Source organism: Eubacterium sp., from assembly GCF_057858645.1.
Genome location: NZ_DBLZZO010000018.1, coordinates 1 through 57,671, shown reverse-complemented (window position 1 = coordinate 57,671; position 57,671 = coordinate 1). Strand labels below are relative to the sequence as shown.

51 protein-coding genes and 1 pseudogene (1 of these 52 running past the window's edge) are annotated in these 57,671 nt (G+C 33.6%); 50 read left to right on the top strand and 2 right to left on the bottom strand.

What is annotated here, in order from left to right:
- The 29 genes and pseudogenes from ACZM4J_RS07805 to ACZM4J_RS07665 form a co-directional block, all read left to right on the top strand.
- Positions 1–298: the end of a pseudouridine synthase gene (locus tag ACZM4J_RS07805; RefSeq protein WP_302690061.1), read on the top strand. 431 nt of this gene lie to the left of the window's left edge; 298 of the gene's 729 nt are visible here — the last part of the coding sequence; its start codon lies beyond the left edge, outside the window; it ends in the stop codon at positions 296–298.
- Positions 299–338: 40 nt separating this feature from the next.
- Positions 339–2,288 (top strand): NAD-dependent DNA ligase LigA, encoded by a 1,950-nt coding sequence (ligA, locus tag ACZM4J_RS07800; RefSeq protein WP_022165363.1) that lies wholly within the window; start codon positions 339–341, stop codon positions 2,286–2,288.
- A 112-nt stretch (positions 2,289–2,400) separates the two neighbouring features.
- Positions 2,401–2,778, top strand: a complete 378-nt coding sequence (locus ACZM4J_RS07795; protein WP_022165362.1) for a GntR family transcriptional regulator — start codon at positions 2,401–2,403, stop codon at positions 2,776–2,778.
- On the top strand, positions 2,771–3,655 hold the full coding sequence (locus ACZM4J_RS07790) for an ABC transporter ATP-binding protein (RefSeq protein ID WP_022165361.1): 885 nt from the start codon (positions 2,771–2,773) through the stop codon (positions 3,653–3,655). The genes ACZM4J_RS07795 and ACZM4J_RS07790 overlap by 8 nt, the downstream gene beginning before the upstream one ends.
- Positions 3,645–5,888 (top strand): hypothetical protein, encoded by a 2,244-nt coding sequence (locus ACZM4J_RS07785; protein ID WP_428244780.1) that lies wholly within the window; start codon positions 3,645–3,647, stop codon positions 5,886–5,888. The genes ACZM4J_RS07790 and ACZM4J_RS07785 overlap by 11 nt, the downstream gene beginning before the upstream one ends.
- A 105-nt stretch (positions 5,889–5,993) precedes the next feature.
- Positions 5,994–7,019, top strand: a complete 1,026-nt coding sequence (locus tag ACZM4J_RS07780; RefSeq protein ID WP_022165359.1) for a branched-chain amino acid aminotransferase — start codon at positions 5,994–5,996, stop codon at positions 7,017–7,019.
- A gap of 251 nt (positions 7,020–7,270) precedes the next feature.
- Positions 7,271–8,113, top strand: a complete 843-nt coding sequence (locus ACZM4J_RS07775; protein WP_022165358.1) for a DUF975 family protein — start codon at positions 7,271–7,273, stop codon at positions 8,111–8,113.
- Positions 8,114–8,235: 122 nt separating this feature from the next.
- Positions 8,236–9,420, top strand: a complete 1,185-nt coding sequence (locus ACZM4J_RS07770) for an acetyl-CoA C-acetyltransferase (protein WP_022165357.1) — start codon at positions 8,236–8,238, stop codon at positions 9,418–9,420.
- A gap of 115 nt (positions 9,421–9,535) precedes the next feature.
- A complete protein-coding gene (locus tag ACZM4J_RS07765) occupies positions 9,536–10,327 on the top strand; it encodes an enoyl-CoA hydratase-related protein (protein WP_022165356.1) in 792 nt (263 codons plus the stop codon).
- Between the two features lie 84 nt (positions 10,328–10,411).
- Positions 10,412–11,284, top strand: coding sequence for a 3-hydroxyacyl-CoA dehydrogenase family protein (locus ACZM4J_RS07760; RefSeq protein ID WP_022165355.1), 873 nt, complete (start codon positions 10,412–10,414; stop codon positions 11,282–11,284).
- Between the two features lie 34 nt (positions 11,285–11,318).
- Positions 11,319–12,476 carry an acyl-CoA dehydrogenase gene (locus ACZM4J_RS07755; RefSeq protein ID WP_022165354.1) on the top strand — a complete coding sequence of 386 codons (1,158 nt, stop codon included), beginning with the start codon at positions 11,319–11,321 and terminating at the stop codon, positions 12,474–12,476.
- A gap of 15 nt (positions 12,477–12,491) precedes the next feature.
- Positions 12,492–13,280 carry an electron transfer flavoprotein subunit beta/FixA family protein gene (locus ACZM4J_RS07750; protein ID WP_022165353.1) on the top strand — a complete coding sequence of 263 codons (789 nt, stop codon included), beginning with the start codon at positions 12,492–12,494 and terminating at the stop codon, positions 13,278–13,280.
- A gap of 28 nt (positions 13,281–13,308) precedes the next feature.
- Positions 13,309–14,352: an electron transfer flavoprotein subunit alpha/FixB family protein gene (locus tag ACZM4J_RS07745; RefSeq protein ID WP_428245277.1), complete on the top strand. Its 1,044-nt coding sequence runs from the start codon at positions 13,309–13,311 to the stop codon at positions 14,350–14,352.
- Between the two features lie 165 nt (positions 14,353–14,517).
- Complete coding sequence (locus ACZM4J_RS07740) at positions 14,518–14,730, top strand: DUF3990 domain-containing protein (RefSeq protein ID WP_022166033.1); 213 nt, start codon at positions 14,518–14,520, stop codon at positions 14,728–14,730.
- A gap of 469 nt (positions 14,731–15,199) precedes the next feature.
- A complete protein-coding gene (locus ACZM4J_RS07735; RefSeq protein ID WP_022166032.1) occupies positions 15,200–16,570 on the top strand; it encodes an NCS2 family permease in 1,371 nt (456 codons plus the stop codon).
- A 322-nt stretch (positions 16,571–16,892) separates the two neighbouring features.
- A complete protein-coding gene (locus tag ACZM4J_RS07730; protein WP_428244779.1) occupies positions 16,893–18,014 on the top strand; it encodes an AI-2E family transporter in 1,122 nt (373 codons plus the stop codon).
- Between the two features lie 126 nt (positions 18,015–18,140).
- Positions 18,141–18,422 carry a DUF6110 family protein gene (locus ACZM4J_RS07725; protein ID WP_022166031.1) on the top strand — a complete coding sequence of 94 codons (282 nt, stop codon included), beginning with the start codon at positions 18,141–18,143 and terminating at the stop codon, positions 18,420–18,422.
- Positions 18,422–20,503: a heavy metal translocating P-type ATPase gene (locus ACZM4J_RS07720; RefSeq protein WP_022166030.1), complete on the top strand. Its 2,082-nt coding sequence runs from the start codon at positions 18,422–18,424 to the stop codon at positions 20,501–20,503. The genes ACZM4J_RS07725 and ACZM4J_RS07720 overlap by 1 nt, the downstream gene beginning before the upstream one ends.
- Before the next feature lie 394 nt (positions 20,504–20,897).
- A pseudogene (gene eno, locus ACZM4J_RS07715) lies at positions 20,898–21,227 on the top strand (phosphopyruvate hydratase); the annotation flags it as partial.
- 24 nt (positions 21,228–21,251) lie between these two features.
- Entirely contained in the window at positions 21,252–21,815 is a 564-nt protein-coding gene (locus tag ACZM4J_RS07710; protein WP_489485934.1) for a DUF3793 family protein, read from the top strand.
- A 223-nt stretch (positions 21,816–22,038) separates the two neighbouring features.
- Complete coding sequence (locus ACZM4J_RS07705) at positions 22,039–22,461, top strand: flavodoxin (protein WP_302690264.1); 423 nt, start codon at positions 22,039–22,041, stop codon at positions 22,459–22,461.
- A gap of 239 nt (positions 22,462–22,700) precedes the next feature.
- The gene (ptb, locus tag ACZM4J_RS07700; RefSeq protein WP_022166026.1) at positions 22,701–23,615 is read left to right on the top strand and encodes a phosphate butyryltransferase; all 915 of its coding nucleotides are present in this window, start codon (positions 22,701–22,703) and stop codon (positions 23,613–23,615) included.
- A gap of 68 nt (positions 23,616–23,683) precedes the next feature.
- On the top strand, positions 23,684–24,751 hold the full coding sequence (gene buk, locus ACZM4J_RS07695; RefSeq protein WP_022166025.1) for a butyrate kinase: 1,068 nt from the start codon (positions 23,684–23,686) through the stop codon (positions 24,749–24,751).
- Between the two features lie 9 nt (positions 24,752–24,760).
- Entirely contained in the window at positions 24,761–24,958 is a 198-nt protein-coding gene (locus ACZM4J_RS07690) for a PspC domain-containing protein (protein ID WP_489485933.1), read from the top strand.
- A 108-nt stretch (positions 24,959–25,066) separates the two neighbouring features.
- Positions 25,067–26,794, top strand: a complete 1,728-nt coding sequence (locus ACZM4J_RS07685) for an ABC transporter ATP-binding protein (RefSeq protein WP_428244778.1) — start codon at positions 25,067–25,069, stop codon at positions 26,792–26,794.
- Complete coding sequence (locus tag ACZM4J_RS07680; protein WP_412334591.1) at positions 26,795–28,543, top strand: ABC transporter ATP-binding protein; 1,749 nt, start codon at positions 26,795–26,797, stop codon at positions 28,541–28,543. It abuts the gene before it with no gap.
- Positions 28,544–28,789: 246 nt separating this feature from the next.
- Positions 28,790–29,515 (top strand): LytR/AlgR family response regulator transcription factor, encoded by a 726-nt coding sequence (locus ACZM4J_RS07675; RefSeq protein ID WP_302690259.1) that lies wholly within the window; start codon positions 28,790–28,792, stop codon positions 29,513–29,515.
- 103 nt (positions 29,516–29,618) lie between these two features.
- A complete protein-coding gene (locus ACZM4J_RS07670) occupies positions 29,619–31,682 on the top strand; it encodes a S8 family serine peptidase (RefSeq protein ID WP_489485931.1) in 2,064 nt (687 codons plus the stop codon).
- A gap of 149 nt (positions 31,683–31,831) precedes the next feature.
- Positions 31,832–32,707 carry a hypothetical protein gene (locus ACZM4J_RS07665; RefSeq protein ID WP_022164629.1) on the top strand — a complete coding sequence of 292 codons (876 nt, stop codon included), beginning with the start codon at positions 31,832–31,834 and terminating at the stop codon, positions 32,705–32,707.
- A gap of 150 nt (positions 32,708–32,857) precedes the next feature.
- Here the strand turns inward: ACZM4J_RS07665 and ACZM4J_RS07660 are convergent, their stop codons facing one another.
- Positions 32,858–34,363, bottom strand: coding sequence for an oligosaccharide flippase family protein (locus ACZM4J_RS07660; protein WP_428244775.1), 1,506 nt, complete (start codon positions 34,361–34,363; stop codon positions 32,858–32,860).
- A 78-nt stretch (positions 34,364–34,441) separates the two neighbouring features.
- On the opposite strand from ACZM4J_RS07660, the gene ACZM4J_RS07655 reads away from it, so the two are divergent.
- A complete protein-coding gene (locus tag ACZM4J_RS07655) occupies positions 34,442–35,584 on the top strand; it encodes a cysteine desulfurase family protein (protein ID WP_428244774.1) in 1,143 nt (380 codons plus the stop codon).
- Positions 35,585–35,641: 57 nt separating this feature from the next.
- On the opposite strand, the gene ACZM4J_RS07650 is transcribed toward ACZM4J_RS07655, so the two are convergent.
- Positions 35,642–36,409, bottom strand: coding sequence for a histidinol-phosphatase HisJ family protein (locus tag ACZM4J_RS07650; protein ID WP_428244773.1), 768 nt, complete (start codon positions 36,407–36,409; stop codon positions 35,642–35,644).
- A 252-nt stretch (positions 36,410–36,661) separates the two neighbouring features.
- Between ACZM4J_RS07650 and gap the strand changes: the two genes are divergently transcribed.
- The 20 genes from gap to ACZM4J_RS07550 all read left to right on the top strand — a co-directional run bounded on the left by gap (position 36,662) and on the right by ACZM4J_RS07550 (position 57,504).
- Positions 36,662–37,678 (top strand): type I glyceraldehyde-3-phosphate dehydrogenase, encoded by a 1,017-nt coding sequence (gene gap, locus ACZM4J_RS07645; RefSeq protein WP_117998953.1) that lies wholly within the window; start codon positions 36,662–36,664, stop codon positions 37,676–37,678.
- A gap of 122 nt (positions 37,679–37,800) precedes the next feature.
- Positions 37,801–39,006, top strand: a complete 1,206-nt coding sequence (locus ACZM4J_RS07640) for a phosphoglycerate kinase (RefSeq protein ID WP_117998954.1) — start codon at positions 37,801–37,803, stop codon at positions 39,004–39,006.
- Positions 39,007–39,166: 160 nt separating this feature from the next.
- Positions 39,167–39,919 carry a triose-phosphate isomerase gene (gene tpiA, locus ACZM4J_RS07635; protein ID WP_302690381.1) on the top strand — a complete coding sequence of 251 codons (753 nt, stop codon included), beginning with the start codon at positions 39,167–39,169 and terminating at the stop codon, positions 39,917–39,919.
- Between the two features lie 66 nt (positions 39,920–39,985).
- A complete protein-coding gene (locus ACZM4J_RS07630; protein WP_022165938.1) occupies positions 39,986–41,275 on the top strand; it encodes a hypothetical protein in 1,290 nt (429 codons plus the stop codon).
- A gap of 12 nt (positions 41,276–41,287) precedes the next feature.
- Entirely contained in the window at positions 41,288–42,829 is a 1,542-nt protein-coding gene (gene gpmI, locus ACZM4J_RS07625) for a 2,3-bisphosphoglycerate-independent phosphoglycerate mutase (protein ID WP_022165939.1), read from the top strand.
- 76 nt (positions 42,830–42,905) lie between these two features.
- Positions 42,906–44,225, top strand: a complete 1,320-nt coding sequence (locus ACZM4J_RS07620) for a CapA family protein (protein ID WP_428244772.1) — start codon at positions 42,906–42,908, stop codon at positions 44,223–44,225.
- A gap of 57 nt (positions 44,226–44,282) precedes the next feature.
- Entirely contained in the window at positions 44,283–45,548 is a 1,266-nt protein-coding gene (eno, locus tag ACZM4J_RS07615) for a phosphopyruvate hydratase (protein WP_022165940.1), read from the top strand.
- A 128-nt stretch (positions 45,549–45,676) separates the two neighbouring features.
- Positions 45,677–45,922, top strand: a complete 246-nt coding sequence (secG, locus tag ACZM4J_RS07610; protein WP_022165941.1) for a preprotein translocase subunit SecG — start codon at positions 45,677–45,679, stop codon at positions 45,920–45,922.
- Between the two features lie 171 nt (positions 45,923–46,093).
- Complete coding sequence (gene rnr, locus ACZM4J_RS07605; RefSeq protein WP_302690031.1) at positions 46,094–48,208, top strand: ribonuclease R; 2,115 nt, start codon at positions 46,094–46,096, stop codon at positions 48,206–48,208.
- A gap of 166 nt (positions 48,209–48,374) precedes the next feature.
- Positions 48,375–48,833: an SsrA-binding protein SmpB gene (smpB, locus tag ACZM4J_RS07600; RefSeq protein WP_022165943.1), complete on the top strand. Its 459-nt coding sequence runs from the start codon at positions 48,375–48,377 to the stop codon at positions 48,831–48,833.
- 20 nt (positions 48,834–48,853) lie between these two features.
- Complete coding sequence (locus tag ACZM4J_RS07595; RefSeq protein WP_022165944.1) at positions 48,854–50,038, top strand: pyridoxal phosphate-dependent aminotransferase; 1,185 nt, start codon at positions 48,854–48,856, stop codon at positions 50,036–50,038.
- 14 nt (positions 50,039–50,052) lie between these two features.
- Positions 50,053–50,232, top strand: a complete 180-nt coding sequence (locus ACZM4J_RS07590; protein WP_022165945.1) for a DUF6472 family protein — start codon at positions 50,053–50,055, stop codon at positions 50,230–50,232.
- A gap of 18 nt (positions 50,233–50,250) precedes the next feature.
- The gene (locus ACZM4J_RS07585) at positions 50,251–50,757 is read left to right on the top strand and encodes a phosphatase PAP2 family protein (RefSeq protein WP_022165946.1); all 507 of its coding nucleotides are present in this window, start codon (positions 50,251–50,253) and stop codon (positions 50,755–50,757) included.
- Positions 50,758–50,839: 82 nt separating this feature from the next.
- A complete protein-coding gene (locus ACZM4J_RS07580) occupies positions 50,840–52,204 on the top strand; it encodes an MATE family efflux transporter (protein ID WP_022165947.1) in 1,365 nt (454 codons plus the stop codon).
- A gap of 26 nt (positions 52,205–52,230) precedes the next feature.
- Positions 52,231–53,466, top strand: coding sequence for a GTPase HflX (hflX, locus tag ACZM4J_RS07575; RefSeq protein WP_022165948.1), 1,236 nt, complete (start codon positions 52,231–52,233; stop codon positions 53,464–53,466).
- A gap of 83 nt (positions 53,467–53,549) precedes the next feature.
- A complete protein-coding gene (locus tag ACZM4J_RS07570; protein WP_022165949.1) occupies positions 53,550–54,338 on the top strand; it encodes a transporter substrate-binding domain-containing protein in 789 nt (262 codons plus the stop codon).
- An 89-nt stretch (positions 54,339–54,427) separates the two neighbouring features.
- The gene (locus ACZM4J_RS07565; protein ID WP_022165950.1) at positions 54,428–55,084 is read left to right on the top strand and encodes an amino acid ABC transporter permease; all 657 of its coding nucleotides are present in this window, start codon (positions 54,428–54,430) and stop codon (positions 55,082–55,084) included.
- Between the two features lie 12 nt (positions 55,085–55,096).
- Positions 55,097–55,882 carry an amino acid ABC transporter ATP-binding protein gene (locus ACZM4J_RS07560; protein WP_022165951.1) on the top strand — a complete coding sequence of 262 codons (786 nt, stop codon included), beginning with the start codon at positions 55,097–55,099 and terminating at the stop codon, positions 55,880–55,882.
- 141 nt (positions 55,883–56,023) lie between these two features.
- Positions 56,024–56,869: a thymidylate synthase gene (gene thyA, locus ACZM4J_RS07555; RefSeq protein ID WP_022165952.1), complete on the top strand. Its 846-nt coding sequence runs from the start codon at positions 56,024–56,026 to the stop codon at positions 56,867–56,869.
- A 146-nt stretch (positions 56,870–57,015) separates the two neighbouring features.
- Complete coding sequence (locus ACZM4J_RS07550) at positions 57,016–57,504, top strand: dihydrofolate reductase (RefSeq protein ID WP_022165953.1); 489 nt, start codon at positions 57,016–57,018, stop codon at positions 57,502–57,504.
- The last annotated feature ends 167 nt before the right edge of the window (positions 57,505–57,671 follow it).

Below are 57,671 nucleotides of genomic sequence, written 5' to 3'. Positions count from 1 at the left end.
TGTTGTAACTGTTGATAAACCCATTACAGAGGAGTTTATCAAACAAATGTCCAAAGGAGTAAAAATATTAGACCAGGTTACAAGACCTTGCGTTGTTAAAAAAGTTAATAAACATACATTTAATATTATTTTAACTCAGGGCTTAAACAGACAGATTAGAAGAATGTGCGAAACTCTTGGCTTTAAAGTTCAGAAATTAAAAAGAGTCAGAATTATGGGAGTGCATTTGGATAATTTACCAATTGGAAATTATAGAAACTTAACAAATAGTGAATTAGATTCATTAAAGAAAAATTAAAGCGGTTTATCAAAATATGTAAGTGAGGATTAGATTTAAAGTGGATAAAAAAGAAAGAATCAAAGAGTTAGTAGATATATTAAATAAGGCGAGTAAAGCATACTATCAGGATGCAAAGGAAATAATGAGCAACTTTGAATATGATGCTTTATATGATGAATTAGTACAGTTAGAAAAAGATACAGGAATTGTTTTGGCGAACAGCCCCACAGTTAATGTAGGCTATGAGGTTGTAAGTGAACTTCCTAAAGAACAGCATGAAAGTCCAATGTTATCTTTGGACAAAACTAAGGAAGTAAATGTGCTGGCTGATTTCGCGGGAGACAAAAAATCATTATTGTCTTGGAAACTTGATGGCCTTACAGTGGTTTTAACATACGAGCAGGGAAAACTTTTTAAGGCTGTTACAAGAGGTAATGGTGAAATTGGTGAAGTTATAACAAATAATGCAAAAACATTCAAAAACATTCCTTTAAGCATTCCTTATGAGGGAAGATTGGTGTTACGTGGAGAAGCCATTATAAAATATTCTGATTTTGAAAAAATCAACAGGGAAATTGAGGATGCTCAGGCAAAATATAAGAACCCAAGAAATTTATGCTCAGGTTCCGTAAGACAATTAAACAGTGAAATTACTGCTAAAAGAAATGTAAACTTTATAGCTTTTGCCTTGATTAGTGCAGAAAATGTTGATTTTAAAAATTCAATTGAGCACCAATACTTATGGCTTGAACAACAGGGATTTGAAGTTGTTGAAAGAAAAGAAGTAACATCTTCAAATATGGAAGAAACTGTAAAGTATTTTGCAGAAAAAATCAAAGAATACGATTATCCTTCAGATGGTTTGGTTTTAATGTATGATGATATTGAATATGGTTTATCTTTAGGCAGAACTGCGAAGTTCCCAAGAAACGGAATTGCTTTTAAATGGGAAGATGAACAGGCTGAGACAACTTTAGAATATATCGAATGGAGTCCAAGCAGAACAGGTTTGATTAATCCTGTTGCAGTTTTTAAACCGGTAGAACTTGAAGGGACTACAGTTACAAGAGCAAGTGTTCACAATATCAGCATAATGGAGGAACTTAAATTAGGAGATGGGGATACAATTAAAGTGTACAAGGCTAATATGATTATCCCTCAAATTTCCGAAAACGTAACTAAATCAGGCAAGTGCATTATACCTGAAATTTGTCCGGCATGTGGAGAAAGAACAGAAATAAAAAATGACAACGGAGTAAAAACTTTATATTGTCCGAACAAACAATGCCCCGCAAAGCATGTTAAATTATATTCATTATTTGTTTCAAGAAATGCAATGAACATAGATGGATTATCAGAGGAAACTTTAGAGAAATTTATCGATGCAGGATACATTCACGAATTTGCGGATATATTTAATTTAAGCAGATATCAGAAAGAAATTGTGGAAACACCTGGATTTGGCCAAAAGTCTTACGACAATTTAATTGATTCCTTAAACAAGGCAAGAGAGGTAGAATTACATGCTCTTTTATATAGCCTGGGAATTCCGAATATCGGTGTGGCAAATGCCAAGCTTATTTGCAAATACTTTAATAATGATATTGAAAAAATCACACATGCTACAGCAGAAGAGTTAGTTAAAATAGATGGCATTGGTGACAAGATGGCTGTTAAATTTGTGGAGTATTTTTCTGATAAAGAAAATATTAAAAAGTTTAACAACCTATTAAATGAATTAACAATTATAAAAGAAGAAAACAACGAAGAACAAAACATGGCAGGTCTTAACTTTGTGGTTACAGGAAGTGTGGAAAGGTTTGCCAATCGTAATGAAGTAAAAGATTATATTGAAAAAAGAGGTGGCAAGGTTACAGGCTCAGTAACTTCAAAAACTAATTATTTAATTAATAATGATTTACTATCAAATTCTTCTAAAAACAAAAAAGCCAAGGAACTGGGTATAGAAATCATTAATGAAGAACAGTTTTTAGAGCGTTGGAAATAAAAAATAATATCTTAAGTATACACAGAAAAGCAGTTGACAATACAACTGCTTTTTATTTATAATTGGATTGTATTACACCAAGTAGTACAAATGAAAAAGAAAGGGGTAAGGAATGCTTACTGTAAATTTCAGTTCCAGAACACCGGTATATCAGCAGCTATACGATGATGTAATAAGACTGGTATCTTTAGGTGTTTTGAAAAGTGATACAAAATTACCACCGGTTAGAATTTTGGCTACAGAATTGGGAATTAATCCAAATACTGTTCAGAAGGCTTACAAAATGCTTGAAAAAGATGGATATATATATTCTACAGTAGGAAGAGGAAGTTTTGTTTCTAACAAGTTGGATCAAAACCAGGCAGAAAAAATCCAGGCGAAAAATGATTTGAAAGAATCAATAGATAAAGCATATAAAAAGGGGATTACCAAGGATGAAATGATTGAGTTGGTAGATGAAATTACAAGCGGAGGAAGAGTGAATGATTGAAATAAAAAATCTCACAAAAAGATTTGAAAAAACAGTCGCAATAAATAATTTAAACTGCGAAATATCAGAAGGAATGATATTCGGTTTGGCAGGTAGCAACGGCAGTGGAAAAAGTACATTACTTAGAACATTGTCTGGAGTTTATGAACCTAACCAGGGACAGGTTATAATTGACGGTCAGAATGCCTTTGATAACCATGTTATAAAAGAAAGATGTGCATACATTGCTGACTATCCGTATTTCTTTAATGATAGTACAGTTGATAAAATGGCAGACTTGTACAGAAAAATGTATTCAAACTGGAGCGAGGAACGTTATTTGAAATTATGTTCAATGTTTCCAATTGCAACAAACAAAAAAATTGTAAACATGAGTAAAGGTATGCAACGTCAGGCGTCTGTTATTTTGGCGTTTGCAACAAATCCTAAATATTTATTTTTAGATGAAATTTTTGACGGCCTTGATCCTGTAATAAGAAATACATTGAAAACATTGATAATTGAGGATGTAACAGACAGAGAGATGACATGTATTATAGCATCTCATAATCTTAGAGAAATAGATGATATTTGTGACAAAATCGTACTTTTACATAAAGGTACATTGGTAACTAATGAAGAGACCGATGAACTAAAAAGCCAGATGCATAAAATACAGCTTGCTTTTAATAAGTCAATTGACAGAAAAGTGTTTAGACAAATTGGGGCTGACATAATGAGACAGGTTGGAAATTATTATGTACTTATGGTAAAGGGAGATATTGAGGAAATCATGAAAGAATTAAATGAATTGGAACCTGCATTTATTGAGGTTATGCCTTCTACATTAGAAGAAGTATTTATAAGCAAAATGGAGGGGGTAGGATATGGCAAGTAATATACCGACAGCTTTCAGTCAAAGGAAGAAAGCTTTAAACTTATTTAGATGGACTAACAAAAGATACAGAGGCATATTAATTGCATATATTCTTTTATTATCAGTATCATCTCCTTTAATGGAACTTATTATTAAATTAAAAAACAGAAACATAGAAGAAGTTGTAAATGCGGCACCGGTGCTTATTGGAACAACATTTACATTAGTGGCAATGATTTTTTCTACAGTCTTTGCCTTTGTGTCATTTTCATACATACATAATAAAAGATGTGTGGATATGTTTGGTAGCTTTCCTGTAGATAGGGCGACAATGTTATTTACAAGATTGTTTTCTGTAATATTCCAGACAGTTATACCAATATTTATAGTTGGCTTAATTAGTGCAATGATGACTTTTGACTTGGATGGATTTTTGCACGTGTCAAGAAATGTATTGTTTGTTGCAATTGCTGTTGTAGGCAACGTGACATTTATTTCAGCAGTTTCACTTTGCTGTGGAACAGTTGTGGATACAGTTGTAAGTTATATAGCCATAAACGGAATTTATCCGGTATGCGTTTTGATTTGCTACCTGTTCCCAAATTCAATACTTCCGGGATACAGCGTAAAGTCAATGAATAACTACGAAATTTACACATTATTAAGTCCTTTCCTTGCACCGTTTGCAGGGGCTTTCGGAAAACACAATCTGCTCTATGTATTATGGTGGGTAGGTTTTAGTGTAGCATTACTTATTGCAAGTTACTATCTCGTTAAGAAAAGAAAAGTTGAAGTTGCACAGAACTCATCAATTCATATAGGACTTGAGCAGACTATAAAAGTATTTGCCGGTTTTGCAGTTGGTTTCTGTTTCGGCTGGATACTTGTTGCTATTTCTGGAAAAGAATCAACAGGGGTACAGTTTATATGGTTTACTGTTGGAATTTTAATTGGCACAATTGCAACAGTTATAATACTCCATTTAATTTATAACAGAAGTCTGTCTGACATTAGAAAAAGTGTTTTAGTAATAGGAATCGATATAGTTTTTGTATTCATTTTTTTAATTTCAATTGCCAGAGGCGGTTTAGGATTTGACAAGAGAATACCTAATGAAAAAGATGTAGAGGCAGTTGCAGTCTCAATGGACAGCAGTTCAAGCTTCATTGTAAACGGCGTTAATATTAGTGAGTATTACATTAAGGATAAGAACGCAATTGAGGCAACTTTAAATGCACATAGAGCTGTTGTTAAACAGGCACTTGAAGATAAGAGTATAATATATCCTATTTACGGAAGTAAAGATGTATCATTCGCAAAAGAAGGTGTGGATGAAATAACAAAGGATTATTATAGATTAAACATTTCATATAAGCTGAAAAATGGTTCTTATATAAACAGAACTTATGATGGATGTTTTTATGGGGATGAGTTTGACAGATTGTCAAAAATCGTTAAGAAACAAAATAATATAGTTGGTAATCTTATGAAAATACCTGCTTCCTATCTGTCGTATGTTGAGATAACTGACACTGTTAATGACAGAAGTACAGGTTTAGATGAATTTACTGAAAAAGGAAAGAAGGAAATTTACGAAGAACTGAGAAATGCAGCAAAGAAAGATTACGACCAAATGGGCGAAAAATTCTTTAGTACAAAGAACATGAAATGGCAGTTGTCATTATCCTTTATGGAGGATACTTATAACGGAGACGGCAATCAGATATACATAACCTTCAACATAAGTAAGAAGCACAAGAATCTATATAAATTCTTATTAGATAAAGGATATGAAAATGTTGAATTAATTAACTTAAAACAGGAAATGTATAGAGGTCAGGATAATAATTACGGCACAATGACCGGAAAAGAACGACGAACTGTTTATTTTAAAGTTCCAAAGTATTGGGACAATGCTAAGGAGATAAGAGCCTTTTTATATGACAGTGATGAATATAATTTCTACACAACATCTTTCAGTGTGAAAGAATCACAATGTGAGAGAGTGAAGGGAAATCTTTGGAAATATACATATTCTTTAGGTAGTAACATGGAAACAGGCACTTTAGATAAGGTGTTTGATAAAATTATGTTCTGTCAGGTAGAAGAGAATGGCGTACAGACTACAGGATGTGTAACATTACCTAAAAATAGGGAAAAGAAATGCCTGAAATTAAAAAACGGTAAGTTTGGTCTTAATGGTGATGGCATTAGAGATTCTTTATATAACTATAAGTGGGAAAAATTAAAGTAGTCTTATTGACCGAGAAGAAAATAGTGATATAATTGAATAAGGTTTTGACTTAAATGCACATATGTCAAAATATTATGACAAATTAATAATACGGAGGAATAAAAGATGGACAAGAAAAATATTGACTGGGCAAATCTTGGTTTTGGTTATGTAGATACTGACAAGAGATTTGTGGCAAATTTCAAAGATGGCAAGTGGGATGATGGAGTATTAACAGAGGACTCAAACGTAGTCATTAACGAATGTGCCGGAGTATTACAGTATGCTCAGACTATTTTCGAAGGAATGAAGGCGTACACAACAGAGGATGGACGCATAGTCACATTCCGTCCTGACTTAAACGCATCTCGTTTCGCTGATTCAGCAAGAAGATTAGAGATGCCTGTATTCCCAGAGGATAAATTCGTAAAAGCTATTAAGGAAACAGTAAAGGCTAACGCAGCATACGTTCCACCTTATGGTTCAGGAGCTACATTATATGTAAGACCTTATATGTTCGCAAGCTCAGCAGTAATTGGTGTTAAGCCTGCAGAAGAATATCAGTTCAGAGTTCTTACAACACCTGTAGGACCTTACTTTAAGGGCGGCGCAAAGCCAATTACAATTAAGGTTAGTGATTTTGATAGAGCAGCTCCTCATGGAACAGGACATATCAAAGCAGGTCTTAACTATGCAATGAGCTTACATGCAATTGTTACTGCACATGCAGAAGGTTTTGATGAGAACATGTACCTTGATGCAGCAACAAGAACAAAGGTAGAAGAAACAGGTGGTGCAAACTTCATTTTCGTAACAAAAGATAATAAAGTTGTTACTCCAAAGTCAAACAGTATTTTACCTTCAATTACACGTCGTTCAATTATGCATGTTGCAAAAGAATATCTTGGACTTGAAGTTGAAGAAAGAGAAGTATTCATCGATGAAGTTAAAGATTTTGCAGAATGTGGTTTATGTGGAACAGCAGCAGTTATTTCACCTGTTGGTAAGATTGTAAATCATGGCGAAGAAATCTGCTTCCCAAGTGGAATGGATGAAATGGGACCTATTACAAAGAAATTATATGAAACATTAACAGGTATCCAGATGGGCAGAATTGAAGCTCCAGAAGGCTGGTTAGTAGAAATTAAGTAATGACAATAAAAAGTCCGCTTATGTAACAGTAGGCGGGCTTATTTATTAATTGTGATTTCTTTGAAATCACAATTAATAAATAACGTTCCACTAGGGATGCACACTCGCGCAAAAGGAAAAATGTTGCTGAAGCAACATGCGCTCGGTGCGTAGAATGTCCCAAGGGACATTCTTAATTATATAATTGTGATTTCAAAGAAATCCCAATTAATTTGTTGTAGCTATTACTATTATGAAGGAGAAAAATATATATGTGGACAAGAGCAGAATTAAAAAGTACAGCCAGACAGATACTACAGAAGAATTACTGGAGTGGGGTACTTGTAACTTTGATATTATCCATTGTTATTGGTAATTTTAGTTTTGGAACATCAGTTAATTTTAATGACGTAACAGATTCCATAACTAACACGGGAAATTCTATTTTAACAGACAACTCTTATATGGGATATACAGATCAAAGTGTGAATTTACAGTTTAATATTTTAAGAACAAGATTACTGGGAATTATGAAAAATATTTCATACACACAGATTTCCATGGTGTTAATACTTGGAATAATCATTTTCCTAGCAGGTCTTGCTTTAGCTTTCTTAGTTTTTGCACAGTTAGAGGTTGGCTGTAAGAGATGGTTAATTAAAAACAGAACAGTGAATCCTCAATTTAGTGAAATGACAGAAGGGTTCAGAAATGGGTATTTAAACATTGCAAAAACAATGTTTTTAAAATCATTATATACATCATTATGGTCACTGTTATTTATTATACCCGGTATAGTTAAAATGTACGAATACAGAATGATACCATATTTGCTTGCTGAAAATCCTAATATGAGTTCCAGCGAAGCTTTTAGAAGAAGCAGACAAATGATGATGGGGAATAAAATGAATGCGTTTGTCCTTGACTTATCATTTATTGGTTGGAATATTTTGGCAGCGTTTACATGTGGTATACTTAACATATTCTATGTTGTACCATATAAATGTTTAACAGATGTAGAATTATACGTGACTCTATGTGGTTATCCTAAGCAGAATAATCAGCAACAGCATGATAATTTTAATACAAATTATGACAGTTACGAAGAAGTTTAGAAAAAAGTCACTTTTTGGAAACAAAATTCGATTATTATACTAGACAAAGGAATTATAATTTGTTAAAATTATAACAAAGTTGAAAATCTTTTTAAAAATTATATATATGGAGGATTAATATTATGTCAAAAAAAGTAGTTATTGCAGGCGCATGTCGTACAGCAATCGGTAAGATGGGTGGAGCTTTAAGCACAACTCCAGCACCAGTTTTAGGATCTATTGTTATTGAAGAAGCTCTTAAGAGAGCAGGCGTACCAAAGGACGCTGTTGATCACGTATACATGGGATGCGTTATCCAGGCTGGTCTTGGACAGAACGTAGCTCGTCAGGCTTCAATCAAGGCAGGTCTTCCAATTGAAACACCAGCAGTTACAGTAAACGTTGTTTGTGGATCAGGTCTTAACTGTGTAAACATGGCTGCGCAGATGATTAAAGCAGGAGATGCTGATATTGTTGTTGCAGGTGGTATGGAAAATATGTCAATGGCACCATACGCACTTCCAAAGGCAAGATTTGGTTACAGAATGAACAATGGTACAATCATTGATACAATGGTAAATGATGCTTTAACAGATGCATTCAACAACTACCACATGATGATTACTGCTGAAAACGTAGCTGAACAGTGGGGAATCTCAAGAGAAGAATTAGATGAATTCTCAGCAAACTCACAGCAGAAATGCGAAAAGGCTATGGCTGACGGTAAGTTCAAAGATGAAATCGTACCTGTTGTTGTTAAGAATAGAAAGGGCGATATCGTTGTAGATACAGATGAAGGACCAAGAGCTGGTACAACAGCTGAATCACTTGGTAAACTAAGATGCTGTTCAGGAAAGCCTGATGGTGTTATTACAGCAGGAAATGCTTCAGGTATTAACGATGGAGCTGCAGCAGTTGTAGTTATGAGCGAAGAAAAAGCTAAAGAATTAGGTGTTACACCTATGGCTACATTTGTTGCCGGAGCACTTGGTGGTGTTGCACCTGAAATCATGGGTGTTGGACCAGTTGCTTCAACAAAGAAAGTTATGGAAAAAACTGGCTTAACAGTTGATGATATGGACTTAATCGAAGCTAACGAAGCTTTCGCAGCACAGTCAGTAGCAGTTGCTAGAGACTTAAAGTTCGATATGAGCAAAGTAAACGTAAACGGTGGTGCTATCGCACTTGGACATCCGGTAGGAGCTTCAGGTTGCCGTATCCTTGTTACATTACTTCATGAAATGCAGAAGAGAGATGCTAAGAAGGGTCTCGCTACTTTATGTATCGGTGGCGGAATGGGTTGCTCAACAATCGTTGAAAGAGACTAATTGAATACATAAAAAGCTGGTGGCAATTTTTTACTACCAGCTTTTAGTGTGTTTTTCTACCATAAGAGTTTATCCAAACTCTTAATACAATTATAATTTTTTAAGGAGAAGTGATATGGAATTTATTACTTATGAACAGGATGGATTTGTTGGAGTAATTACAATCAACCGTCCAAAGGCATTAAATGCATTAAACAGCCAGGTTCTTGATGAATTAAATGCAACTCTAGATGCAGTTAATTTAGATGAAACAAGAGCATTAGTTTTAACAGGTGCAGGAGAAAAATCATTTGTAGCCGGTGCTGATATTGGAGAAATGTCAACATTAACAAAGGCTGAAGGTGAAGCATTTGGTAAAAAAGGAAACGATGTATTTAGAAAGTTAGAAACATTTGACATTCCTGTAATCGCTGCCGTAAACGGATTTGCTTTAGGTGGTGGATGCGAAATCTCAATGAGTTGTGATATTAGACTTTGTTCTGAAAATGCAATTTTCGGACAGCCTGAAGTAGGTCTTGGAATCACACCTGGATTTGGTGGAACACAAAGACTTGCAAGATTAGTTGGTCCTGGAATGGCTAAGCAGATGATTTACACAGCTAGAAACATTAAGGCTGATGAAGCTTACAGAATCGGTCTTGTAAATGCTGTATATCCACAGGAAGAATTATTAGATGCTGCAAAGAAGTTAGCTGCAACAATTGCTAAGCAGGCTCCTATCGCAGTTAGAGCTTGTAAGAAAGCTATCAACGATGGCCTTGATGCAAGCATGGATGATGCTATCGTTATTGAAGAAAAATTATTTGGAAGCTGCTTCGAAACAGAAGATCAGAAGGCAGGAATGGGTAACTTTCTTGAAAAAGATAAAGAAAAGAAGTTAAAAGTTGTTCCTTTCCAGAACAAATAATTAAATAAGGAAAACACCACATGGATTTAATTTCATTGTGGATACAATTTAAATTTTATAAAAATATTTTTGGAGGAAAATAAGATGAAAGTTGGAGTAATTGGTGCTGGTACAATGGGCCAGGGAATCGCAAAGGCTTTTGCTATGGTTGATGGTTACACAGTAGCTTTATGTGACATCAAGCAGGAATGGGCAGAAGGCGGAAAAGACAAGATTGCTAAAGGATATGCAAGACTTGTTGCAAAAGGAAAAATGACACAGGAACAGGTTGATGGTATTCTTGATAGCATCACACCAGGTCTTAAGGAAGACTTATGTGCAGATTGTGACTTAATCGTTGAAGCTGCATTTGAAAACATGGAAGTTAAGAAAACTACATTTAGTGAATTAGATAAGATTTGTAAGCCTGAATGTATCTTTGCTTCAAATACATCATCACTTTCTATCACAGAAATCGGAAATGGTCTTACACGTCCTATGATTGGTATGCATTTCTTCAACCCTGCTGATAGAATGAAATTAGTAGAAGTTATCGCAGGCGTTAATACACCTGACGAAACAGTAGAAGAAATCATTAAGATTTCAAAAGAAATTGGAAAGACACCTGTACAGGTAAATGAAGCTGCAGGATTTGTAGTAAACAGAATTTTAATTCCAATGATTAACGAAGCTGCTTTCATTAAGATGGAAGGTGTTTCAGATATCGCTGGTATTGATGCAGCTATGAAGCTTGGTGCTAACCACCCAATGGGACCACTTGAATTAGGTGATTTCGTTGGTTTAGATATCTGCCTTGCAATTATGGATGTACTTTATAATGAGACAGGAGATAGCAAATATCGTGCATGTCCATTAATCCGTAAGATGGTTAGAGGTGGAAATCTTGGTGTTAAATCAGGTAAGGGATTCTACGTTTATAACGCAGACCGTACAAAGACACCAGTAGATGCTCAGTAATTTAGAGCAAACTATAAATATGGAGGAAAGATAAATGGATTTTACTTTAAGCAAAAAACATGAAATGGCTAGAACTCTTTTCAAAGAATTCGCTGAAAATGAAGTTAAACCTCTTGCTCAGGAAACAGATGAAAATGAACAGTTTCCAGTAGAGACAGTTGAAAAGATGGCAAAATATGGTTTCCTTGGTATACCGGTTCCTAAGGAATACGGCGGACAGGGATGTGACGTTTTAACATATGTAATGTGTGTTGAAGAATTATCAAAAGTATGTGGTACAACAGGTGTTATCGTATCTGCACATACATCACTTTGTATCGATCCTATTATGACATTCGGTACAGAAGAACAGAAGAAGAAATATGTTCCAGATCTTGCAAGTGGTAAGAAGCTTGGAGCTTTCGGTCTTACAGAACCTGGTGCCGGTACAGACGCACAGGGACAGCAGACAAAGGCTGTATTTGATGAAGCTACAAATGAATGGGTATTAAACGGTTCTAAGTGCTTCATTACAAATGGTAAGTACGCAGATGTTTACATTGTAATCGCTGTAACAGGTAAAGTTGAAAAACGTGGTAGAATGATGAAAGAAATTTCAGCATTTATCGTTGAAAAAGGAACACCTGGATTTACATTTGGTACAAAAGAAAAGAAGATGGGTATCCGTGGTTCAGCTACATACGAATTAATCTTTGAAGATTGCCGTATCCCAGCTGAAAACTTACTTGGTAAGAAGGGTAAAGGTTTCGGTATCGCTATGCATACACTTGATGGTGGACGTATTGGTATCGCTTCACAGGCTCTTGGTCTTGCTGAAGGTGCTCTTGAAACAACAATCGAATATGTTAAGGAAAGAAAACAGTTCGGTAGAGCAATTGGTCAGTTCCAGAATACTCAGTTCCAGTTAGCAGATATGGCTACTAAGGTAGAAGCTGCTAAGATGTTAGTATACAAAGCTGCAAGAGCTAAAGATACTCAGAAGGAATATGGTTTCGAAGCTGCTCAGGCTAAATTATATGCAGCAGAAGTTGCAATGGAAGTTACAACTAAGGCTGTTCAGTTACACGGTGGTTATGGTTATATCAGAGAATATGACGTTGAAAGAATGATGAGAGATGCTAAGATTACAGAAATCTACGAAGGTACTTCAGAAGTTCAGCGTATGGTAATCTCTGCAAACTTATTAAAGTAATAGGAGGTACTAATCGTGAAAATTATCGTTTGTGTAAAACAGGTACCTGATACAAAGGGTGGAGTTAAATTTAACCCAGATGGTACATTAGATAGAGGTGCAATGCTTACAATTATGAACCCTGATGATAAGGCAGGCCTTGAAGCTGCACTTAGATTAAAAGATCAGTACGGTGCTGAAGTAACAGTTCTTACAATGGGACTTCCAAAGGCTGAAGACGTTCTTCGTGAAGCTATGGCTATGGGTGCTGACAACGGAATCTTAGTAACAGATAGAGTTTTAGGTGGTGCTGATACTTGGGCTACATCTACAACAATTGCTGGTGCTATTAGAAACATTAAGGATTATGACATTATTATTACAGGACGTCAGGCTATCGATGGTGATACAGCTCAGGTTGGACCACAGATTGCTGAACATCTTGGAATCCCTGTTATTTCATACGCTGAAGGTATTGAAGTTGACGGAGATAGCGTAATTGTTAAGAGACAGTATGAAGATAGACATCATATGCTTAAAGCTAAAATGCCTGTATTAATTACAGCTCTTTCAGAATTAAATGATCCTCGTTACATGACTCCAGGTGGAATTTTTGATGCTGTTGATGCTGAAATCACAACTTGGGGAAGAGCAGATTTAGTAGATGTAAACGATGGAGACCTTGGTCTTAAGGGTTCACCTACAAAGATTGCTAAGGCATCAGATAAGGTTCGTAAGGGTGCTGGAGAAAAGGTTGCTCCTGATTCACCTGATGAAGCAGTTGAGTACATCATGGACAAATTATTAACAAAGCACGTTATTTAGTAGAGAGGAGATTATAATTATGCAGAACATTAATTTAGAAGATTATAAAGGCGTATATGTCTTCGCTCAGCAGGTAGATAACGAATTAAGCGGTATCGCATTCGAGTTACTTGGAGAAGCAGGAAGACTTGCAAAACCATTAAATACAGAAGTAACAGCCGTACTTCTTGGATCAAACGTTGGAAATTTAGTTGATCAGTTAGCTGAATATGGCGCTGATAAGGTTATCGTTGTTGATAATCCTGAACTTGAAACATACAGAACAGAACCATATGCTCAGGCTTTAACAGCAGTTATTAATGAATTCAAGCCTGAAATTATGTTAGTTGGTGCTACAGCAATCGGTAGAGATTTAGGTCCTACAGTTTCAGCTAGAGTAGCAACAGGTCTTACAGCTGACTGTACAGTTCTTGAAATTGGTGATTTCCCAATCAACCCAATTCCAGGTAGAGAACAGAAACATAATCAGCTTCTTATGACTCGTCCTGCATTCGGTGGTAATACAATTGCTACTATTGCATGTCCAGATCATAGACCACAGATGGCTACTGTTCGTGCCGGTGTTATGCAGAAGGCAGAACCAAAGGCAGGTGCAAAGGCAGAAGTTATTAACTTTGACGCTAAGTTAGAAAAGAACAGCAAATATGTTGAAATTCAAGAAGTAATTAAGTCTGTAACAGAAACAGTTGACATTATGGACGCTAAGATTTTAGTATCAGGTGGACGTGGTGTTGGTTCAGCAGAAAACTTCAAACTTCTTGAAGATTTAGCAGAAGCTCTTGGTGGTGAAGTAGCATGCTCAAGAGCAGTAACAGATAACGGTTGGTTACCAGTTGACAGACAGGTAGGACAGACAGGTAAGACAGTTCGTCCACAGGTTTACTTTGCAATTGGTATTTCAGGTGCTATCCAGCACGTTGCCGGTATGGAAGAATCAGACCTTATTATCGCAATCAACAAAGACGAAGATGCTCCAATCTTTGACGTAGCTGATTACGGTATCGTAGGTGATTTAAACAAGATCGTACCACAGCTTACAGCAGCAATTAAGGCAACAACAAGTGAAAAATAATCGCGAAGCTTTGAGTAAAGCGACGTAAACATAAAAAGCGAGAAGGTGGAATCGTGCTTGCACGAATGAAACCTTCTCGCTTTTTATGTTATACGGGGCATTTTACGAATGCCGCGTGCTTCTAGATTTGTTTTACAAATCTAGAAGAAACGTCGCTTCAAAGAAATGAAAATATTTCATGGAAGTAAAAAAATAATTGAAAAACAACAATTTGGCGTAGGAAAAATTCATAATGATTATGGCAGAGGCTTCTATTGTACAGAATCATTAGAAATAGCCAAGGAATGGGCGTGTGATTATTTGGAAGGTGGATTTGCCAATGTATACGAATTAGATTGTGAAGAGTTGAAAATTTTGAATTTAAATGATAAAAAATAATATTTTACATTGGCTATCAATACTAATTCAAAATCGTACATTTAGCAGCAATAGTGTAATGGAAATAATGTCAAAAAAATTTCTTATGGAAAAATATAATATTGATATTAGTGAATATGATTTGATAATGGGTATAGAGCAGATGATTCTTATTTCAGATTTGCAGAAGACTTTTTAAATAATTCAATAAGTGTTGAAAAATTAGAAAGAGCAAAGGATATTAACATAGCCAGTGTGGGAACAGTAAAAAATATTGCTGAAACTTTAGGATGTAATATTGAAGAAATAATTTAATAAAGTTAAAAATGATTTTGCATGATTAAATAATTTTAGAAAAATGGTAGAAAATAATAGTAAATGTTAAAAAAATGAAAAAACACTGTAAAAACGTTTAAAAATCTGTTAATATTATAAGGCAATAGCAAATAATAAGAAAGGAAAGTATAGCTAGGCTATACAAAAGAGGAGAATGTTAGAAAAAATATTTAAACTCAAACAGAACAATACTTCTGTTAAGACAGAAGTAATTGCGGGTCTTACAACATTTATGACTATGGCATATATTCTTGCTGTAAACCCAAACATTTTAAGTGATGGTACAAATATGGATAAGGAAGCCATCCTTATTGCTACATGTTTAGCTTCATTTATTGGTACAATGTGTATGGCGTTTATGGCAAATCTTCCATTTGCTTTATCAGCAGGTCTTGGACTTAATGCATATTTTGCATACACAGTTTGTGGTGAAATGGGATACTCATGGCAGATAGCATTATTTGCAGTATTTGTTGAAGGTATTATTTTTATAATTCTTTCTTTAACAAATGTACGTGAAGCTATTTTTGATGCAATTCCATTTAATCTTAAGAAGGCAGTATCAGTTGGTATTGGTTTATTTATTGCTTTCATTGGTTTACAGAATGCAGGACTTGTTCAGAATTCTGATTCAACACTTGTTACTATTACAGACTTTACAAAGAATTTCCATACAGCAGGCATTACAGCATTATTAGCTGTTATTGGTGTATTTATTACAGCTATACTCTATATTAAGAGAGTAAAAGGATCAATTCTTATTGGTATCGTATCAACATGGATTCTTGGAATTATCAGTGAATTAGTAGGATTATATGTTCCTAACGCAAAAGAAGGAGTATTTTCAGTTATTCCAACTAATTTTGTAAGTTTTGATTTTTCAGCATTAGGAAAAACATTTGGTCAGTGCTTCAACCTTGACTTCAAGGCTGTTGGTCTTATTAACTTCATCATTGTTGTATTTGCATTCCTTTTTGTAGACTTATTCGATACATTAGGAACAATCATTGGTGTAAGTACAAAAGCAGGTATGCTTGATGAAGATGGTAAGTTACCAAAGATTAAACCTGCACTGTTATCTGATGCTATCGCTACATCAGCAGGTGCTATTCTTGGTACATCAACTACAACAACATTCGTTGAATCATCAGCAGGTGTAGCTGAAGGTGGTCGTACAGGTCTTACAGCAGTTGTTACAGGATTATTATTCTTAGTAGCTGTAATCTTTTCACCTTTATTTATTACAATTCCATCATTTGCAACAGCTCCTGCACTTATCATGGTTGGATTCCTTATGTTTGGAGCTATTACAGATATTAAGTTTACAGATGATAATTTAACAGAAGCTATTCCAGCTTACCTTTGCGTAATCGCAATGCCATTATTCTACAGCATTTCAGAAGGTATTTCTGTAGGAATTATCTCATATGTATTAATTAACTTAGTATGTGGAAAAGGTAAGAAGGTTAAACCTTTATTATATGTTTTAGCTGTATTATTTATTTTAAAATATATATTCTTATAAAATAATATAACTATAAGATTTGAAAATTGAATATTAACTGTATATATAATGTTATATGCAGACAAAATAAAGGTTATGGTACTAACTTGGTAGTTGGTATCATAACCTTTTATGTTATATATATATTTACCATTTTAGTCAAAGCAGTTATAATGTTAAAGAAGAAAAATGTATATATGAAAATATGTAAATAAGAAAATATATAGTGCTAATTAAAAATAGATAATGGAAAAAGCTAGGCGGAAGCATTGTATATAATGTAACATTCTTCCAAGGTATATTTACATAGACAATATATAAAATAGTTATATAGGAGAAATTTATGAATATAAAAATTGAGTGGAAACAGTGTTTGAAAATTGGAATAAGTATATTCGCACTTTTTTTGTGTATTAACTACTGGAATGCGGTAGCTAATACGATAAGTGTGTTTATTAGTGGTGTTACTCCGATTTTAATAGGGTGCGTGGTTGCGTATATGGTTAATATTTTTATGTCAGGACTTGAAAAAAGATATTTTCCTAACAGCACCAAAGAAGGTGTTATAAAAAGCAGAAGACCTGTATGCATGGTACTGGCAATCGTTATTGTTTTAGGTGTGATAGCACTTTTGATTTATATGATTATACCAGAATTAATCAGATGTATTGAGACTTTTATTAATGGCATGCCGAATTTAATAAAAGAAATTTCTCAAAATAAATATGTTAAAAGAATGGTTTCTCCGGAAACATTAGACCAACTAAAAAACATGAAATGGGATAGCTATTGGGAAAAAATAGGCGGCTTTCTGTTTTCAGGAATTGGTGGTGCGGTAAATGCAGTGGCTGCTGTTGCAAGTTCTGTCATATCTGTTGTGGCAACTATTTTAATTGGAATTATTTTTTCTATATATTTTCTAACAGGAAAAGAAAGATTAATTAATCAAACAAAAAGAGTAATAAAAGTTGTTTTTAAGGAAAAATGGTATAACAAAATAATGCATTATATTTATATTTTTGATGATTGTTTTCATGGTTATATTGTGGGCAAATTAATTGATGCAGTTGTCCTTGGTGGGATGTGTATGTTTACCATGTTTATTTTAAGATTGCCATATGCGGTTATGATTGGAACACTAATAGGTTTTACTGCATTAATACCGGTTGTTGGTGCATATGTAGGAACTGCTGTTGGAGCAATTATGGTATTAACTGAGTCACCAATGCAGGCTATTATATTTGTAATTATTATTTTGGTAATTCAGTTAGTAGAGGGAAATATAATTTATCCAAAAATCATGGGCAATTCAATAGGTCTTCCCGGAATTTGGGTTTTGGCAGCTGTAACTGTAGGCGGTAGTTTGTTTGGAATAATTGGTATGTTAATTGGTGTTCCAATTATTGCGGGATTCTATAAGATAGCATCTGAAAGTATTCATAAAAGGGAAGAAAAACTAAAATAAATCCTTTTAAAAAAGTGCAAAAACAACCCTAGAAATATTATTGAAAAAATACTACAAAAGGAGTATTATATATTTCGTAGAACTAACAAAAGTTAGTAAGGACAAACAACTAAGGAGGAAAAGAAAATGGATGTATTAAAGAAAGTAGGAATGTTCGCAGCTGGAACATTATTTGGAACAGCAGGAATTAAGGTTTTAACAAGCAAGGATGCAAAGAAAGTATATGCTAACTGTACAGCAGCAGTTTTAAGAGCTAAGGACTGTGTAATGGATACAGTTACAGCAGTACAGGAAAACGCAGAAGATATTTATTCAGAAGCACAGCAGATTAATGAAGAAAGAGCTGCTGAAGAAGATATTTTTGAAGATGAAGATGTAGTGGAAGACGAAGAAGGCGAAGAAGAATAATGAAATTTGTTATTAAACACGATATAAAAGGAAGAATTCGTGTACATTTCATTAATGGAAAAATGTCTTACAGAGACGCTGATATTGTTCAGTATTATTTTGAAAATCTGGATTGTATAGAAGCGTGTAAAGTGTTTAATAGAACAAATGACGTTGTACTTAATTATACATGTACACGAAATAACGTACTGAAACTTTTACAGACTTTTTCTTATAAAAAAGTTAATGTGCCTGATACATATTTAGAGAATACAGGTAGAGAACTAAACGAATATTATAAGGAAAAGCTTATTGACAGGGTAATGGTACGCTATGGATGTAAGTTTTTACTTCCAACAAGTGTAAAGATAGCATTGACAGTTTATAATGCTACAAAATATATCGTCAAAGGCATAAAGGTTTTGGCAAAAGGCAAACTGGAAGTGCCTGTTTTAGATGCTACAGCCATAGGTGTATCTGTATTCAGAGGAGATACATCTACAGCAGGCTCTATTATGTTTTTACTTGGTATAGGCGAGTTACTTGAAGAGTGGACTCATAAGAAATCTGTTAGTGACTTAGCAAAGAGCATGTCACTTAACATTGAAAAAGTCTGGGTTAAGCATGGTGAAATTGAAGAGCAGATTGAATATAACAAAGTTAAACCTGATGATATTGTAATTGCAAGAATCGGCGAGATGGTTCCTTTTGACGGAGTTGTAGTTTCCGGTGAAGCAATGATTAACCAGTCATCAATGACAGGAGAATCAATACCTGTAAGAAAGATTACTGATAATTATGTATATGCAGGAACTGTTATTGAAGAAGGTCAGATAGAAGTTAGAGTTAAACAGACAGGTGGAACAGGTAAGTTTGATCAGATTGTTACAATGATAGAAGAATCTGAAAAATTAAAATCTTCAATAGAAGGAAAAGCTGAACACTTAGCTGACAAACTTGTTCCATTTTCATTAGGTGGAACACTTTTAACATATCTGTTTACAAGAAATGCTACCAAGGCAATTTCTATACTTATGGTTGATTATTCCTGTGCATTGAAATTGGCTATGCCTGTTTCTGTGCTGGCAGCCATAAGACAGGCAAGAGAACATAATATTACAGTAAAAGGTGGTAAGTTCCTTGAAAAAGTTGCAGTAGCAGATACTATTGTGTTTGACAAAACCGGTACATTAACAAAATCTGAACCGGTTGTTGTGGATGTGGTGCCTTTTAACGGTTATTCAAAAGATGAACTTTTAAGAATAGCAGCCTGTTTAGAAGAACATTTTCCACATTCTATTGCAAACGCAGTGGTGAATAAAGCAATAGAAAGAAATTTAGTTCACGAAGAACTTCATAGCAAAGTTGAATATATAGTTGCCCATGGAATAGCTACAACTATTTCCGGAAAACGTGCAGTTATTGGAAGTTATCATTTTGTTATGGAAGATGAAGGCTGTGTTGTACCTGAAGGCAAGCAGGAATTATTTGATAGTTTACCTAATGAATATTCACATTTATATCTTGCAATTGAAGGCAAACTTGAAGCAGTAATATTAATTGAAGATCCTTTACGCGAAGATGCAAAGGACACAATTAAAAAGTTAAAGAAGAATGGCATTAAGAAAGTTGTTATGATGACTGGTGACAGTGACAGAACAGCAAAAGCCATTGCAAAAAAAGTCGGTATAGATGAATACTATTCAGAAGTTTTGCCGGAAGATAAGGCAAAGTTCGTAGACAAAGAAATTGCAATGGGACATTCTGTGATTATGATTGGAGATGGCATTAATGACTCACCTGCATTATCTAAAGCAGATGTTGGAATAGCCATGAACCATGGAGCACAGGTTGCAAAGGAAATTGCAGACATAACTATTGATGGCGAGGATTTAGGCCAGATAGTAACATTACTTAAAATAAGCAAATCATTAATGAAAAGAATTAATAGAAATTATCGGACAATTGTTTCCTTTAATAGCGGTTTGATTGTAATGGGAGTTGTAGGAATCATTGCACCTACAACATCAGCGCTGTTACATAATGCGTCTACTTTGGCAATTGGTTTAAGTAGCATGAAGGATTTAGATTTGGAAAGATAATAGTTGTGGTATAACACAAATAGTTGAGTGGAATATCATAGACAACAACTTGAAAATAAAGAATCAAAAGAGGACTATAGTTTGGATGTAGAAACATTCAGACTATGGTCTTTTTTTGCGCAATACGAAAAAAAGTTATTGAGGGGGAAATTCCTTTATTCCTACTAATTTTCTATGAAAAAATGAAAAAATTAAAAAAAACACTTGATTTTTTACTATAGTTAGAATATTATAACTGTAGTTAGATGTAACTAACTTCTTTTGAATAGACATTTGGACTCCGAAGAAAGCCCGGAGGGAGTAGCTACCCTCCCTTCGGAATCCTCCAAAAACAACCAGAAAGGTAAGAGAGGAGACACAATGAATTTTTTAGAAATTGAAAAAATTATTGGAAGAGAGATTAAGTAAGGGAATTGAACTAAACTGTGGTAATTCGATTTTAATTAAGTTAAATCAAATCGGTTCGGTTTCTGAAACATTAGAAGCCATTAAGATGGCACATAAAGCAGGATATACAGCAATATCTTCGCACCGTTCAGGAGAAACAGAAGATACAACAATCGCAGATTTAGCCGTAGCACTTAATACTTGTCAGATTAAAACAGGAGCACCAAGTAGAAGTGAAAGGGTTGCAAAATACAACCAGCTTTTAAGAATAGAAGAACAGTTAGGAGATGCGGCTGTTTATCCTGGAATTAAAGCTTTTAATATTGAAAAAATATAAAAAAGTATTTTAAGAGGAAAAAATATGGTTGAAAAATATTTAATTGAATGGTGTTCATCCACTTTGGCGTCGTTAAAGACTGCAAGCCTTTTTAATTGGCACTACGTTCACGACAATATTACTTTAGAACAAGTGAAAAGCAGTATTGATGAAATGAATGAAAAATTCAAAGAAAAAGGAATTCAGATTGAAATACTTCGTGAAGAAGAAACCTGGGCGCTTATTTATGTGTACAGAGTAAAAAAACTTGAAGAAGACTTAAAGAAAAATGAGGTTAGTAAATTTTTAAGAGAAAATGGGTACAAAGAGACTTGTGTAAATTATGCGATAAGCTTACTTAAAAAAAGACTAATGGATTTAAAAGCGTTCTCGCATGAAATAGGAGTGTTTTTAGGATATCCAATAGAAGATGTTATAGGGCTTATTAATAATAAAGGGTGCAATTTTAAATGTTGCGGGTATTGGAAAGTTTACGGGGATAAAGAGAAAGCAATCAAAGAATTTGCAAGGTATGATAAGTGCAGAATGATTTATACAAAGTTATGGAATCAGGGGAGAAGCATATTGAAATTAACGGTGGCAGCATAACTGTTTAAAATATATTTTTCAACAATATTTATTTCATGTTTTGAAATAATAAGGGGTTAGATGGAAAATAAAACTATGAAATGGGAAAGAGTAAAAATAACGAAAAATAAAAATATGTACTTTAATGAAGAATGTGAAGTATAAGAACTATGGAAACTACAGAATTAAACACAAAAAAGACTAAATAAATAATGTAATTATTATAGTAGAAAGAAGGAAAAAAATGAGTAAAATAGCAGTAGTATTTTGGAGTGGAACAGGAAATACAGGAGTAATGGCTACTAATGTTGCAGAAGGTGCAAAAGAAGCCGGAGCAGAAGTTGATGTAATATATGTATCAGACTTTAGTGCTGATAAGATGGATGATTATGACGCAATCGCATTTGGTTGTCCTTCAATGGGAGCTGAGCAGTTAGAAGAAAGTGAATTCGAACCTGTATTCTTAGCTTGCGAACCAAAATTAAACGGCAAGAAGATTGCTTTATTTGGTTCATACGGCTGGGGCGATGGCGAATGGATGAGAAACTGGGAAGAAACATGCAAAAACGACGGTGCAGTTTTAGCAACAGATTTTGTAATCTGTAATGAAGCACCTGACGATGATGCAATTGAACAGTGTAAAGCTTTAGGAAAAGCATTAGTTTAGGTTACTATTTTAAATATCTATATAAGGGCAATTAAAAATATAGGTATTTAATTTAATAATACATACACGATACTTACATATATTTTGTAATTTTAATCTTAATCCAAAAAAGGCCGAAGCATTAGTGCTTCGGTTCTTTTTTTCTTGACCGAATTATGTGTAAGTGCTATTATTTAAGATAGTTTATAACGGATTACTATGTTATATATATTAAATAAAAAAATGTGAGGTATACGAAGATGACAAAGAGTTTTGACGATTTACTAGCAAAGGTTTCACAGTGTTCAAAGAAGACTGTAGCAGTTGCCTGTGCACAGGATGATGCGGTACTTGAAGCTGTAAAGGCTGCAAAAGAAAGAGGAATTGCAGATGCAATTTTAGTAGGCAATGAAGCTGAAATTAAAACTATTGCAAGAACATTAAAAATGCATATAAATGAATATAAGATTATTAACGTAGAGGATCCTGTTGAGGCAGCAAGAACAGCAGTAAAGTTAGTTCATGATGGCGAAGCAGACATGTACATGAAGGGACTTATTGATACTAAGACATTCTTAAAGAGTGTACTTGATAAGGAAGTTGGTCTTAGAACAGATAAAACATTATCACACGTTTGTGTATTTGAAATCAAAGGTGTTGATCACTTATTATTCTTATCAGATGTTGCTTTTGTACCATATCCTGATTTAGCTACAAAAGCAAATATTATTAAGAATACAGTAGAAATTGCTCACGCATGTGGAGTTGAATGCCCTAAGGTTGCACCAATTGCAGCAGTTGAAGTTGTTAATCCAAAGATGCCATGTACAGTAGAGGCTGATGAGTTAACAAAGATGAATGAAAATGGTGAAATCACAGGTTGCATCGTTGATGGACCACTTTCACTTGACTTAGCAATTGAACCACAGGCAGCTTTCCATAAGGGAACAACAGACAGAAAGATTGTTGGTGATGCTGATGTATTATTATTCCCTGACATTCATGCAGGAAACATTACATACAAGTGCTTAGTTCATACAGCTGAATGTAAGAACGGTAACATCTTAACAGGTACAAGCGCACCTGTTATCTTAACATCACGTTCAGATGAATTTGAAGTAAAGGTAAATTCTATTGCTTTAGCAGCGATTGTAGCTGAAGCAATGAACAAATAAATATGACTTTTTATTCGCCCGTTAATTGCGGGCGATAATCTATATATTAAAAATAAGGAGATTTTAAAATGGCTTATAAGATTTTAATTATCAATCCTGGTTCAACATCAACAAAGATTGGTGTATACGAAGATGAAACACAGGTAATGGAAGAAACACTTAGACATTCAACAGAAGAGATTGCAAAATATGAAACAATTTATGCACAGAAAGATTTCCGTAAGGAAGTTATTTTAAATGTACTTAAAGAAAAGAATGTTGACTTAAACGATATAGATGTAGTAGTTGGACGTGGTGGTTTGTTAAAACCAATTCCAGGTGGTACATACGCAACAACACCTGAATTATTAGAAGACCTTAAGATTGGAAAACAGGGACAGCACGCATCAAACCTTGGTGGTATTTTAGCACATGAAATCGCTGCTGAAATTAATGTACCATCATATATCGTTGATCCTGTAGTAGTTGACGAACTTCAGGATGTAGCAAGATTATCAGGACATCCTTTATTCCCACGTATTTCAATTTTCCATGCATTAAATCAGAAGGCTGTTGCTAAGAGATATGCAAAGGAAGTTGGAAAGGCTTATGAAGACCTTAACTTAATCGTTGTACATATGGGTGGTGGTGTTTCAGTTGGAGCACATAAGAATGGTAAAGTTGTTGATGTTGCAAACGCATTAGACGGAGACGGCCCATTCTCACCTGAAAGATCAGGTGGTCTTCCATCAGGTTCATTAATGAAACTTTGCTTTAGTGGTAAATACACAAAAGAAGAAGTTGGCAAGATGATTAACGGTAATGGTGGATTTAACGCATACGTTGGAACAAATGATATGAGAGATCTTTTAAAGATGGCTGAAAATAATGATGAAAAGGCTCAGTTAGTAATGGACGCTTTCCATTATCAGCTAGAAAAAGAAATCGGTGCAATGGCAGTTGTTCTTGGCGGAAAAGTTGACCAGATTATCTTAACAGGTGGTATTGCATATAGTGCAAATACTCAGAATCACATGAAGAATGCCGTAGAATGGATTGCTCCAGTTACAATTTATCCTGGAGAAGATGAACTTCTTGCATTAGCTCAGGGTGCTCTTAGAGTTATGAAGGGTGAAGAAGAAGCTAAAGTATACTAGGAGAAATTAATGAAGAAAAAACTTATAAGATCATCAAGTGACAGAATGTTATGTGGTGTATGTGGCGGTCTTGGAATTTATTTTAATATAGACTCAACAATGGTAAGGCTTATTTGGACAGTAGTTACTTTATGTTCCTGTGGTACAGGAATTTTAGCCTATATAATTGCCACATTAATAATTCCTAATGATGATATAATACAGTAGTGAATATATTTCAGATTTTAAGGAAGAATATATAATATAAATAAAGGCTATGGAGATTTAGAGAATTTGTCTCTAATATTCATAGTCTTTATTTTTAAGAGGAAAATTATGTTTAAGTTATTAAAATATTTAAAAGATTACAAAAAAGAATCATTATTCGCTCCATTATTTAAAATGTTGGAAGCGTGTTTTGATTTGCTTGTTCCATTAGTTGTGGCAGCAATAATTGATAATGGTATAGCAGAAAATGACATAGCCTACATTTTGAAAATGGGTGGTGTATTGCTTTTATTAGCTGCAATAGGTCTCACATTTTCAATAACAGCACAATATTTTGCGGCAAAAGCAGCAGCAGGTTTTGGTAGAGGGTTAAGACATGATTTGTTTAAACACATTGGCGGTTTATCTTATACACAAATTGATCAGTACGGACCATCTACTTTTATTACCAGAATGACTGCTGACGTAAACCAAATACAGAATCAGGTGAACATGATGCTAAGGCTTTTATTACGTTCACCTTTTATAGTAATTGGTGCTATGATTATGGCATTTACAGTAGATGTAAAAACAGCAGTGGTTTTTGCAGTGGCAATTCCAGGACTTTCAGTGATTGTATTTGGAATAATGTTAATCACAATACCTATGTACAAAGTTGTGCAGAATTCTCTTGATGTTGTAATGGGGCATACAAGAGAAAATTTAAGTGGTACAAGAGTTATAAGGGCTTTTAACAGGGAAGCTCAGGAAGTAAAAGAATACAATGAAGAAACTCAGGTTTTAAACAGATTTCAAATTATTGCAGGTAGAATTTCAACACTTATGAATCCGGCTACTTTTATTATTATAAATGTTGCTATCATAGCAATTTTGTGGTACGGCGGAATTAGAGTAAATGTTGGTGGACTTTCTCAGGGACAGGTTGTTGCGTTAGTCAACTATATGTCACAGATTTTAGTTGAGCTAATAAAACTTGCCAGTCTTATTATTAATCTGACAAAAGCCTTTGCCTGCGCAAATCGTGTAAATGAAATATTTGATATTCCTTGTGAGGAAGATATGGGTACATTAGATAATGGACCTGACTTAGATACAAAAGTTGAATTTGATAATGTTTCATTAACCTATGATGGAGCAGGGGAAAGCTCCATTGAAGGTGTTAATCTGAAAGTAAAATCAGGAGAAACAATAGGTGTCATTGGTGGTACAGGTTCAGGAAAAACAACTTTAGTAAATATGATACCGGGATTTTATTATTCAACAGAAGGAACCTTGAGCATTGAGGGCGCAGATATTAAAAAATTCAAAAAATCAGCCTTACAGAAAAAAATATCAATAGTTCCTCAGAAGGCTTTATTGTTTAAAGGAACAATTAGAAGTAACTTATTGTGGGGCAATGAAGATGCAACTGAAGAAGAATTGATAGATGCACTAAAGAAATCACAAAGTTATGATTTTGTAATGGAAAAAGAGAATGGAATTGACTCGTATGTTACTCAAACCGGAAAGAATTTTTCAGGGGGGCAGAAACAAAGATTAACCATTGCAAGAGCCTTAGTTAAGAAACCTGAAATATTAATTTTAGATGACAGCTCATCGGCACTTGATTTTGCAACAGAGGCAAAATTAAGAAAAGCTATAAGAAGCTTAGAGAACGTTACAACATTTATAGTTTCCCAGCGAACATCATCTATTATGGATGCAGACCAGATAGTTGTATTAGACGACGGAAAAGTAGTAGGTGTTGGAAAACACGAACAATTATTGGAAAATTGTGAAGTTTACAAAGAGATATACCAATCACAGTTTAAAAATTCAGAGAAGGAGGGCAGATAAATGAATAATATGACACAAAAAGATGCCCTAAAAGAACTTCTTAAGAGAATAAAAAAATACTGGTACATGTTGTTACTGTCAGTGGTTTTTGCTACAGCTTATGTAATATTGTCTTTGTATATTCCAAAACTAATCGGACTTGGAACAGACAGAATTATTGGTCAGGGAAAAGTTGATTTTGTAGGATTAAAGGGCGTTATTCTTCAAATTGTTGTATGTACAATGATTGCCGCAGTAGGTTGGTGGATAATGGGATTATGTAACAACAAAATAACTTACAACGTTATACGTGACATTAGAAAAGAAGCTTTTGATAAAATTCAAAAATTACCTGTAAGTTATATTGACTCAAAATCAAGTGGTGACATTGTAAATAACGTTATTACAGATGTAGACCAGCTTGCAGATGGTCTTTTAATGGGCTTTTCAAATTTATTTACAGGTGTAATCACAATACTGTTTACTTTGATTTTTATGATACAGATTGATTTGAAAATTGCTTTAGTAGTAATTTGCGTGACACCTTTATCATTTTTTGTGGCAAGCTTTATTGCCAAGAGAACATATTCCATGTTTAGAGTTCAGTCAGAAATAAGAGGTGAACAGACAGGAATTGTAGATGAAACATTAAGTGGTCTGAAGGTTGTGAAGGCGTTTGGTCAGGAAGACAGCATATTAGAGGACTTTGATGACACAAATGACAGATTGTGGAAGGTAAATGTTAAGGCAACATTCTTTTCTTCAATTACTAACCCAAGTACAAGATTTGTAAATAACATTGTATATGCGTTAGTAGCAATATTCGGTGGTTTGGAGGCTGTGATAGCAAAAGGAATAACTGTTGGTGGTTTAATGACTATTTTAAGTTATGCAAATCAGTATACTAAGCCTTTTAACGAAATTTCAGGAGTTATTACAGAATTACAAAATGCAATTGCATGTAGTGCAAGAGTTTTTTCTTTAATAAACGAAGAGGAAATTGTGGATGTAAAAGAATCAGAAGAAACTGTCTTAAAAAATGTTGATGGAAGCATTGGTATAGACAATGTGAACTTTTCATACGACAAAGATAAAGAATTAATAAAAGACCTTAATTTGCATGTAAAACCGGGACAAAGAGTTGCCATTGTCGGACCAACCGGATGTGGAAAGACAACAATTATTAATTTGTTAATGAGATTCTATGATGCTGATTCAGGTAAAATAACTGTGGATAATAGAAATATAACTGATATCACACGAAAAAGTTTGCGTGAAAATTACGGTATGGTTCTTCAGGAAACATGGCTGCAAAAAGAAACAATTGCAGATAATATTGCTTTTGGAAAACCTGATGCAACAAGGGAAGAAATAATAGAAGCAGCAAAACAAAGTCATGCCCACAGTTTTATTAAACGTTTGCCGAAGGGATATGATACGGTAATTGGTGAAGATGGTGGTATCTTATCACAGGGACAAAAACAGTTGTTATGTATTGCAAGAGTAATGCTTGCCTTACCACCAATGCTCATCTTGGACGAAGCAACATCTTCAATTGACACAAGAACAGAAATAAGAATCCAAAAAGCGTTTAATAAAATGATGAAAGGCAGAACTACATTCATAGTAGCCCATCGTCTTTCAACAATAAAAGAAGCGGACATAATTCTTGTAATGAATAACGGAAAAATAATTGAGCAGGGAAATCATCAGCAATTGCTTGAACAAAAAGGATTTTACTATAATTTATATAATAGTCAGTACCAATAAAGTAAAAGTAATGTTGCATAATATTTACATAAATGGTAGAATAGACGGTAAGAAAATAGAATGAAAAACTAACAAAACAAAAGATTGTATTGAAAAACATTAACAAAAACACATAAACTCTCACATAACCATAATGTAAGTATAATCAAATGTATTTGTGGTTATGTGGGAGTTTTTTTATAGTGAGTTGTAAAAAATCTGTTGTTCGAAAACAACTTTGTGTTTAATGTTAGGGGAGAAAAAGTAATGAAGATAGCAGTGATAGATAATGATGAGAAATTTGCTAATGAAATGGCGAAATACATAAAGAGGATGTATGAAAATGAAGAGAAAATAGTTGTTGATTATTATTCGTCAGGGAAAAAATATATACATAGCAAAAAGAGTTATGAAATAGCTTTTTTTGAACTTGATTTAAAAGGAGAAGAACCGTTTAGAATAATTAACATTTCAAGAAATATAAGAAAAGAAACATTGAATGTAATTATAACAACAAAGATTGAATTGTGTAGGAAAGGATATTTGGTAAACGCTTTTAGATTTATATACAAAAATGAATATAAAAAATATATAGAAGAGACTATAGAATCGGCAAAAAAAGTTTTGAAATATAATCATGAAATAGAAATAGGGGGAGTGGGAATTGGAGGAAGAAAAGTACTAACAAAAGATATTGTATATATAGAATATGTGAATCATAGTGTAATTGTTCATTTAAAGGAAGAAGATATAAGATGCAATTGTTCAATGGCTTCAATAGAAAGCAAATTAGATGAAAATTTGTTTTTTAGATGTCATAGTTCATATATAGTAAATATTAGTAAAATAGACAAAATTGATGATAAAAATTATTTGGCTTATGTTTCAGGTGGAGAAAAAATAAATATAACGCAAAGAAAAGTATGGAAAATGAAAAAAAAGTTAAGAGAATTTTTAAACAATGTCAATTATGAAAAAATACCTATCAATTAAGTAAAAAACATTGTGTTAAATACTGAATATGCTATTCTAAATTTGTATTTGATCAAATATATAGTAATTTATACAAAAAAGAAAATACAAAGAGGAGTAGCGTATGAAGAAAAAAATTAAGAAGATTATTTGTTGCATGACAGTATTGAGTTTGATTGGAGGAACAATACCTAATATTTATGCTAAGGAAAGCAATATGGGTGAGAACGAATATATTGTAATGTCGAAAGGAAAAAATACAATTAATAGTATTAAAGAGAAATACGAAAATGGAAAAGAAGAAGATATTGATTTATCTAACAAAAACAAGATAACAGTGTGTAAATTGTCAAAAGATGAAAAACAAACTGTAGCTGACAAGCAGGATGTAGTAGCTGTTGAAAAGAATTTCAAGATTAAAGCATCAGAAACTAATATTCAGATTGATCCGGATAAGATTTCCGATGATTGGAATTATAAAATGATAAATACAGATGAGACAAATAGAAAAGAGTTTAAATCTAAAATAAAGGTGGCAGTAATTGATTCTGGAATTGATGAATGTGGAGAAATAAATGTTGTTAAAAGATTTAATTTAGTTCCTAGTGAAAATGATGTTTTACCAGTATATGATGATATTTCAGGACATGGAACAGAAGTGGCTAGTATTATTGCAAATGAAACAAATAATAATGCGGATATATATTCTATAAAAGTAATGGACAGTGATAATACGGCACCGGTAAGTAGAATTATAGAGGCAATTTATACGGCAATTGATGAAAATGTTGATGTTATTAATATGAGTTTTGGTTCGTTAGAAAACTCTAAAATTTTACATAAAGCTATTAAAGATGCATATGGTAAAGGAATTCTTTTGATAGCAGCAGCAGGAAACAGAGGTGAGATAGACGGAAAAGTTGAATATCCGGCAGCATATAATGAGGTAATGAGTGTAGGTGCAATAGATTCAAATGGTGATATAACTGAAAATAGTTCAGTTGGAGAAGATGTTGATGTTAATGCACCAGGTGAGTTTGTTAAAACAACAACAAATTTTGGATTAGAAACTGTTTCATCAGGAACAAGTATTGCCGCACCACATATAACAGGTATGGCTTGTATGTTATGGCAAATGAACAAAGAAAAAAGTGCAGACTTTATTAGAACATTGATTGAAAAATCTTCGAAAACAGTAGAAAATGAAGAAACGTATAAAGTTGCAGATTTGGAATATGCTTTAGACAATTACAAAACATATAGTGAAAATTATGCGGAAAATAAAAAAGTAATACCTTTGAATCAATCAGACGTAGAAGCAGATGATTCCATGAAAAGAGTTACTGCATTATGGTCAAAGGCAAATCACGAAGCATTAGTGTCAAATGCTAATGGGGGTAAATTAACCAAGAAACAATTAAATTTAGTAAAAACGGGAATCAGATATAATGATGAATATCTGAGGTCAAATGCTTCAAACATGGATAGGAAAATATGGCATGCATTATGTAGAGAAGAGGAGTCAAATGGACAAAAGGTAAAGGTCCCTACGGATTATATAGCTGGTACATGTTTTGTTCAAAAGGTTATTAAAAGAAGTGATTTAAATCCTACTAATGTTGAGAAAGTATCAGGAATGACTCAAAACGAATATAAGCAAATGAAAAAGGATATAAAAAATATACAATGGAAAAATGTCTTAAAAATAAAAGGCCTGAAAAGCGAAGATTATCCAGACAATAAGGAGAATAGAAGATTTGTTTTACTTGGAATGAGTTTTCATATTATAACTGACACATTTGCACATAGAGCATTTGCAAAGATTGCACAATATGGAAGATGGAATGGTTGGGTATACATAGAAAATGTCCCACCTTATGGTGGTGAAGCAGATGATATTGACAATTTCCCGGGAAGATATAAAGCGGCTGGAAATGTTTTAAAGAATTATATAAAGAATAGTGTTAATGGTGACGCAATTAAAAGTATTAAGACTATTAAGAGCAGAGATATTATAAAAGATAATGACGTTTTAGATTGTGCAATACAGGAATTGATGTTTTTTGCAAAGAACAATGTAGCAAATGACGAGACTTACTCTACTTGGGAGAAAAAATTGGCAATGTATACCTATACAAGTAACGCGAATAATAGAAAAATTATAGATGCTATAGAAGCAAAAAAATAGATTAATATAAGTACATTTAATTTATATTTATGAATTTGGAGTTTAGGAAAACAATTAAAAACAAATTACTTAAATGAATTTAAAAACTTTTGCAATATTTTTTTTATGCAATACGTTTAAAAAGTATAAATAAAAGGAGGTACTGTGATATGAAAAATAAGAAAGCAGTAAAACTATTAGCAACTATTAATGTTTTAGCAATGTTGACTATGTTAGGGCAGCCGGTTGTAAAGGCACAACAACCAAAAGAGGAGTATTTAGTAGAAATTAATGAAACTAATTTTCCAGATAATTTACTTAGAAGATACATGAATTTGGTTGTTGACTCAAATCAAAATGGAAAGATTGAACAAGATGAAGTTCAAAAAATAAAATATCTGAAATTAGGTGAATATGAAGGTGAAGGCGAGCTGGAAAAATTTACTAATTTAGGTGATGAAGGTGTAGTAAGAGATTTTAAAGGCATAGAATATCTGACTAATCTTGAGGAAATGAAGATAGCGATTCCAACTAAAATGACAAATAAAGAATCTCTTTATAAACTTACTAATTTAAAAAGTGTAACAATGCTTGGTGGATTGGGAAAAACAGATTTAAAGACTTTTGATTTTTCAAATTACAGAAAATTAAATAAAATTCAAATTGTTCAATTGAACAACCTGAAGAAAATTAACATATCAAAGAATAGTAATTTAAAAAGCTTCGAGTGTTGGGCAGGTGGTAAATTAAATAAAGTAGATTTTTCAAAATGTAAAAAAGTATCAAATATAAAAATCGTAGATACTAATATTAAAAAAATTAACATTGGAAAAAATAAAAAGTTAAAAAGCATTACCATAAAAAATGACAACAGTTTAAAAAAGATTGATATTTCCAAAGCAGGAAAAATTAAGTCTTTAAAAATTGTAAATGCTCCAAAGCTGAAGAAAATTATTACATCTAAAAAACAAAAGATTAAAAGTGTAATAGTAAAAGGATGTAAAAACATCTCAAAAAAGGACATAAGGAAAATAAAGAAAAAATAGAAAATAAACAAAAAGTAAATAGAAATACTATAGTAAAACAGGATGGAAGTTGAAAAGCTTTCATCCTGTTTTTGTAATGGAAAATTTTTTAACTAGAGGCATACTTAGCGCGTAGAATATCATAAGTCATATTTACTGATTAAAACACATTTAAAACTGCTTAATATTTTTCCAGTAAGTATAAAAGAAAAATGAAAATACACCGGCTAAAACTACTGCGCATACTCCGTTAGAAAAGTAACTATACAAACGTGTTTCTGAATTACAAAAAGAAAAAATATATCTGATAAGATAACAGCAAAGCATACTTATACTTAGCCAAATTACAGGCTTGATTATAAAGTCCATGCAATTAAGTTTGTGTCCAATATTCTTTTTTATACAATAATTATGCAGTAAAGTAGTTATAAGATTGCTGCCAAGAAGTCCCCATAAATATCCTTTAATACCGATTGTAGGAACCAAAAACCATAAGCAGAAAAGGCGAATAACAGTTCCAACAACATTATGTATAAAAGCCTGATTAGTTTTGCCAAGTCCATGTAATATGGCACCCATGGTAATGGACAAATACATAAAAGGGCATATCCAGGCAAGAATTTTTATATAATCACCAGCCTGTCTGTGACCGAAAATTTCGCCACCAATAAAATCTCCAAAATACAGGAAAAATCCAATAAAGAAAATCCCCATAATTATAGAAAAACAAATAGAAGTTTCTGTAGCTTTTTTAACCTGATTGTTTTTACCGCTGGTGTTAGCGTCTGCAATGGCAGGCAAAATCATGGTTGAGACAGAGGTATTAATTGCCGAGGGAAAAGTTATAACAGGAACTGCCATGCCTGTTAAAATTCCATAGACACTAAGAGCATTGTCCTTTGACAAACCACTTTTAACCAAAACAATAGGCACTAAAATTGCTTCAAAGCATTGGAGAAAAGTTATCATGATTTTGTTAATTGTAAGCACATAGGAAACAGAAAAAAGTTTCTTCATTGATACAAACAAATCTTTAATTTTAAAAGAGTATTTTGGTTCTCCTGTCAAAGCAATAACACAGAAAATCACACCAATAAATTCTGAAATAATCATGGAATAAACTGCAACCATAGGTGTAATTTCGATTTTGTTTGTTATGACAACCATACCAATAATATAGACAGATGCTACTTTTGCAAGTTGTTCAAGCACTGTAGAAAAAGCAGGAACAAAAGTCTTTTTCATGCCAAGATAATAACCGGTTATACAGGAGTGAAAAGCTGCAAGGGGGACAGTAAGAGACGCATATTTTATCATTTCATAACACTGGCTGTTTTTTATAATATTAACAGAAATAGGCAGAGCAAATTTATACAAAATAAAAGCCGTAAAAGCAGACAGAACAGCAGACATTACAAGGCTACTTATTAAAATCATAAATTTACTGTTTTTGTTTTTGCTTTCGGCAACAAATCTTGAAACAGCTATTTGGATGCCACCGCAACTTACAGAGATGGCAAATCCCAGAACCGGAAAAATTAATTGAAAAAGGCCCATTCCTTTTGCACCCATTAAGTTTGAAAGGAATATTCTATATAAAAAACCAAGAATTCTACTTAATAAAGTGGCAGATGTAAGGACAATAGTTCCTTGAATAATTTGCTTTTTTACAGACATAGTACCACCGAAAAACACTTTATTATAATTTATTCTTAACATTAAAAAAAATGCTATTAATATTATTAAGGAGAAACCATGATTTATTTGGACAATGGGGCAACAACAAAAATATGCAAAGAAGCAGCAGAAGCCATGGAACCATATTTAAATGACATGTATGGAAATCCGTCAGGCATATATACATTATCAAAAAAATCAAGAAAGATTATAGAGGAAACAAGGGAGAAAATAGCCGGAGTTTTAAACTGCAAAGGGGAAAATATTATTTTTACGTCAGGAGGAACTGAGTCGGATAATTGGGTTTTGGAAAACGCAAAACAGTGGGGAAATCATATTGTTACTTCAAAAATAGAACACCACGCTGTTTTAAATAAATGCAGTGAGCTAGAACAAAAAGGTATGCATGTTTCCTACATTGGAACAGACAGAGAAGGGCTGATAAATCCCTACGAAATTGAAAGTTACATTAGGAATGATAAAACAATAAAAACAGGGCTAATTTCCATAATGTATGCAAATAACGAAATTGGCACAATACAGGAAATAGGAAAAATTGCGCAGATTGCTAAAAAACATAATATACTGTTTCATACAGATGCTGTGCAGGCTTTTTGCCATGTACCAATTGATGTGGAAAAATTGCAGGTGGATATGTTAAGTGCCAGCGCTCACAAGTTTTACGGCCCTAAAGGAATAGGCTTTTTGTATATAAAAGAGCCGAAAAAAATGAATCCACTGGTGTATGGTGGAAGTCAGGAATTTGGCAAAAGAGCAGGCACTGAAAATGTGGCAGCTATTGTGGGCATGGGGGTGGCGGTAGAAACTGCCAAAAATAAAATAACCAAAAGATTGGAAAAAGAGAGCAGACTGAGAGATTATCTAATTAACAGAATGTTAAGAGAAATTCCATACGTGAGATTAAACGGCCATCAGATAAAACGACTACCGGGAAATGCTAATTTTACAATAGCAGGAATTGATGGAACATCACTTGTAATACTAATGGATAATGAAGGTGTGTGTATTTCAGCCGGTTCAGCATGTTCTTCTTCATCAGATAAGCCGTCTCATGTTATAACCGCAATTGGTGTGCCGGATAAATTTGCATACGGAACCATTAGAATTACATTATCCTACGAAAACACAAAAGAAGAGATTGATTACACAGTAAATACACTGAAAGAAAATATTTTGAAAATGAGAAAAGCGGGAAATTAGAAAAGGAGCTGTGCGCCGGTGATTAGATATCTTTAAGGCGACAGCTCTATGTTTAAATTAAAGGGTAAATATTTTTAAATCAAAAGAATTAGCAATTTCGTATGCTTTATCAAAACCGTAACCAATGTATTCAGCTTTATGAGCGTCAGAACCAAGGGTAACGTATTTCCCACCTAATTCCTTATATCTTTTAATAATATCAGTATGTGGATTAAAAAAGTCAAAACCTTTAGATAAGTTAGAAGTGTTAATTTCCAATTTAATATCTTTTTCTATAATGAATTTTAAAATCTCATCAATAACATCCTGATAATCACGTGGTGAATAGTTTGAGTCTCTGTTTGGACTGTATCTTACAACATAGTCTAAATGACCTAAAGTATCAATTTGGCTGAATTCTAATAAGCCTTCCAAAAGAGTTTTAAAATAAAGTTCAAAAGCATCCCTGTCCTGTCTGTTTTTCCAAAAATCTGTATAATATGGGTCCATGTTGTCCACAATATGACAGGAGCCAATTATAAAATCCAACGCTGATGCATTTATAAGCTCCAGGCATTGAGTACCTGTACCTTTCATAAGCCCCAACTCAATGCCTTTAAAAAGTTTAATTTTATTTTTGTATTGTTCTTTTTTTTTAGATAAAACCAAATTATATTTAGGAAGGTCAATAAGAGGAGTTTCCCCTTCAACAGGCCAGTTAAAATCCTCATGGTCGGTTATGACAATTTGGTTCATTTTTAACTCAATTGCTTTTGAAATAATATTGTCGATTTTTTCTTCTGAGTCAAAAGAAAATTTGCTATGAACATGATAATCTGAAATCATAATATTAGTCCTTTTTATTTTTTTGTAAAATTCACGTTAAAATTTAACTTAGAATTTTAAATAAAATATAGCAAAAACAACAATAAAAATCTACAATAACGTTTCATTATCAAAAAATTGACAAAAATTTAACAAAAAACCAAGAAAAACCGTAAAAACACCTTGATATTTACAGAGTAATTATGTAAAATAATCAATAGGTTAATGAAAATTAACAATAAAAATTAAAAATTTTTCAGGAGGAAAAATCAAATGGCAGTTAAAGTTGCAATTAACGGATTTGGACGTATTGGACGTCTTGCTTTCAGACAGATGTTTGGTGCTGAAGGTTATGAAGTAGTAGCTATCAACGACTTAACAAGTCCTAAAATGTTAGCTCACTTATTAAAGTATGATTCATCACAGGGTAAATATGAAAAGGCTGATACAGTTTCAGCTACAGAAGATTCTATCATCGTTGATGGTAAGGAAATCAAGATTTATGCAGAAGCTGATGCTTCAAATTGCCCTTGGGGAGAATTAAACGTAGACGTAGTATTAGAATGTACAGGATTCTATACATCAAAGGACAAAGCACAGGCTCATATCAAAGCTGGTGCTCGTAAGGTTGTTATTTCAGCTCCAGCTGGAAATGATCTTCCTACAATCGTTTACAATACAAACCACAATACATTAAAGCCAGAAGATACAATTATCTCAGCTGCTTCATGTACAACAAACTGTTTAGCACCTATGGCTGATGCTCTTAACAAGTACGCTCCAATCCAGAGTGGTATCATGTTAACAATTCATGCTTACACAGGTGATCAGATGACTCTTGATGGTCCTCAGAGAAAGGGTGACTTAAGAAGATCAAGAGCTGCTGCAGTTAACATCGTTCCTAACTCAACAGGTGCTGCAAAAGCTATCGGATTAGTAATTCCAGAATTAAACGGAAAATTAATCGGATCTGCACAGAGAGTTCCAGTTCCAACAGGATCAACAACAGTTCTTACTGCTGTAGTTAAAGGAAAAGATATCACAGTTGAAGGTATCAACGCAGCTATGAAGGCAGCTTCAAACGAATCATACGGATACAATGAAGACGAAATCGTTTCTTCAGATATCGTAGGTATGAGATATGGTTCATTATTTGATGCTACACAGACAATGGTATCAAAGGTTGACGAAGACACATATGAAGTACAGGTTGTTTCATGGTATGACAACGAAAATTCATACACAAGCCAGATGGTTAGAACAATCAAATACTTCTCAGAACTTGCATAAGTTTAAGAATATTAAGATCCAAAAGGGTCCGGCTTTAATGGGCCGGGCCCTTTGTTTATGTATGGGTTTTTAGTTTATACAGTATGGATTTTTAAATATGAAAATTAGAAAGGAAAGTTAATATGCTTAACAAAAAATCAGTTGATGATATCAATGTAAAAGGATTAAAGGTATTAGTTCGTTGTGATTTCAACGTACCTTTAAAGGAAGGCGTTATTACAGATGAAAACCGTCTTGTAGCAGCTCTTCCAACAATCAAAAAATTAATTAATGATGGTGGTAAGGTTATCCTTTGCTCACATCTTGGAAAGCCAAAGGGAGAACCAAAGCCTGAATTATCACTTGCACCAGTTGCAGTAAGACTTTCAGAATTATTAGGACAGGAAGTTAAGTTTGCAGCAGATGATAATGTTGTAGGTGAAAATGCAAAAGCAGCAGTAGCAGCTATGCAGGATGGTGATGTAGTATTACTTCAGAATACACGTTACAGAGCAGAAGAAACAAAGAATGGAGAAGCTTTCTCAAAAGAACTTGCTTCACTTTGTGATGTATTTGTAAATGATGCATTTGGTACAGCTCATAGAGCACACTGTTCAAACGTTGGTGTAACAGAATATGTTGACACAGCAGTAGTTGGATACTTAATGCAGAAAGAAATTGATTTCTTAGGAAATGCAGTAAACAATCCTGTAAGACCTTTCGTAGCTATTCTTGGTGGTGCTAAGGTTGCTGACAAATTAAATGTTATCAATAACTTACTTGAAAAGTGCGATACTTTAATTATCGGTGGTGGTATGGCATACACATTCGTTAAGGCTCAGGGCGGAAATGTTGGTATCTCTTTAGTAGATGACAGCAAGCTTGATTACTGTAATGACATGCTTAAGAAAGCAGAAGAATTAGGAAAGAAGATTTTACTTCCAATCGATACAGTTGCAGCTGATGGATTCCCAGATCCAATTGATGCAGAAATCGAAACAATGATAGTTCCAACTAATGCAATTCCTGATGACAAAGAAGGACTTGATATTGGACCTAAGACAAGAGAATTATTTGCTGATGCAGTAAAGAATGCTAAGACAGTAGTATGGAACGGACCTATGGGTGTTTCAGAAAATCCATGTCTTGCAGCAGGTACTATTGCAGTAGCTCAGGCTTTAGCTGATACAGATGCTACAACAATTATCGGTGGTGGTGATTCAGCAGCAGCAGTAAACAACCTTGGATTTGGTGATAAGATGACTCACATCTCAACAGGTGGTGGAGCAAGCTTAGAATTCTTAGAAGGAAAAGACTTACCAGGCGTTGTAGCAGCAAACGACAAATAACGCTAAGGCAAATGAGTCCATTTACACAAAAACAAATCAAGAACAATGAATGCTTGCATTCAGTTGTTCGTAGATTGGTTTTTGTGAAGCTGGCGAATGCCAGCGTGCTTATTGATGCTTTGCATCAATAAGAAAACGGCGAAAGAATAAAGGAGATTTCATAATGAGAAAGAAAATTATTGCAGGCAACTGGAAAATGAACAAGACTCCAAGTGAGGCAGTTGCATTAATTAATGAATTAAAACCATTAGTAGCTAATGATGAAGTTGACGTAGTATTCTGCGTACCAGCAATCGATTTAGTTCCAGCTATGGAAGCTACTAAGGGAACAAATATTAATATTGGTGCTGAAAACATGTATTTTGAAGAAAGCGGTGCTTACACAGGTGAAATCGCTCCTAACATGCTTACAGACATTGGTGTAAAATATGTTATCATCGGACATTCAGAAAGAAGAGAATACTTTGCTGAAACTGATGAAACAGTAAACAAAAAAGTTCTTAAGGCTTTCGAACATGGTATTACACCAATTATCTGCTGTGGTGAAACTCTTGAACAGAGAGAACAGGGAATCGCAATTGATTTCATTCGTCAGCAGATTAAGGTTGCATTTAACAATGTAACAGCAGATCAGGCTAAGGAAGCAGTTATTGCTTACGAACCAATTTGGGCAATCGGAACAGGTAAGACAGCTACATCTGATCAGGCTGAAGAAGTATGTGCAGCTATTAGAGCTTGCATCGCTGAAGTATATGATGATGCTACAGCAGCAGCTATCAGAATCCAGTATGGTGGATCAATGAATGCAGGAAATGCTGCAGAATTACTTGCTAAACCTGACATTGATGGTGGTTTAGTTGGTGGAGCCAGCCTTAAGGTTGACTTTGGACAGATCGTTAATTACAACAAATAATATATAACCCACAGGACACTGTTCCGCAGTGTCCTGTTTTAGTAAAAAAAAGGGGATAAGATAATTATGAGAACAGGTAGAATAAAAGCATTATTATCAATAGCTGCCGTATTGTTTATGTGTACAATGTTTAATTGTAATGCACAGGCAAAAATGAATGTGACAGTGTCACCGGCCAAATTAGTTCAAAATGCAAAAAAACACCCAACAGTATATGATAGCTCAGTTGCTCATTGTATGGCTTTAAATGAATATACAGAGAGAATGAGAAAAGCAGGAGGAGGAAAACTTACATTAAAAAAAGGAACATATAGATTCCAGTATTCTGTATGTATACCATCTAATGTAACAGTTGTTTTTGAAGATGGTGTTGTTATTGAGAATATATTTGATACAAAAGCACATATTAAACCTGCAACAGCTATGTGGCAGTTGGTTCCAAAGAACATGACTTACAAGAATAAGGCAATTGGTAAATATAATGGAACATCGAATGCAAAAATGATAGCTAAAGGCAAGGTTGTATTCGATATGAAGTATATTAAAGGTTTATCCATTATAGCAGTTCATTGTAAGAATATTGAAATTTCAGGTATTACTTTCAAAGGTATGAATGGAAATCACTACATTGAAGTAAATGGTGCTAAAAATGTAAAAATTAACAAGTGCAAATTCAACAAAGCAAAGAAAGGTTCACCACAAAAAGCTTATGTTAAAGAAGCAATTAACATTGATATGGCTGATGAAATAACAGGTGGTGTTGGTTGTACTTGGGCAAAACAGGACAAAACACCATGTGTAAACATTAAAGTTACTAATAGTGTATTTCAGGGAATGAGCAGAGGTGTAGGAACACATAACTATTCTCAAACAAAGAAAAAGAAAAATATTTATCATTCAAAGATTTTAATTAAAGGAAATACTTTTAAAAATCTTTATGATGCAGGTGTTTATCTGATGAATTGGAAAAACACAAAGATATTAAATAACAGATTTATTAAAAATGGAAAAGGAAACAATCTAACAAGCACTAACACAGGTCATGCAATTTCAGGAAGTGGCGTTAAGAATATTACAATAACAGGAAATCATTTTAAACAAATTAAAAAGAATCCTATTAATTTTAACGGTCAGGAAAATGTAGGAAATGGTGTAGGTGCATATACTAGAATTTATGTATATATAACTAAAAAAGAAGCTGAAAAAATGCTTGATAATACTTCCGAAAAATGTGGTAACGATCCAAAGTTCCCAGGCTACGATGTAGTTTATTTTAGAAATGACGGAAGAAGAACAAAAGAAAACGCAGTGGGCATTAATTTTGCTAAACAAAAAGTAAATTTTAACATAGAATAAGGAGAAAAGAAAATGGCAAAGAAACCAGTAGTATTAATGGTCTTAGATGGCTATGGATTAAATGAAAAGACAGAAGGAAATGCTATTGCAATGGCAAACACACCTGTTATGGACAAATTAATGGCAGAATATCCTTTTGTAAAAGGAAATGCGTCAGGTTTGGCAGTAGGACTTCCTGATGGTCAGATGGGTAACTCAGAAGTAGGTCATATGAATATTGGTGCAGGAAGAATTATATATCAGGATCTTACAAGAATTACAAAAGATATTGAAGATGGTACATTCTTCGAAAACAAAGTATTATTACAGGCAATTGAAAACTGTAAGAAAAACAATTCAGACTTACATTTGTGGGGCTTGTTATCAGATGGTGGTGTACACAGCCATAACTCACATTTATATGGCTTATTGGAAATGGCAAAAAAGAATGGTCTTGAAAACGTGTATGTACACGCATTCTTAGATGGTAGAGATACACCTCCTGCATCAGGAAAAGATTATGTACAGCAGTTAGAAGACAAAATGAAGGAAATCGGAGTAGGAAAGATTGCTTCATTATCAGGCCGTTACTATGCAATGGATAGAGATAACAACTGGGATCGTGTAAAATTAGCTTACGATTCATTAGTTACAGGAGAAGGTGTTAAGGCTACAGATGCTGTTAAGGCTGTAGAAGATTCATACGCAAATGACAAGACAGACGAATTTGTATTACCAACAGTTATTACAGATGAAAATGGTCAGCCATTATCATTAGTAAAAGATGGTGATTCAGTTATCTTCTTTAACTTTAGACCTGATAGAGCAAGAGAAATCACAAGAGCATTCTGTGATGACAAATTTACAGGCTTTGATAGAGATTTCTTAAAATTAACATATGTATGCTTCAAGGATTACGATGAAACAATTCCTAACAAGCTTGTTGCATTTGAAAAAGAAGAAATTAAAAATACATTTGGTGAATTTTTAGCAGCACATGGAAAGAAACAGTTACGTTTAGCAGAGACAGAAAAGTATGCTCATGTTACATTCTTCTTTAACGGTGGTGTTGAAGATCCTAACGTGGATGAATTCAGATTATTAGTAAATTCTCCAAAGGATGTTGCTACTTATGACTTAAAACCAGAAATGAGTGCACCTGAAGTAGGTATGGACTTAGTTGAAGCTATTAAATCAGATAAGTATGATGTAATCGTTATTAACTTTGCAAATCCTGACATGGTAGGTCATACAGGTGTAATTCCTGCAGCAGTAAAGGCTGTTGAAAGAGTTGACAGTCTTGTTGGAGATGCTGTTCAGGCAGTAAAAGACGTAGATGGTGTATTATTTATTTGCGCTGACCATGGAAATGCTGAAAAGATGATTGATTACGAAACAGGTGCTCCACATACAGCACATACAACAAATCCAGTTCCATTTATTTTAGTAAATGCAGATCCTTCATGGAAATTAAGAGAAGGTGGATGTTTAGCAGACATTGCCCCAACACTTATTGAAGTAATGGGAATGGAACAGCCAAAAGAAATGACAGGAAAGTCATTGATAATCAAATAATAGCAATTAAAATAGTCATCAGACAAACTAATGTAAGTTAGAATTGTTTGATGACTATATTTGAAAAAGGGAAATTATGACAAACAGAAGAAGAAAAGTACGCAAAAATTATAATAAGTATCATTCAATATACCACAGACATAGAAGATTAAACGTTAAACGTATAGTAATAAGTGTGGGCACATTAATTGTTTTAGGTGTATTAATGGTTATAGGAATAACGACCTTAGTATCAAACAACAAATCAGTTAAGGTTGTTCAAAATAATATAGAATTGCCAACAAAAGTAGCAGATAAAAAAGTAAAAAATACAGTTAAAAATGTAACCCAAAATATTAAACCCACAGAAGTTTCTATAGTTGCAGTAGGGGATAATCTGGTTAGTGACTCGGTTCTTTATACTGCCAAACGTTATGGTGGTGGCAAATATGATTTTTCAGAAGTATTTGAAAAAATGAAATCTGATTTTAAGGCAGCAGATATTGCCATAATTAACCAGGAAACAATGCTGGGCGGAAAGCAGTTTGAATATCAGGGTTTTCCGTTATTTAACACACCTGATTCTATGGGAAGGGCTGTAATAGATGCCGGATTTGATATAGTTCAGTGTGCTTCAAATCATTCTTTGGATACCAAAGTTGAAGGTATGCAACATGCAATTAAGTTTTGGAAGAAACATAAGAATGAAATAATGATGGTTGGCTTAAATGAAAATGAGGAAGAATATAATAGTATACCAATTTACGAATGTAAGGGTATAAAATTCGCAGTTCTAAATTATACGTATGGACTTAATGGTTTAAAACTTCCACAGGAGTATTCATATATAGTTAATTTAATGGACAAACAACATAAAGAAAAAGTAAAATCCGATATTGAAAGAGCAGAAAAAGAAGCTGATTTTACAATTGTCCTACCACACTGGGGGCAGGAATATGTACAGCCTGAACCAATTAAGGAACAGGTGCAGTGGGCGAAACTTATGGTAGAAGCCGGAGCTGATTTGATTATTGGAACTCATCCCCATGTATGTGAAAAGATTCAGTGGATTAAAACAGACAATGGAAATAAGGCGTTGTGCTATTATTCTTTAGGTAACTACACATCAGGTCAACAGCAGTGGGAAACACTTATGGGTGGAATGGCAACTCTTACAGTTAGAAAAGACAATAAAGGAACAAGAATTATAAAGAAAACAGCTGGAGTTGTGCCTACAATCAATCATTATGTTTGGGGCAAATCTGAAAATGTTATAAGAAAACAATATACCTACAGACTAACTGATTATAATGACTCAATGTTAAGAGAACATAGTATTCAATGGTATGATCCTGTAAAATATCAGGACTACGTTGATTTGTCCAAAAGAGTGTTTGGCAAATATATAAAAAAATAAAAGGATAAAAATCTCCTAGATGTGCAAAATAAGAAAAAGCATGTTAGGAGGTTTTTTATGTATAAATTTTTAAAAATTGTTAATGTAAAAGGCAGAGAAGTAATGGATTCAAGAGGAAATCCAACAGTTGAAGCAGAAGTTACTGTTAAGGTTGACGGTAAGGCAGGAGAGTTATATACAGGTTGTGCCATTGTGCCATCAGGGGCTTCAACAGGAAAGTTTGAGGCAGTGGAACTACGTGATAGTGGTGAAAGATATAATGGAAATGGCGTGAAAAAAGCCGTAAAAAATGTAAATGAAATTATTTATCCTGCATTAGAAGGCATCAATGGCTTAAATCAGAATAAAGTAGACAGCATAATGTTAAAGCTTGATGGAACATCTAACAAGGAAAATCTTGGAGCTAATAGTATTCTTGCAGTATCAATGGCAAATATGAAAGCCTGTGCAAAAGCATTAAAGCTTCCTGATTATAAATATATTGGTGGTATTTGTGGAAGAAAAATGCCTATACCAATGATGAATATTTTAAATGGTGGTGCTCATGCGTCAAATAATGTGGATATACAGGAGTTTATGATATTACCTGTAGGGGCAAAATCTTTTAAGGAAGGGCTTAGATGGTGCAGTGAGGTCTATCATTGCCTTAAAGGGCTGTTAAAAGAACGTAATTTGTCAGTAGCTGTTGGAGATGAAGGTGGCTTTGCACCGGATTTAGAAACCGAAGAACAGGTTCTGGATATTATAGTTGAAGCAGTAGAAAAGAGTGGCTTTCAAAAAGGAAAGGACTTTAAGATTTCTTTGGATGTGGCAGCATCTGAATGGAAAGGAAGTTCAGTTGGAAAATATAATATGCCAAAGAAAAATAAAAATGTAACATCAGATGAATTAATTGAGATGTGGGAAAATATAGTTAATAAATATCCTATTTTTTCAATTGAAGACCCATTGGACGAAGAAGACTGGGATGGTTGGAAGAAACTAACGCAGAGAATAGGAAGTAAAATAAGATTAGTAGGTGATGATTTATTTGTCACAAATGTAAACAGACTGCAAAAAGGCATTAAAGAGAAAAGCGCCAATGCAATACTGATTAAACCAAATCAGATAGGCTCAATTACTGAAACTATAAAGGCAGTACAATTGGCACAGAAAAATGGCATGATAGCCATAATGTCTCATCGCTCAGGAGAAAGCGAGGATACAACAATAGCAGATTTGGCAGTGGCACTTAATACAGGCTATATAAAAACCGGTGCCCCATGCAGAGGAGAGAGAACTGCCAAATATAATCAATTACTACGAATTGAGGAAATGTTGTAAAAATCCTTAACACAAACTGCTGTAAAAATACTCTTGATTTAGAGAGCATAATATGATAATATTGTCTTTGCGTGATACGAAATATTAAGGATTGGTATCCTTGTAATAGATAGAGGAGGAAAAAACTAATGACATTACTTAGAGTATTAACAGTAGTATTTATGATCGTATGTTTAATTATTACAGTAGTAATCTTACTTCAAGAAGGAAAACAGGCAGGACTTACTGGTGCAATCAGTGGTGCAGCTGACACATATTGGGGAAAGAACAAGGGCCGTTCAATGGAAGGTAAACTTGAGAAGGCTACAAAGATTTGCGTTGTATTATTCTTTGTACTTTCAGTAATTCTCAATATGGGATTTATCGGATATTAAGATAAAATAAAATGTTGACTGATTAAGGTGTAGATTTCTACACCTTTTTTCTTTGTAAAAAAATACCAAATAAGTATAAACAGTTTGGACAGATTAATGTATAATGTTTTTGGATATTATTTAAGAAGAAAACGGAATTTATGATAGACAAATAGATAAAGGGAGATTTGAATGGATTTAATAGAAGAAAAGAAAAAAATAATACTTCAGTTAATGAATGACAAACATTATGTACCAATGAAATTTAAAGAGTTGGTTGTTATTTTAAATGTTAGAAAAGAAGACAGAGGGTTGCTTGACATTGTTTTAACTGAATTACTAAACGAAGGGAAAATAACAATATCAAAAAAAGGAAAATATAGTATTCCACAGGAAGAGTACAGACAGGGACTTTTTATTGGAAATGAAAAAGGTTTTGGCTTTGTAGAAGTTGAAGGCGAGGAAGAGGATTATTTTATACCAAAAGGAAATGTTAATGGTGCCTTTCATCATGATATGGTATTGATTGCGGTAGATCCTATCCAAACAGGAAAGAGAAAAGAAGGCAAAGTTATCAAGATTATTTCTCACGAAATCAGAGAAGTAGTAGGTTATTTTCAGAAAAATAAAAGTTTTGGTTATGTTATTCCTGACAATAAGAAAATTTTCAGTGATATTTATATTGCAGGGAAAGATACAAAAGGGGCAGTAGATGGTCATAAAGTTGTTGCAAAAATTAAAACTTATGGCACAAAGGATAGAAAACCTGAAGGTGTTGTAACGGAAATTCTAGGTCACGTAAATGATCCAGGTGTAGATATTTTATCAATTGTGAAAAATTACGACATACCTTGTGAGTTTCCTGAAGAAGTAATGGAACAGATTGAAAATATTCCATCTGAAGTGGCAGAAGAAGATAAGGTAGGCAGATTTGATATTCGAGGCCTTCAGACCGTAACTATTGACGGTGAGGATGCTAAGGATTTAGATGATGCTATTACTTTGACAAAAGAAGATGGGATTTACACTTTAGGTGTTCATATTGCAGATGTATCGCACTATGTTACTGAAAATTCACCATTAGATAAAGAGGCTGTGAAAAGAGGAACAAGCGTATACTTAGTAGACAGAGTTATTCCAATGTTACCTCATAAATTATCCAATGGAATTTGTTCACTTAATCAGGGTGAGGACAGGCTTGCCCTTAGCTGTATAATGAAAATTAATGAAAAAGGTGAAATCGTAGACCATCAGGTCAAAGAAACTTTAATAAATGTTGATAGACGAATGACATATACAGCAGTAAATGATATTATAACAAATAAGGATGAAGCCACAATTAAGCAGTATGAGGATTTTGTGCCAATGTTTAATTTAATGGCTGAGTTATCAAAAATACTTAGAGATAAAAGATACAAAAGAGGTGCCATTGATTTTGATTTTCCAGAGTGTAAAATCAAACTTGACGAAAAAGGTTATCCTATATCAATTGAACCTTATGATAGAAATGCAGCTACAAAAATTATTGAAGATTTTATGTTGGCAGCTAATGAGACAATAGCCGAATATTTTTATTGGCAGCAGGTGCCTTTTGTATACAGAAATCACGAAAAGCCGGATAGTGACAGAATGAAAGCTTTGGCAACATTTATTACCAACTTTGGTTATTCTGTAAAATTATCAGGAGAGGAAGTACATCCAAAAGAAATACAAAAATTGTTAAACAACATTGAAGGAACACCGGAAGAGGCTATGATAAGCAGGGTAACTCTTCGCTCAATGAAAAGAGCAGAGTATACACCTGAATGTTTGGGACATTTTGGCTTGGCTGCAAAATATTATACGCATTTTACATCGCCTATTAGAAGATATCCTGATTTGCAGATACATCGTATTATAAAAGAATGTATTAACGGGAAGATGACAGATAAGCATGCTGAACATTACAAGAGCATACTACCTGAAGTGACAAAGAATTGTAGCACAAATGAAAGACGTGCAGATGATGCAGAAAGAGACACAGAAAAGCTAAAGCAGGCAGAATATATGCGTGGACAAATTGGCGAAGAATTTGTGGGTGTGATTTCAGGTGTTACAAACTTTGGTTTGTATGTAGAATTGCCTAATACAATAGAAGGTTTGGTGCATGTTTCAAATATGTGTGACGACCATTATATATATGATGAGGATTCTTTCTCAATGACAGGTGAAGCCACTAAGAAGACATATAAGTTGGGCCAGCCTGTAAGAATACGTGTTGAGGCGGCAGACAAATTAACAAGAACGATTGATTTTAGTCTGGTGTAAATTATTTGAAACAGATTATATTTTGTATGAATTATTTAAAATGAATTAAAGCCGGTATAAAAAATTCGAAACAGATTAGTTCTGATTTAAACAATTTGAAACAGATTATATCCGGTATGGTAATATAAAATATTATTGGTGATTAACTTTAAAGAAAGGAAAGAGTATGGCTTCAGGAAAATTAATTGCAAGCAATAAGAAAGCAAGACATGATTATTTTATAGAAGATACTTATGAGGCAGGAATTGTTTTACATGGAACAGAAGTTAAGTCTTTACGTGCAGGCCATTGCAGTATAAAAGAGTCATTTGTAAGAATCGAAAATGGCGAAGTTATAATATACGGAATGCATATTAATCCTTATGAAAAGGGAAACATTTTCAACAAAGATCCTTTAAGACCAAAGAAATTAATGCTTCATAAATATGAAATTAATAAATTAGTTGGAAAACTAAATGAAAAAGGGTTGACCTTAGTACCTTTAAGAGTTTATTTTAAAGGAAGTCTGGTAAAGGTTGAAATAGGACTTGCCAGAGGTAAAAAACTATATGACAAGAGAGCAGACATTAAAAAGCGTGATTTGAAGAGAGAGCACGAAAAAGAGTTTAAGATTCATATGCGCTAGTTATAAATAAGGAGGATAAAATGTATACAGAATCATTAGTAAAGTTAGGAAAAGTACGTTCAGAAATCAGAGAAATTTTTGAATATGGTAATAAGAGAAAGGCTGAAATCGGAGCAGAGAATGTTTTTGATTTTAGTATTGGTAATCCAAGTGTACCTGCACCAAAAAGTGTAGATGATGCCATTATTGATTTAGTTAATAATTTTGATTCAGTAGCCCTTCATGGATATACATCAGCTCAGGGTGATGCACATGTTAGGGAAACAATTGCAAATTATATTAATGACAAATTTGGGACGAATGTTACAGCAAACAATATTTACATGACATGTGGAGCAGCAGCATCACTTACAATTGTAATGAATGCAATTTTACAAAAAGATGACGAGTGTATTGTATTTACTCCTTATTTTCCTGAATACGGGGTGTTTATTGAAAGAACAGGCGCTAAATTAGTAGAAGTTAAGTCACAGGAAAAGACTTTCCAGATTGACATGGATAATTTCGAAAAAGCCATTAATGAAAAAACAAAGGCAGTAATAATTAATTCACCTAACAATCCATCAGGTGTTGTTTATACTGTAGAAACAATTGAAAAAATGTGTCAGTTATTAAAAAAGAAAGAAGAGGAATATGGACATCCTATTTTCCTTATTACTGATGAACCATATAGAGAGTTAGTTTATGATGATACAGAAGTACCATATGTTATTAATTATTATGACAATACTTTTGTCTGCTATTCATATAGTAAGGCATTATCTCTTCCGGGAGAAAGAATTGGATACATAGTAGTATCACCAAAGATGATTGATGAAGAAGATGCTTACGCAGCAGTTTGTGGAGCCGGAAGAGCTTTAGGCTATGTATGTGCCCCAAGTATGCTTCAAAGAGTAATTGAAAAGTGCATAAGTGATACATCTGATATTTCAATTTATAAAGAAAACAGAGATTTATTATATAATGCTTTAACAAAAATGGGCTTTGAATGTGTTTACCCTGATGGTGCATTTTACTTATTTGTAAAAGCCATGGGAGAGGACGCTTACGAATTTTGTGAAAAGGCAAAAGAATACGAATTATTACTTGTACCTGCTGACAGTTTTGGAGCACCGGGATATGTAAGAGTTTCTTATTGTGTTCAGACAAAGCAGATTGAAGATGCGCTTCCTGCATTTGAAAAGTTAGCAGAAAGTTATAAGTAAACAGGAGTTTAACAATGAGTGATCAATATAGTTGTGAATTTTGTAGCAATTATGTATATGACGAAGAATATGAAGAATACGGCTGTGTTGTAAATATGGATGAAGATGATTTAGCCATGTTAATGCAGTTTAAGAGAGCAACATGTCCGTATTTCTCCTATGGTGATGAATACAGAATTGCAAGAAAACAGTAGAATTATTTCGGAGAAAAAATGAAACAGGAAAGCTATATAAAAATAACAGAAGCTGTTAGAAAAAAGAAAAACGGAGTTAAAATAGTTACAGGAATAAACAGGATAGTTACAATAATGATTTATGTTTTATTTGCTGTAATTATTTTAATGTCTGCGTTTATGCAGTATCAAAACAATAGTGGTACCTGTGTAAGAGTTGTGCTTGTATGTAGCATATCTTTTGTGGCAGTTACAATATTCAGATATATTATTGACGAAAAAAGACCTTATGTTGTATATGATTTTACACCGTTGATTGTAAAAGAAAAAAAAGGTCAGTCAATGCCAAGTCGTCATGTTTTTTCTGCCTTTGTAATTGCTATGTCAGCTTTGTATATTTGTATCCCTTTGGGGATTTTTATGATGCTTCTTGCTGTTATTATGGCATTTGAGAGAGTAATTTGTGGAGTTCATTTTCCAAAGGATGTAATAGCAGGGGCAGTTATAGGAATTGTATCAGGAATAATTGGATTTTATTTAATTTAACAATTACATTGTCAAAAGGTTTTATACCATCTGTACAGCATGAGTGGATAACCTTAGGACAAGCTAAAGGATGAGGAAAATTATGTCAAAAGAAAATAAGTTTTTAAAGGACATGACAAAGGGCACACCTTGGAAATTGCTTTTGCAGTTTGCAGTACCTTTGTTTATTGGAAACATATTCCAGCAATTGTATAACATGGTGGATTCCATAATTGTTGGAAATTTTGTTGGACCTAATGCGTTAGGCGCAATCGGAACAACAAACTCACTTAATTTTTTATTCTTTTCCTTAGTAGCAGGTTTATCTGTTGGAATAGGAATAATTGTCGCACAGTTTTTTGGCTCAAATAATGAAGAGAAGGTAAAAGACACAATAGGAAATGCAATATGGATTGTGCTTATAAGTTCAGTAATAATGGCTTGTATAGGCTTTTTTGTAGCAAAACCAGTATTAGTGTTACTTAGAACAGATAAGGTTATTTTAGGTGACGCAACAGCTTATTTAAAAGTTACATCCATAGGTATTTGCTGTACAGGTTTATACAACGGAGTATCAAGTATACTTAGAGCCTTAGGAGACAGTAAAACACCTTTAATATTTTTAATATTGGCAAGTCTTGTTAATGTTGTGCTTGATTTTTGGTTTGTATTAGGACTTGGCTGGGGAGTTGTAGGCGCAGGTGTTGCCACAGCATTTTCACAGTTTTTATCAGCAGTTACATGTATTTTTTATGCATATAAGAGCAATACTTATTTTAGGCTAAAAAAGAAGAATTTAAAACTTAACAGTTATATTGTAGATAAGAGTTTAAGACTGGGTATACCTGTAGCATTACAGAATTCATTAATAGCCTTTTCATTAATAGTATTACAGGCTATTGTTAATGGTTATGGAGCAACATTTACTACAGCTTTTACAGTTATCTCAAGAATAGAAACATTAGTTCAGCAGCCATTCATGTCACTAGGAGCAGCAGTTTCTACATATACAGGTCAGAATCTTGGTGCAGGAAAGACAGACAGAGTTGTGAAAGGATTTAATTCTTCAAATGTTATGAATGTAATATTTTCAGCAGTAGTCCTTGTTCTGTTTTGGACTTTCACATCACCGATTGTGTCAATATTCGGAAAAGATGCTGAAGTTTTACGGATAGCTTCAGATGGTCTTAGAATAACAAGTTGTTTCTATGTATTTTTAGGTCTCATTTATACAACACGAAATGTATTAAATGGTGCCGGGGATGCAATGTTTTCTCTTTTTACGGGCATAGTGGAATGTATAGGAAGAGTTGGATTTGCATATCCATTAACATTAATTCCATTTTTAGGTAGTTATGGTGTATTTGTTGCAACAGGAATTACATGGATGCTAAACGGGTTATTTAGTTTAATAAGATACAAACGTGGAAAGTGGAAAACTATTAATTTAGTTGTACATAAAGAATAGAGTGTGAAGTTGGTTAAGGAGGCAGAATGTACGAAAACAAAGAAGAATTGGAAAAAGTAATTCTGGTGGCTGTTTCCACAGGTAATGAGGAAGATGCACAGGAATCATTAGATGAATTAGAAGAATTAGTAAGTACAGCCGGGGCTGTTGTAGTTGGAAGAGTTGTACAGAATCTTGAACATATAAATAATACAACCTATGTTGGAACAGGTAAAGTAAAGGAAATTAAAGATTTAATTTGGGAAACAGATGCAGATGCCATTGTATGTGACGATGAACTATCACCTGCCCAGTATAAGAACCTTGAAGATGAATTGGAAGTTAAGGTTATGGACAGAACCCTTATTATATTAGATATTTTCGCAGGTAGGGCAAAAACTGCTGAAGGTAAGATTCAGGTAGAATTGGCACAGCTTAGATACCGTTCAACAAGACTTATTGGTATGAGAAATCTATCAAGACAGGGTGGTGGAATCGGTACAAGAGGACCTGGTGAAAAGAAACTTGAAGTTGACAGACGTTTAATTAGAAACAGAATTTCACAGTTAAAAGAACAGGTTTCAGAAATGGAGAACCACAGACAGGTAACAAGGGCGAAACGTCAGGACAATCCTGTTCCGGTAGTTGCGATTGTAGGCTATACAAACGCAGGAAAATCAACACTTCTTAACACAGTAACAAACGCTGAAGTTTTAGAAGAGGATAAGCTTTTTGCAACCCTTGATCCAACAACAAGAAACTACAAATTACCGGATGGGCAGGAAGTGCTTTTAACTGATACAGTAGGTTTTATAAGAAAATTACCACACCACTTAATAGATGCTTTTAGAAGTACGTTAGAGGAAGCAAAATATTCTGACATTATTATTCATGTGGTGGATGCCTCTAATCCGTCAATGGATAAAAATGTTCACGCAGTGTACGAAACTCTCGATAACTTAGGTGTAAAAGACAAAACGATTATTACCGTTTTCAACAAAGAAGATAAGTTGGAAACAAAACCTATATTAAGAGATTTCAAGGCAGATTACGTTGTACATGGTGCCATTAAAAAGGGCATAGGAATTGATGACATAAACGAGGCAATTGAGAATGCAGTTAAGTCAATGCGTGTATTGTACGAAAACGTATTTACTTATGCCGAAGCAGGCAAGACAGGCCTTATTAGAAAATATGGTCAGTTACTTGAAGAAGAGTATAAAGAAGACGGTATACACGTAAAAGCATACGTGCCAACATCTTTAATTGGAAGATTAAATTGACAATGATATTTTTATATGGTATATTCTCAATAGTTTAGCGTGGTAAAGCACTAACACACGAAAATGAAAGAAGAGGATAAATTATGAAAAAGAAAATAGCATTATTATTATCAGTGGCAATGGTAGCATCTTTATGCTTAGTTGGATGTGGTAGCAGTAAGAAGAGCGGAACAGACAGCAAGGTATATGCTGTAGAAGCAGGTTCAGCAGGTGAGCAGGCTGCAAAGGACAAAAAGTGGAAAACAAATGCAGTTTCATCACAGGCAGATGCTTTAATGGAAGTTAAGTCAGGTACATCTGATGCAGCTATTATTGATTTACTTATGGCTGGTGCAATGATTGGTGAAGGAACAAGCTATCCTGACCTTAAGTACACAGATAAGCTTACAACAGAAGAATATAGTGTTGGCTGTAGAAAAGATTCTGATTTGGCAGATTACATTAACAACTTCTTCAAAGATACATATGCATCAGGCGAAATGGAAAAAACAGCAAAGAACTATGGTGTTCAGGAAGCTATTTTAAAACAGGATAAGCCTGGTAAGTATGTTGAAGGTGATGATGTTAAATACATTAAGAAAAAAGGAACATTAATCGTTGGTATTACAGAATTTGAACCAATGGATTACAAAGATAAAGACGGTAATTGGATTGGATTTGATGCTGACATGGCATCACTTCTTGCAAAGAAATTAGGTGTTAAAGTTAAATTTGTTGTAATTGACTGGGATACAAAAGCAATGGAACTTAAGTCAAAGAACATTGATGTTGTATGGAACGGTATGACATTAACAGATGAAGTTAAGAATGCAATGAACTGTACAACTGCTTACTGCAACAATGCACAGGTAGTTGTTGTTCCATCAAAATAATATAAACAAATACTTTAAATATGTAGACTAATAAGGCAGGGAGAAAACTCTCTGCCTTATATATGCGTAAAAAGCTAAGGAGAAATTTTATGTTTTGGGATGTAACAGAAACATTATTAAATGGACTTGGAACAACTTTTGAAATTTTTATTTTTACATTGTTGTTTTCTCTTCCATTGGGACTTATAGTTTCATTTGGAGCTATGAGTAAATTTAAACCACTTAGATATTTAGTACAGATATTTACTTGGATTATAAGAGGAACACCACTTATGCTTCAGTTAATTATTATTTTCTATGGCCCTGGTTTATGGCTAGGACATAATATTTGGAGCGGTGATGAATGGGGGAGAATTTCAGCTACAGTTGTTGCATTTACAATTAACTATGCATGTTATTTTTCAGTAATATTCAGAGGTGGTATCGAAGGTGTACCTGCAGGTCAAAGAGAAGCAGGACAGGTTTTAGGTATGACAAAATCACAGATTTTCTTTAAGATAACATTATTACAGATGATAAAGAGAATTGTGCCACCAATGTCAAATGAAATAATAACCTTAGTTAAGGATACATCATTGGCAAGAATTATTGCTGCATACGAATTAACATTTACAGGTTTTGCCTTTATGAAATCAGACGGTATTACATGGCCATTGTTCTACACAGGCGTGTTCTATTTGATTTTTGTTGGTATATTAACTTTATTATTTAACTACATAGAAAAAAAATTAGATTATTTTAAATAGGAGGTGCTATAAATGGCAATTTTGGAAGTAAAAAATATAGAAAAACATTTTGGTAGCACCAAAGTCTTAAAAGATATAAGTTTTGATTTAGAAGAGGGACAGACATTAGCAATAATTGGTTCTTCAGGTTCTGGAAAAACAACATTGCTTAGATGCTTGAATTTCCTTGAAACACCAAATCATGGAACTATTTCCGTAAAAGGTGAAAAGTTGTTTGATGCCTCATTACCTAGAGTTAAGAAGGATAAGGCATTAAGAGATAAAAGACTTCATTTTGGTATGGTTTTTCAATCATTTAATCTTTTTCCACAGTACACAGCATTAGAGAATGTTATGTTGGCAGAAAAGCTTCTTGCAGAGGAAAAAGAAGATTACAAGAAAAATAAAAAAGAAATTTTGGAAGAAATCGAAAATCATGGAAAAGAACTTTTAAAGAAAATGGGGCTTGAAGACAGAATGGATCATTATCCACATCAGTTATCAGGTGGTCAGCAACAGAGAGTTGCCATAGCAAGAGCTTTGGCTTTGCAACCTGATATTTTATGCTTTGATGAGCCCACATCAGCTCTTGATCCTGAACTTACAGGAGAAGTTTTAAAAGTAATTAAGGGACTAGCAGAAGAAAAAACAACCATGGTTATTGTTACTCATGAAATGGCTTTCGCAAGAGATGTGGCAGACACGGTTGTATTTATGGACAAAGGTGTTATTGTTGAGCAGGGCGATGCAAAAGAAGTAATTAACAATCCTAAAGAAGAGAGAACTAAACAGTTCTTATCAAGATACAGTCAGGGATAAAAGGCTAAAAATTGTATATTTATTCATACGCAGGGAAAAGCTATTTTGCATTTGTATAGCTTTTCCTTTTTTACTTTTCTATTTATTAATTAAATTAAAAATGCTATACTTGTTTAAGATTTTTAAAAACAGGAGGATTCAATGAGTTACGCAGATAAAATATTTGTAAATATGTGTAGAGACATTTTAGATAACGGAACAGATACAAAAGGTGAGAAAGTACGTGCAAAGTGGGATGACGGTTCATTTGCATATACAATAAAGAAATTTGGTGTTGTAAACAGATATGATTTAAAGAAGGAATTCCCGGCTTTGACTCTTAGAAAAACAGGTTTTAAAAACTGTGTTGACGAGTTACTTTGGATTTGGCAGAAAAAATCCAATAATGTTAATGATTTAAACAGCCATATTTGGGATGCATGGGCTGACGAAACAGGCTCAATTGGAAAAGCTTACGGCTACCAGATGTCGGTTAAACATCATTATCCTGAAGGAGACATGGATCAGGTTGACAGAGTGTTATACGACTTAAAAAACAATCCTTACAGTAGAAGAATCATGACAAACATTTATGTACATCAGGATTTATCAGAAATGAATTTATACCCATGTGCATATAGTATGACGTTTAATGTAACAAAGAATAAGGAAACTGGAAAACTTATTTTAAACGGAATACTTAATCAGCGTTCACAGGATGTTTTAACAGCAAACAACTGGAATGTGTGTCAGTATGCAGCTTTGTTACATATGTTTGCTCAGGTCAATGACATGGAGGTTGGAGAGTTTGTACATGTTATTGCTGATGCGCATATTTATGATAAACATGTAGATTTAGTTGAGGAATTAATTACAAGAAAACAGTATCCGGCACCAAAACTTTGGATTAATCCTGAAATCAAAAACTTTTATGACTTTACAGTAGATGATATAAAACTATTGGATTATGAACATGGTGAGCAGATTAAAATTCCTGTAGCAGTTTAGAATAATGCTACGGGTGAGGGTTAAGAAGTTTTAACGTAATGTAGTAGCGTGGATTATGGATTTGTGAAAATAATAGTTAGTTATTTAACCGATTTATTATTTTCTGATTGACGAGAAAGGAATCTTTGCAAAGATTAAGGTGAAACATGAATTTAATAGTAGCAGTAGATAAGAACTGGGCAATTGGAAACAACAATGAATTATTAGTTAGCATACCCGATGACATGAAGTTCTTTAGAGAACATACAACAGGAAATGTTATAATTATGGGTAAGAAAACATTAGAAAGCTTTCCGGGAAAAAGACCACTTAAGAATAGAGTAAACATTGTAATAACAAAGAATCAGAACTATAAGGTTGATGGTGCAATTGTTGTACATTCTATTGAAGAGGCAGTTGAAAAAGCAAAAGGATATAATGAAGATGTGTATGTTATAGGTGGTGGCTCAATTTATAAGCAAATGCTACCATACTGTGATACAGCCTATGTAACATACATTGATCATCAGTATGCGGCAGATACATTTATTCCAAATTTAGATGAAATGACTGACCAGTGGGAGTTGGCAGAAGAAAGTGATGAGAACACTTATTTTGATTTGGAATATTATTTTAGAACATATAAAAGAAAATAAGAATATTTGAATATTGAATAGAAATATTTGAATGAAATATAAAAGAAGTTGTGGCTTATGTACCGCCCCCCAAAAGTTAGACCTAAAAATCTAACGATTGGAGGTCGGTATTTTTATGGCAAAATACAGTTATGAATTCAAAAAGCAGGTTGTTGAAGCATATCTTA

Coding starts and splice junctions, on each gene's coding strand:
- ACZM4J_RS07640 (WP_117998954.1), top strand. CDS start 37,801: ATGCTTAACAAAAAATCAGTTGATGATATCAATGTAAAAGGATTAAAG.
- ACZM4J_RS07550 (WP_022165953.1), top strand. CDS start 57,016: ATGAATTTAATAGTAGCAGTAGATAAGAACTGGGCAATTGGAAACAAC.
- rnr (WP_302690031.1), top strand. CDS start 46,094: ATGGATTTAATAGAAGAAAAGAAAAAAATAATACTTCAGTTAATGAAT.
- ACZM4J_RS07735 (WP_022166032.1), top strand. CDS start 15,200: ATGTTAGAAAAAATATTTAAACTCAAACAGAACAATACTTCTGTTAAG.
- ACZM4J_RS07655 (WP_428244774.1), top strand. CDS start 34,442: ATGATTTATTTGGACAATGGGGCAACAACAAAAATATGCAAAGAAGCA.
- ACZM4J_RS07685 (WP_428244778.1), top strand. CDS start 25,067: ATGTTTAAGTTATTAAAATATTTAAAAGATTACAAAAAAGAATCATTA.
- ACZM4J_RS07775 (WP_022165358.1), top strand. CDS start 7,271: ATGTGGACAAGAGCAGAATTAAAAAGTACAGCCAGACAGATACTACAG.
- ACZM4J_RS07785 (WP_428244780.1), top strand. CDS start 3,645: ATGGCAAGTAATATACCGACAGCTTTCAGTCAAAGGAAGAAAGCTTTA.
- ACZM4J_RS07725 (WP_022166031.1), top strand. CDS start 18,141: ATGGATGTATTAAAGAAAGTAGGAATGTTCGCAGCTGGAACATTATTT.
- ACZM4J_RS07590 (WP_022165945.1), top strand. CDS start 50,053: ATGAGTGATCAATATAGTTGTGAATTTTGTAGCAATTATGTATATGAC.
- ACZM4J_RS07790 (WP_022165361.1), top strand. CDS start 2,771: ATGATTGAAATAAAAAATCTCACAAAAAGATTTGAAAAAACAGTCGCA.
- thyA (WP_022165952.1), top strand. CDS start 56,024: ATGAGTTACGCAGATAAAATATTTGTAAATATGTGTAGAGACATTTTA.
- ACZM4J_RS07740 (WP_022166033.1), top strand. CDS start 14,518: ATGAAAATATTTCATGGAAGTAAAAAAATAATTGAAAAACAACAATTT.
- ACZM4J_RS07670 (WP_489485931.1), top strand. CDS start 29,619: ATGAAGAAAAAAATTAAGAAGATTATTTGTTGCATGACAGTATTGAGT.
- ACZM4J_RS07765 (WP_022165356.1), top strand. CDS start 9,536: ATGGAATTTATTACTTATGAACAGGATGGATTTGTTGGAGTAATTACA.
- ACZM4J_RS07710 (WP_489485934.1), top strand. CDS start 21,252: ATGGTTGAAAAATATTTAATTGAATGGTGTTCATCCACTTTGGCGTCG.
- hflX (WP_022165948.1), top strand. CDS start 52,231: ATGTACGAAAACAAAGAAGAATTGGAAAAAGTAATTCTGGTGGCTGTT.
- buk (WP_022166025.1), top strand. CDS start 23,684: ATGGCTTATAAGATTTTAATTATCAATCCTGGTTCAACATCAACAAAG.
- smpB (WP_022165943.1), top strand. CDS start 48,375: ATGGCTTCAGGAAAATTAATTGCAAGCAATAAGAAAGCAAGACATGAT.
- ACZM4J_RS07795 (WP_022165362.1), top strand. CDS start 2,401: ATGCTTACTGTAAATTTCAGTTCCAGAACACCGGTATATCAGCAGCTA.
- ACZM4J_RS07675 (WP_302690259.1), top strand. CDS start 28,790: ATGAAGATAGCAGTGATAGATAATGATGAGAAATTTGCTAATGAAATG.
- ACZM4J_RS07665 (WP_022164629.1), top strand. CDS start 31,832: ATGAAAAATAAGAAAGCAGTAAAACTATTAGCAACTATTAATGTTTTA.
- ACZM4J_RS07570 (WP_022165949.1), top strand. CDS start 53,550: ATGAAAAAGAAAATAGCATTATTATTATCAGTGGCAATGGTAGCATCT.
- ACZM4J_RS07595 (WP_022165944.1), top strand. CDS start 48,854: ATGTATACAGAATCATTAGTAAAGTTAGGAAAAGTACGTTCAGAAATC.
- ACZM4J_RS07720 (WP_022166030.1), top strand. CDS start 18,422: ATGAAATTTGTTATTAAACACGATATAAAAGGAAGAATTCGTGTACAT.
- ACZM4J_RS07620 (WP_428244772.1), top strand. CDS start 42,906: ATGACAAACAGAAGAAGAAAAGTACGCAAAAATTATAATAAGTATCAT.
- ACZM4J_RS07560 (WP_022165951.1), top strand. CDS start 55,097: ATGGCAATTTTGGAAGTAAAAAATATAGAAAAACATTTTGGTAGCACC.
- ACZM4J_RS07755 (WP_022165354.1), top strand. CDS start 11,319: ATGGATTTTACTTTAAGCAAAAAACATGAAATGGCTAGAACTCTTTTC.
- ACZM4J_RS07680 (WP_412334591.1), top strand. CDS start 26,795: ATGAATAATATGACACAAAAAGATGCCCTAAAAGAACTTCTTAAGAGA.
- ACZM4J_RS07705 (WP_302690264.1), top strand. CDS start 22,039: ATGAGTAAAATAGCAGTAGTATTTTGGAGTGGAACAGGAAATACAGGA.
- gap (WP_117998953.1), top strand. CDS start 36,662: ATGGCAGTTAAAGTTGCAATTAACGGATTTGGACGTATTGGACGTCTT.
- ACZM4J_RS07650 (WP_428244773.1), bottom strand. CDS start 36,409: ATGATTTCAGATTATCATGTTCATAGCAAATTTTCTTTTGACTCAGAA.
- ACZM4J_RS07770 (WP_022165357.1), top strand. CDS start 8,236: ATGTCAAAAAAAGTAGTTATTGCAGGCGCATGTCGTACAGCAATCGGT.
- ACZM4J_RS07660 (WP_428244775.1), bottom strand. CDS start 34,363: ATGTCTGTAAAAAAGCAAATTATTCAAGGAACTATTGTCCTTACATCT.
- eno (WP_022165940.1), top strand. CDS start 44,283: ATGTATAAATTTTTAAAAATTGTTAATGTAAAAGGCAGAGAAGTAATG.
- ACZM4J_RS07730 (WP_428244779.1), top strand. CDS start 16,893: ATGAATATAAAAATTGAGTGGAAACAGTGTTTGAAAATTGGAATAAGT.
- ACZM4J_RS07760 (WP_022165355.1), top strand. CDS start 10,412: ATGAAAGTTGGAGTAATTGGTGCTGGTACAATGGGCCAGGGAATCGCA.
- secG (WP_022165941.1), top strand. CDS start 45,677: ATGACATTACTTAGAGTATTAACAGTAGTATTTATGATCGTATGTTTA.
- ACZM4J_RS07630 (WP_022165938.1), top strand. CDS start 39,986: ATGAGAACAGGTAGAATAAAAGCATTATTATCAATAGCTGCCGTATTG.
- ACZM4J_RS07690 (WP_489485933.1), top strand. CDS start 24,761: ATGAAGAAAAAACTTATAAGATCATCAAGTGACAGAATGTTATGTGGT.
- ptb (WP_022166026.1), top strand. CDS start 22,701: ATGACAAAGAGTTTTGACGATTTACTAGCAAAGGTTTCACAGTGTTCA.
- ACZM4J_RS07565 (WP_022165950.1), top strand. CDS start 54,428: ATGTTTTGGGATGTAACAGAAACATTATTAAATGGACTTGGAACAACT.
- ACZM4J_RS07580 (WP_022165947.1), top strand. CDS start 50,840: ATGTCAAAAGAAAATAAGTTTTTAAAGGACATGACAAAGGGCACACCT.
- gpmI (WP_022165939.1), top strand. CDS start 41,288: ATGGCAAAGAAACCAGTAGTATTAATGGTCTTAGATGGCTATGGATTA.
- ACZM4J_RS07585 (WP_022165946.1), top strand. CDS start 50,251: ATGAAACAGGAAAGCTATATAAAAATAACAGAAGCTGTTAGAAAAAAG.
- ACZM4J_RS07780 (WP_022165359.1), top strand. CDS start 5,994: ATGGACAAGAAAAATATTGACTGGGCAAATCTTGGTTTTGGTTATGTA.